Here is a 57,671-nt window from a genome sequence, read left to right on the forward strand (position 1 = left end):
TCTATACGCTTGATGAACTTGTGCCTAAAGACCATTTTCTAAGAAAAGTCGAGGAAACGATTGATTTCTCTTTTATTTATGATCTTGTCGAAGATAGTTATTCCTCGGATAATGGTCGCCCTAGTCTAGACCCCGTTTTATTAGTTAAAATTCCGTTGATTCAATGTTTTTATGGCATTCGTTCTATGCGCCAAACCATTAAAGATATTGAGGTGAATACGGCTTACCGTTGGTTTCTTGGCTTATCTCTGAACGATAAGGTGCCTCATTTTACAACTTACGGTAAGAACTATAGCCGACGCTTTCAAAACAAGGAAGTGTTAGCACACATTTTTAGTCATGTGCTTCATCATGTTTTGGAAGCGGGGCTCATTGATCCCTCAGAAATCTTCATTGATGGGACCCATATCAAGGCAGCTGCTAATAATCATAAGTACAAAACTGTTGTTATTGATCAAAAAGCTAAATTCATGAGTGAACAACTGGAGATTGAGATTAATTTAGATAGGAGAAAACACGCAAAAAAGCTCTTAAAGCCCGCCAAAAAAAGCGAGGCTAAACCTAAGAAACAATCAACGACAGACCCAGACAGTGGTTGGTTTCATAAGGGGGAACATAAGGAAGTCTTCGCTTACAATGCTCAAGTAGCTTGTGATAAACACGGTTGGGCCTTAGCTTATACGGTTGAAGCAGGAAACATCCATGATAGTCAGGCTTTCTCTGCTCTTTTTGTCAAACTAGAACCATTCTCTCCTGAATTCATTATTGCGGATTCAGGCTATAAAACACCTAGTATTGCCAAGTTTCTTCTAGAAAAAGGGATTACACCAGTTTTCCCTTACACTAGACCAAGAGGTAAGAAAGATTTTTTACGTCCAAAAGACTTTGTCTATGACGAGCATTTTGATTGTTATCTTTGTCCAGAGAACAAGGTGTTAACTTATCGTACAACCACACGTGAAGGTTATCGAGAGTATAAAAGTAATCCTAAAATTTGTAAGACCTGTCCCTTGTTAGCTATTTGTACAGAAAGTCGCCAGAACCAAAAAGTTGTTGTGCGTCATATTTGGAAAGATGCCCTAGAAGTCTGTGAAGATATTCGCCATCAAAGTGGTATGAAAGAACGGTATCAACACCGTAAAGAAACGATAGAACGGTTATTCGGAACAGCTAAAGAATATCATAACTTACGTTATACCAGAGAAAAAGGAAAGTCCAAAATGGAAGATAAGGTTGGGCTTACTTTAGCGTGTCTAAATATCAAAAAATTGGTAAAAATGATGACAGGAAAGACCTATAATTTTACCCCAATATCTCAATATTATTGGATTATAGGAGAATTAGGTAAGAATATAAAAAAGACAAACATCAAAAACGATGTTTGTCTTCATTCTGATCCGAGAAGCTGATTCTCGGATTTCTTTTTTATTTAACAGCGGTGAGGAGATAATCACCAGTGTTAACACGAGCTTCTTTAGTTGTTAAGACATCATCAAAGTCAGCTGTATTGGTTACAATGACTGGTGTGATAACTGGTAATTTAGCGTCTCGGATAGTTGCTAGGTCAAATTCTATAAGTTTTTGACCCGCTTCTACGACATCCCCTGCTTCTACATAGGTCTTGAACCCTTTTCCAGCAAGAGAAACAGTATCCATACCAATATGGATGAGAAGTTCTGCACCATTTTCAGTTGTCAAACCAATCGCATGACCAGTAGGAAAGACTAAATTCACCGTTGCCTTAGTTGGTGCGACCACTACCCCATCAGTAGGATCAATAGCGATACCTTTACCCATAGCTCCTGAAGCAAAGACTTGGTCAGGCACTTGGTCAAGTGGTACGACATTCCCGATGAGTGGGCTTGCAATAATTTTTTGTTGCATTTCTTTAGGAGCAGGTGCAGCTTCCTCAGCTTTTTCTTCAACCTTAGCTGCTCCACCACCGTATAGATTTGGTACTCGTACAAAGAGTTGGATAAGAAAGGCAAGAACACCACCCACAATGGCAATGATAATGGCAATGATAACTTTAGAAAGATTACCGTCAGGTCCAATAAGGCTTGGGAAGACAAAGACACCCAGACCACCTATTGAATACGTCTTAATATCTAGGGCCATCATGGCAGCCCCCATAAGTCCTGAAACACCACATGAAATGTAGAATGGCGTTTTCATTGGAAGGGTTACCCCATAGATAGCAGGTTCTGTAACCCCAAAAATAGATGAAATGAAGGCTGGCATAGAGATGGTACGGACTTTTTCTTCTCTCGTTTTAAGCATGATAGCTCCCAACACACCTGTTTGCGTGAAACATGGAAGGATAGCCGCTGAAAGAATAGTAGAACTTCCGTTTGTTGCCACATCTAAGATAGCAAGAGGAACAAGCGCCCAGTGCATTCCGAACATAACCAAGACTTGCCACAAAATACCAAGTATAAGACCAAAGACAATCGGACTAAAATTCATGATTGCTTGGAAAAGGCTTGTCAATCCATCAGAGAAAGTATTGGCAACTGGTCCTACCACCAAGAATGTTAATGGGACAGTAATGAGTAATGTAAAGAAAGGCACTACGAAGACTTTAATGACATCTGGAGTAATCTTGGTAAAGAATTTTTGAATGTATGAAGCCACCCAAACGGCCAAGATAGAAGGCATTACAGTTGAGAGATAGCCACCTGCAGGAAGCGCAAATGGAATAACTCCTAGAACATGACCTTGACCAGCTTTCTGAAGAGCAGTCACCAGCGTAGCAATATCAGGATAAACAAGTGCCGCTGCAATCGCAATAGCTGTAAACTCATTAACCTTGAAACGACGAGCAGATGTCAAAGCAATTAAGATTGGCAAGAACTGGAAGAAACCATCTCCTGCTGCATTAAAGATGACATACATAGGACTCGTTGCAGCTGACAAGCCACAAGCTGCCATGATAGCAACTATCCCTTTGATAATCCCCGCTGCAGCTAAAGGTCCAAGGAAAGGTTGGAAAATACTTGAAACCAAAGATACAAAGCGGTCAAAGAGATTCCCTTTAGGCGCATCACCTTCATCAATATCAAGACTACCACCTGCTGGAAGACCGCCAACTTGGAGAACCTCCGCATAAACATCAGGGACATGGTTACCGATAACCACCTGATATTGACCACCTGCCTTAACAACAGTAACAACACCGTCACGGTTCTTAAGGTAGTCATCATCTGCTTTAGACTCATCTTTCAAATCAAAGCGCAAACGTGTCACACAATGTTTTAAGCTATTGACATTTTGCTTACCACCAACGTGTTTGAGAATGTCTTCAGCTAATTCAGTATATTTAGCCATAAGGGCTCCTTTCTTTTCTAGGATTTTAGTTCTTTCGAGGCTTTTTCAACGAAAAAAACCTAAATAAATACCAAGAACCAATTAGGGTGAGTATACACTACTCCCATTAGTTTTTCGTATTTATCTAGGTTTTGCCTGCTGACCAGTAACAATCCTTTTGCTATGGTTATATAATATCAGAGTTCAAATATTTTTGCAAGCCCTTACAAAAATATTTTTTGTTTTTTGAGGTAAAATCTTGACCAAGATAATAAGTCATGATAAACTATTGTTAGTTTATAAACTAACAGAAAGAGAGTTACACGATGAAAACAAGTGCAATTATTGAATTTAAAGATACATACGCTAGCATGGAATGCCACGAGCTTGGTTACCAAACCAAGGAAACTGCCTTAGCTATTATTTCTCCTACTGGACATATTCTATCAAGTACACCTCTTTTCAGAAAGGTATATGGTTCAAATACTGCTCACATCGACCAACTTCCTTTCAATATAGATAACCTCAGTATCACAGCAAGAGGTCTTAGTAAAAAGGCTAAAGCCAACTTGGAAGATTGGATTACCCATACTATAATTCTTCCAATGGACTATGATAAGTCCTTTACTAAGCATCAAGAACTTTTGCATCTCTTAGCAGAGTCACCTATCGTTGAGTCTGTCCAAGCTTTAACTTATAAGACAGTTAAGATTCATTTTTCCGAAACACTCAATGATGAACATATTCGCCAACTGCAAGGTTTTATTCTCGCTCAAGCAGGCATCTATAGCTATATTGGGACATCTACAGTCTCAGACCGAAATGCCCACCAGGCTCTTGAATGGGCTAAACTTGATGTTAATGGTCGTTCGCACAACGATCACAAGCCTGCTATTTTCCATCGTAGTAAGGGCCTCTTAAGTGGTTTCTTTCACCATGGAAGCCAAGAAAGTATTGCATAGATAATAATTGGGACACCTTGTATCCTTTTTTTGACAACAAAAAACTCACCATAAAGGTGAGCTAAATTGATTTATTTACTGTGTTTCCAGTTACTATAGATACTAAATACGACAATCCAGATGGCTGCCCCAATAGCTCCGACAACTGTTGACTTTTGCAAGAAGAGACAAACAAAGACGAAGATGAAGAAAAGGATAGTCAATGGATTAAGAATCTTATAGGCTGGCATAAGGAAGCCATCTGCCATAAACTCTTGAGACTTACGGTACTTGAGATGAGCAAGCATGGTCAAAATATAGATGGCAATGTAGACACCTGATGAAGATGCGGTAATCAAAGCGAAGGCGTCAGATACACCGGGTAAGACGTTGATGAAGGCTGAAACACATACTACAATGGCTGAAACAATGATAGCACGTGAAGGAATACCATTGCGGGCCAAGGTATCAAGTTTCAAAGCTTTCATAACCTTACTGTTTGGTGTTTCCCTAGCAATTTGGAAAAGGTGACGACCTGTAGAATAAAGCGTTGAGTTCAATGATGAAGCCGCTGCTGTCAAAACAACAAAGTTAATGAAAGCCGCTGCCCACTTGATACCAGCCATTTGGAAGACCGTTACGAAGGGTGATTCATTAACTGGAAGTTTTTGCCATGGGAAGATAGCCATGATGGCAATGAGGGCACCCACATAGAAAATGACAATACGAATCGGAATTTCCTTAATTGCCTTTGGTAAAACCTTACGTGGATTTGCTGTCTCAGATGTTGTAATCCCTACAAATTCGATGGCTTGGTAGGCAAAGAAGACCATTTGGAAGGTCATGACAAAGCTCACCCAACCTTTAGGGAACATCTGGAAACCTTGTGTGATATTGTTAAGACTAGCATGTCCAGCTGGCGTTTCAAAGTTAGTTGCTACCATAAATATCCCTGTAGCTATCAAGGCAAGAATGGTGACAATCTTGATCATCCCAAACCAAAACTCAACTTCCCCGAAGATCTTAACCGCAATCAAGTTAACCGAACTTAGGATAATCAAGAAGACAATCTGAATCTGCCAGGCAGGCCAACTTGGAAACCAAAACTGCACATAGTTCGATACAGCCGTAATTTCTGCCATACCAAGAAATACCAGTGATACCCAGTAAGACCAACCTGAGAAGAATCCCCAGCCTTTACCAAGGTATTTCGTAATAAAATTAATAAAGGTATGTTGGTCCGGGTCCATGTAGAGCATCTCACCGATAGCTCGCATCATGAGGTACATGAAGACACCTGTCAGCATATAAACAAGTATGATTGAAGGTCCTGTTAGGGAAAGGGAACGCCCTGCCCCAAGGAAGAGACCTGTACCGATCGTACCAGCGATGGCAATCAGCTGGACGTGACGGTTTTGAAGACCACGCACCATCCCATTCTCAGTCTGGTTGTCGTCGTCTTTATGATGTTGCTTTTGCGACATTTTTTTCACTCCAATTCTATTAATCAAGACTCATTGAGTCCTGCAATTTTTAACATAACTTATATTGTACCATTTTTGAAACAATTTGTCAATATTATACAGAATATTCAGAATTTTATACTTCAAAACAAGGGCTTGGAAAACTTCCAAACCCTTGTTACTAGTTATTATGATTCAGGATCATCAAGGCTACGACCATGCAAGCCTTTTTCACGTTGTATTTGACGTAGTTTCTCAGGTGTCACATCGTTACCTTCTTCGTCAACCACTTTAATTCCTTCGATGTGGTGACGAACTGAGCGACGATAACCCTCAATGTATTCCTCACGAAGTTTTGCTTGTTCTACCGCTTCTTCTGGCGTCAAACCTTCTGTTTTTTTCTTTTTAGCAAGCTCATTGATACGAGCAATTTTTTTAGGATCCATTCCCTTTTACCTCTATTTTGTATTCAATTGATTAAAGGCTGCAACAGCTTTGGCTTTAGCCACAAGACCCGAAAGAAGGGCCAAACGGTTATTTTTAACAGCCTCATCTTCTGCCATAACCATGGTATTGTCAAAGAAGGCATCGATGACTGGGCTAAGAGCAAAGAGCTGAGCCAATTTGTCACTAGCTGAACCAGTCAATTCAAGCTCTTCAATCGCTTTAGAAAGGGCTTTTTCTTGGTCATTTTCAAAGAGACTGGCATCGACTGCTACTGAAGCATCTGCTTTTTCTGCCAAGTTGAAGGCACGTGAGAGTGATTCAACAGCCGCCTTGTAACCATCAGCCTTAGCAGCTTCTGAGAGGGCGTCAGCTGCTTCAAGCATATCTGCCACGACAAAGTTTGAACCAGCAAGAACGGCTTCCTTGATATCTTTAGATGTGCGTCCCATCATCTTATCCACACGCGCTTTGATGAAGTTGATGACTTCTGCTTGATTGTCATAAGAAAGACTATCAAATGAAAGGGCGTAAAGGCTGTCGATCAACTCATCCATAGGGATGTGCCAACCAAAAGCATCCAAGATACGAACAATCCCTTGCGTTGCACGACGAAGCGCATAAGGGTCATTAGAACCTGATGGAATCAAGCCAACTGAGAAGAAGGAAAGGAGGGTATCCAATTTATCTGCAAGCGCAAGGATGGCACCAACCTTAGTCTCTGGAAGAGCTCCGTCTGCTGAATCAGGAAGGTAGTGCTCACGGATAGCTGTCGCAACCGCAGCATCCTCACCAGCAAGGAGGGCGTATTTTTCACCCATGATTCCTTGCAATTCATCGAACTCTCCGACCATACCAGTCAAGAGGTCAAATTTATAGATTTCAGCTGCACGCGCTACGGCTGCTCTTTCTTCGGCAGTCAAACCAGCTTGCTCAGCTAGTGACGCTGCAATGACACCAGCACGGGCCATGTGTTCTGAGAGAGAACCGATTTTTTCATGGAAAGTCACGTTAGCCAATTTAGCAACGAGGTCTTCAATCTTAAGCTTTTGGTCTTCACGCCAGAAGAATTCACCATCTTCGAGACGGGCCACCAAGACTTTTTCATTTCCTCGAACAACATTTTCCAAGTGCTCGGCGTTACCGTTACGGACTGAGATGAAGTTTGGTTTAAGCTTACCGTCAAGGTCACGTACAACAAAGTAACGTTGGTGGGTTTCCATTGAGGTCACCAAGACTTCTTCTGGAACGTCCAAATACTTAGTATCGAAACTTCCCATAAATGCAGTTGGGTATTCGACCAAGTTCAAGACTTCATTCAAAAGTCCTTCTTCGATTTGGACTTGAACACCTTGTTCTGCTTCGATAGCTTTGATTTGCTCACGAATCATGTTTTCACGTTCTTTGCTATCCGCAATCACGTAAACAGTACGAAGGTCTTCCTCATAAGAATCCGCATTGGTAATTTCCACTTCATGTCCAAGGAAACGATGTCCACGACTCACACGACCTGACTTGATATCCAAGAAGTCAAGGTCAAGCGCTTCGTCGCCCAAAAGAACTGTCAAGGTGTGAACTGGGCGAATGTATTCAAATGTGTTGTTAGCCCAGTGCATGCTGACAGGGAAAGTCAATGAAGCAAGTACTTCTGGAACGCCAGCCAAGACTTCTTTGGCAGGTTTTCCAGCTTCGTGTTTAGTAACATAAACGTACTCTTCACCTTTGACTTCACGGAATTCGATATCGTCAACAGTCAAGCCTTTCCCACGGACAAATCCTTGCGCCGCTTTTGAGAAGTTACCTTCTGCATCCAAAGCGATTTTCTTAGAAGGACCTTTAAAATCTTCGGTCAAATCGGATTGTTGATCAGCCAAACCAATCACACGGACTGCCAAACGGCGTGGTGTTGAGAAGGTTTGAATGCTTTCGTATGAGAGACGGTTATCATCCAAGAAGGCTGCCATTTTTTCACCGAGTTGTTTTTCACTTGGTGTGACAACGTAGGCTGGCAACTCTTCAAGTCCAAGTTCTACTAATAAGTTTTTTGTCATGTTTTTTCCTTTACAAAATTCTTTTTTCGATAGGCGCCTTAGGTACTGGGGACGTTGCTAACTAACTTTGTGAGGCTGTATGGAAATCTGGTGTCTCCTTGACATAGATTTCCAACAGTCTCATCAAAGTGGATTTAGCTAACTGATTTTTGAACCTAACGTTTCAAAAATTCCCATATACCAGTACAGCGGTGCCTATCCCTTTAGCAAGTCTTCGACTTGCCTCTGGGTAGCCATGTGGGCTCACTAGGTTCGCCCATTTTCCATTCTTGTAACTTTGCTTATTCTTCCTCTTCTGCTAGGAGTTTTGCGCGTGTGGCTTCATCAAGAAGTGGGTAACCAAGTTTCTTACGTTCTGCAACGAAGGTTTTGGCTACGACACGGGCCAAGTTACGGATGCGGGCAATGTAACCGGCACGTTCTGTAACGGACACTGCTCCACGAGCATCTAGCAAGTTAAAAGTATGTGAACATTTCAAAACGTAGTCATAGGCAGGGTGAACAAGACCCAATTCCAAAGCACGTCCTGCTTCTTTTTCAAATTTTTCGAAGTTTTCAAGAAGCATGTCTTGGTCAGAAACTTCAAAGCTGTATTTTGAGTGTTCGTATTCTGGTTGAAGGAAGATTTCCCCGTATTTAACGCCTGGAGCCCACTCAATATCGTAAACAGAATCTACTTCTTGGATGTAAGAAGCCAAACGTTCCAAACCGTAAGTGACCTCAGAAGTTACCGGACCAGTTGCCAATCCACCAACTTGTTGGAAGTAGGTGAACTGAGTGATTTCCATACCGTCAAGCCAAACTTCCCAACCAAGACCAGCTGAACCAGTTGATGGGTTTTCCCAGTTATCTTCAACGAAACGAATATCGTGTTCCAAAGGATTGATGCCCAATTTTTCCAATGACTCAAGGTAGAGCTCTTGGATGTTTGATGGAGAAGGTTTCATAACCACTTGGAATTGGTGGTGTTGGTAAAGGCGGTTTGGGTTTTCCCCGTAACGACCATCTGCTGGACGACGAGATGGCTCTACATAAGCCGCATTCCATGGCTCAGGACCAATGGCACGAAGGAAAGTGTAAGGACTCATGGTTCCCGCACCTTTTTCATTATCATAAGCCTGCATGAGCATACAACCCTGGTCATTCCAGTATTGTTGCAAAGTCAAAATAATTTCTTGAAATGTTAATTTCTTAGACATTGAATACTCCTTGATTAAAAATGATTTCTTGCGACACGAGTCTGCCTCGTCGATTATACGAGGCAGGACGAGTTAGTACTGCGTCTAGCTCAGGCACCCTAGTGCTGAGCGTGGGGCAGTCCGACTGTAAGGAGGTCTCTGCCACTGACGCAGTGGAAGGTTAGTTTTTTAGACATGTTTTACTCCTTATTCATAAAGTTTCTTGTGACTCAGGATACAAAAAGAACCGTGTCTCTGCTCCTAAGTCGTTTGACCTAGGGGCGTCAGAAACGCGGTTCCACCCTAATTTATTACTTCATTTTATCTGTTTGTCTTCAGCCATTTGCTGAGAGAAAGCGCCACTTGCCTACTTTGCTCTACTTGGCTTCCACTGTCCCAAGCTCGCTAGAAAAACGCCATAAGCCCTTCTTTCTTGTCAGTATTATAGCAGAAATAGAGAAACTTGTAAAATAAAATTCTAATCCTTCTTACTAATCCCCATTTCCTGACGAACATGCGCATGGGAGTCTTCATGGAGAATATCATTATCAAGAATTGAGGCTTCTCGAAGTTCTTCGGCCTTTTTCTTGTCCCGATGGGTCAAGTCTTGATTGGGATCATAAGCTTTCTCAACGATAGACAAAAGATGATTTCGAATTTCCTTTTCCTTACGAATCTTAGCTTTTTTGCGGTAGCTAGCAACAACTAGCACTACCAACATCAGCATTCCCAGATAACCGATAATAGGATACATAACCGCTACCAGTTGACGGAAGCCCATGAAGGAAATAGCAAAACCAGCAAGGGCAAATGCGGCCACAAAGAACTTGAAGCGTTTCTCACTACCTGCTGAGAAGCGTTTCCCAAGGGCATAGTAGAGACTAAAGACGGTATTAAAAATCAAACCAAAGATCACCAAGGCGTAAAGTGTCGCAAAGATAGGATTCACTTCCTTAGCAATAGCCAACATAGGAACATCCGAGCTAGCAATTTTATCACTGTTAGCAAAGAGGATCAATGTTGTGACAAAGAAAATCACACCAACCATAAATCCTCCCCAGGCTCCACTCTTTTCGGCTTCATTGATTTTGAGAATAGAGCCACCCATGACAAAGGCCATGGCTATGGCTGACATGACACAAACGGCAAAATAATTAACCACAGACAGCCAAACACTTGGAAAGGGAGATTGAATGGTTTGCGACACCTTATCCATCTCGGCAAAATCCCAGTGACGCCCTAAAACATTGGTCACGAATATCATGGCAATCATAACCAAAATCATAGGGGTAAAAATTCCAATAACACCAATGATTTTTTTGAAATCTAGGAAACTCACAAAGATTGTCAGAGCTGTACACAGGAAGGCACCTACCCAAATCGGAAAGCCGAACTGTTGGTTTAGGTTAGCCCCTGCCCCCGCTGTCATAACAAAGCCAAACAGGAAACAAGTGATAATCAAAGCGATATCCAAAATACGGTAGATAACAGGGTGACTGATTTCTGCCAGGACTACTGAGTGATCGTCTGAGCGGTAATAACTTCCCAGAGCAATCATGAGTCGCCCAAAGCCAACATGCAAAACTCCTAGAACTATGACACCTATCAGTCCCCAGGCTCCAAAACTAACAAAATACTGTAAGAGGTCCTGTCCTGAAGATACCCCTGCACCAATCATTACACCGACATAGGCCAGGGCAATGCTCCAAATACGTTTTGACATATTACCTCCTGTAAAATACAAAGTATTTCTATTTTACACTACTCTAACACCTTTGTAAAAATCAATAAAAAACAGCACCTTCATAAGAAAGTGCTACTCATACTCTTATTTTTCCCAACCTTTTCGTCCATCAACAAAGGTTGCTTGTAATTCCAAGGAGTCATCTAATACAATAAAATCAGCTGGTAAACCTGCTTTTAGGCTTCCGCAAGTATTTTCAAGCCCAACCGATTTAGCTGGAACACTAGTGGCCATTTGTAAAGCTTGAGCAACTGTCACAAGTCCCCAATCAACCACATGTTTGACGCCGTCTTTAAGTTGTAAGATAGATCCAGCTAGATTACCACCTTCTTTGAGGCGGGCGGTACCATTTTCAACAATAACAGGAAGCTCGCCTAACATATAGTCGCCGTCCGGACAGCCTCCCGCTGACATACAGTCTGTAATTAGGGCAACTCCTTGAGGTGTCTTTTGCTTGATAAGAACCTTACAAGCTGCAGGGACCACGTGATGACCATCTGCAATCAGTTCACCAATAGTTTCAGGACTATCGAAGGCTGCCCCAACCATACCAGGTTCACGATGGGTAAAGCCACGCATCCCGTTGTAGACATGAACCCAAACAGACGCCCCAGCTTCCACTGCTGCCATGGCTTCTTCATATGTGGCATTGGAATGACCTAGAGCGATTGTCACACCTTGCTTGGTTGCTTCTTGGATAAATTCAGCTACTCCCTCACGTTCAGGGGCAAGAGCCAATTTAATCAGTTTTCCTTGAGCCGCCTCCTGCCATTCCTTCAATTGTTCCACACTTGGATTGCCCATATACTTAGGATTTTGAGCTCCCTTGTAGGTTTCAGTGAAATAAGGGCCTTCAAAGAAGAGCCCTTGAATTTTGGCACCAGTCTCCTTACCAACCGTATTAGCTGTTGTTTGGCAAATAGCCTTCAACTCTTCAAATGGCGCTGTTAAAGCTGTCGGTAAGAAGGAGGTCACACCTGCTGAAAGCAAGGCTTGACTCATGCCTAAAAGACTTTCCTCAGAATTATCCATGACATCATAACCCGCAAATCCATGAATGTGAGTATCTACAAGACCCGGAGAAATCTGATAATCACTGTAATCTAGCACCTCTGCACCTTCTGGTACATTTTCCGTCCAGTCACCAAAACGGCTATCCTCAACCGCTAGGTAGCCACCTTCCTTGATTTTATGTTCAAAATAAAAACGTTTGGCTGAAATATAATAGGTCATAAGACCACCTCTCATCAATTTTCTATGTTTTTAATACGCTTTCATTATAACAAAAAAGCCGAGAAATTTTCTCGACTTTCTCTATTAAATCACACCTTCTGTAACCTTTTCAACAAGGTTAATCGCATGGTCTGCGATACGTGTGTAATGTGAGAGATAATCAACATAGTTGATACCGGCTTGCGCAGTACACTCACCATTGTTAAGACGTTTGGTATGTATTTTACGCAATTGTTTTTCAAGTTTTTCCAACTCTTCATGGCGAAGGATGACTTGACCTGCAAGTACCTTATCGTCATCTACAACAACACGAATACTATCAAGGGCGATACGGTGAGTACGGTTGTAAACATCCGCAAGCTCAGCCTTGGCAGTATCAGAAAATTCAATTCCCTTATTATGAATGTGTTGTGAAAGGTTTGCACTTGCAACTGCAAGGTCACCAATACGCTCCAAGTCACGAACAGAGTCAAGCACACTTGCCAACACTTCATTTTCAGAAACGCTTAGAGATTCGTTAGAGATGTCAATCAAATAAGTTGTTAACTCTTCGTCAATACTATTAACTGCTGTTTCATACTTCTCAACCTTATCGAAGTATTTTTCATCTCCCTTAGCAAAGAAAGCATAGGAAGCTTCCAAAGACTGGATGGCGTACGATGCCAAGTGCACCAATTCTTTCTTAGCATTACCAAGGGCGATAGCTGGTGCTTGTGTGATAAGCAAACGGTCCAAGTAAAGTGCTTCGTACTTGTTAATCTCATCTTCACCAGGAATAATCTTAGTCACAAGGTAAGCCAAGAGTCCGATGAATGGGAATTGAACAATAGTATTTGCGATGTTAAAAGTACCGTGAGCAAAGGCGATAGTCATCTCAGGTGTCAAACCAAGCACAGACTTAAACCATTGAATCAAGGCTGTGAATGGTACCAAGAGAATCAAACACAAGACCGTCCCGATGACGTTGAACAGTACGTGAGCCCCTGCCACACGTTTAGCTGCAATGTTCGAACCAAGAGCAGCTAGAACCGCTGTAATAGTTGTTCCGATATTATCCCCAAAGAGGATTGGAAGGGCACCTTGCAGGTCAAGCAAACCACCTGAATAGAGACTCTGAAGAATACCGATGGTCGCTGCTGACGATTGAATCAACATGGTCAAGCCAGCACCGATGATAACCCCCATGACTGGGCGATCACCCAAGGTTGCCAAGTAGTCCTTAAAGGCTGTAACTGACTTCAAAGGTTCTACCGCATCTCCCATAAGGTTAAGGGCAAAGAAAATTCCCCCTACACCAAACAAGATACGACCTAGGTTATTGAGCTTCTTATTGCTTGTAAAGAAGAGAAGCGCAGCCCCCAGGAAAATCACTGGAAGGGCATAGTCACCAAGCTTGAAACCAATCATGAAGGAAGTTACCGTTGTACCGATATTTGCCCCCATGACAATACCAATAGCCTGACGAAGACTCAAAAGTCCTGCCGAAACCAGACCGACGACAATAACGGTAACCCCTGAACTCGACTGAATCAAGGCCGTCATGACAATACCAATCAAAACCCCTAAAAACGGGTTGCTGGTATACTTATCGATGTAAAAACGCAACTTATCTCCGGCTGCTTGTTGAAGACCATCTCCCATGTACTTGATACTAAAGAGGAAAAGCCCCAAACCACCGAGGAAAGAAAACGCAATATCTTGCCAATTTACTGACACATTTTTGTCCTCATTATTTAAAATTTTTCGGTAAAACCGACCTTTCTATTGTATCTATTTATTAAGGAATTAACAAGACCTTTCCCCAAAATAATAGAAAGATCAGAAGAAAATCTGACCTTTCTAGATATCTCAATTAATCCACTTGAACATAACGGCTAACACCACTATAGCTGATGTAAGAAATCCAACTATGACCATCTTGAATAACCTTCATATCAAAGTTAATCTGATCACCTGCTTCTAAGTAAAATTCAACTGGAGCCTTATCACTAGGAGTATTTTTGACAGCCGTACGTTTGGTAAGCTTGTAGCTGCCAGATTCTGCTATGCCACCATCAATTGGAAGTTGATTGTCAGTAACTGTCACGTCTTTAGGTAGCGTCATATTATCTGATTCTTTTAAGTAGACCTTTGTTCCTCCAGTACTGGTTACTTGAATGGTATCTTGTTCGTAGCTTGGACCAGAAATAGCTGCTTTTTTAGAGACAAAGCTAATATCTCCAACGATACCAGAGGTGTCCCCCCTATCTCTTGAGAGGGTAGCATCATACTTACCTGAGCCCTCTTGATAATCATCTTTCGGGTGTACATAATTATGAACTGTCGCTTGGCCTTGTGCAGTTATATCTCCTACTAGGCTAGTGTTGTCAAAGACCAAACGACTGCCATCACTAGACTTCCAAGTTCCGGCAATACTATCAAACTGACCACGCGCTACCGCACTCACATCCATATCTACAGTGGTCACTTGCATATCCGTTTTAGCTTGAGCTTGGCTGCTAGATTGACTACTTGAAGCTTGACTATCACTTGAGCTCTTTGGCGCTTGGGATTGACTGGCTGAAGACTGACTCTCGTTTGAAGATTTAGGAGCCTGTGACTGACTGCTTGAGGGAACTGATGAACTATTTGAAGATGATGACTGAGTCTGACTACTGCTTGAACTTGGTGCAGAAGACTTTTTACTACTTGGTGCACTTGAAGATTCAGTATTTGAACCAGAAGACTCCTTGACTTTAGCACTAGGCTTGCTGGTCTTACCACTATCTTTATTGGATGATTTAACTCTACTTGATGAGGTCACCTGGCTACTCTTAGGCGTCTTATCTGCTGAACTCGATTCCTTATGGCTGGAACAGGCCGTCAGAAAAGCCATTGAGGAAAGGGTAACCATTGAAAGCACGATTGCTTGGGAAAATTTGTTTTTCATAATCATTTCCTCATTTCTAGTCTTTCATAAAAAGTAAAGATAGGGCCTATATTATAAGGAAACATCAGGTTCTCTCTACTTTTAAGGGAAGAATATCTTCTACACTTTTATTATATCATTTTCTAATGTAAACGCTAACATGTTAGCCTTGTAAATCCTAAAATAGAGATGAAAATATCTTGAATCCTTGTGATATAATAGAGACAAAAAATTGAAAGTTATACCATGACATTCTATCTTCTAGCACAAGTATTCTCAGCCATAGGTGCCCTATGTGTCGCCATATCCTCTTTTGCAAAATCAAAAAATAACATGCTCGTCTGGCAAATTACCGACTATATTTTTACTGCTATTGCCAACCTGCTTCTCGGAGGCTATACCGGTGCTTTAACCATTAGTATTTCCATCATACGTAATAGCCTGATGGTCAAAAAGAAGATGACCAAGACTATCTTGACCATCCTCATCATTATTCAAATCATCGTCGGAACCTATCTCAATCAACTTGGGATTATTGGTTATTTACCTATCATCTCTTCAGTTTCCTATAGCCTAGCTATTGCTGCCACACCAAACCTTCAGTGGCTTCGCTGGGTCATTATTGAAAATATGTTACTTTGGCTAATTTACGATTTGACCATTCAGGCTTACCCAGCTGCCATCACTGATGTCACTATCACACTTACTACTCTCATTGCCATTATCAGAAATCGAAAAACCTTTAGCAAACAATAAAGCTAAAGGTCTTTTTCTTATAGAGCCCAAGTACGAATGGCGTGTGCCACACCTGCCTCGTCATTTGTCAAAGTCACATACTTACACAAAGCCTTAATGTCGTCACTCGCATTACCCATGGCAACGCTTTGACCGACGAATTGAAGCATTTCAAGGTCATTGGCAGCATCGCCCAGAGCCATGATTTGATCTGGGTTAATGTCAAGCTTTTCTGCTAAATGTTTAAGCCCGCTAGCCTTTGTTGCCCCTTGTGGCATGATTTCAAAGATATAGTCTTGACTACGAACTGTGCTATAGCTTTGATCAAGTCTGTCTTGCACAGCGTTTTGGAAGGCGTCCAAAGGTTCAGTATCAGCCATATACATGGCTTGGAAAATCACTTGCCCTTCCGCAAAGATTTCTTCCAAACTTCTAGCCTTCGCTTCTGTGAAAACAGTACCAGCATCATAAGCTACTAGCTCAGGCACTTCATCGCCCACAACATAGTAAGTCTTCTCACCAGTCAAGGTTAGAGCCACCTCTGGAAAGTCTTCGCAAGCCTGCAAGAGTTCTTCCATCTCAGAGCGAGATAAACTTTCATATTGAAGCAACTTCCAATTTTTTGTCTCATAAGTTGAACAGCCATTATTCATGATAATGTACTCTTCTTCACTCAGTCCTAATTTCTCAAAATGCGGAAGAATGCCTGAACGCGGGCGTCCTGTACAAAGGACAATTTTGATACCTGCCGCAGCTGCTTCTTGAATAGCCTTAATATTCTCGACAGGAATCTCTTTTTGGCTATTTAAGAGTGTTCCGTCCATATCTATTGCAATGAGTTTCACTTGGTTCTGATTCATTTTACTCTCCTTCGACCCTAATAAGTGTCATAAATGGTTAACTGGTATTGTTCAATGATGCTGTTTAATTTGTCTCCGTAGGTTGTGTCCGTAGCGTAGACCCCTGTTAGGGCAGCTGTCGCATCCTTATAATTCTTAGTATTGGAACGGTGCACCCCTACATAGTAGCTCCCCTCAAGGAAATCCACATAGTCCTGTAAAGAATTTTCCACAGAACCATAAGAACGAAAAGCCGCATCAATATAGTAAGGATTGCCCTTACCATCATCCTCCCAGGTCGGTAGGGTCACACTTTGACCATTGTAGTCCCCCTTAATCCCAAAGAAGTTATAGGACGGCTTCTGACTCAAAGTAGATTGTCCAGAGTCGGATTCCAAGATGGCCTGAGCAATCATGACAGATGCATAAAGATCGTTTCTAGCTGCCAAATAGCGGGACGTCTCGCCAATCTCGGCAATAAAAGCAACCGTCCTCTCATCTGTAGATGTCATGTTTTTTTCCATAGTCAACTTTGGAAAATTCAAACTAGCTAGGAGTCCCAATAAGGCAAATAGGCCAATAAAAATCAGACTCCACTTTTGGAAAAATTTAGGAAAGAGCAAGAAAGACTTCTGTTTCTTTTTAGTTTTCTTAGGTCTAGCTTTAGACTTACCTTTCTTTTTTCCTTTTGCCAATCGGTCACCCCCTCAATCATACTAACTCCTCTAAGTATATCAAAATTCACTAAAAAAGACCCAAACCAACCGGTTTAAGCCTTCATTATATTAAATGGCGTCTCCATCACGTTCGCCTGTACGAATACGGATAACATCATCAATAGGAACAATAAAAATCTTCCCATCACCAACTTCTCCTGTCGCCACGGCGCTCCGAATGGCATCAACAACTTCGTCAACCGCCATATCCTTAACTACAATTTCAACCTTAACCTTAGCTAATAAGGTAGGAACAATGCGCTGTCCACGAACAAACTCTGCAAAGCCACGTTGATTACCATAACCTAGAACTTGACTTACAGTCATCCCCTTAGCCAAGCCACTACCAGTCAAGGCATTTTTCAAATCTTCCAATTTATCCGAACGAATAATCGCTTCTACTTTTTTCATCTGTATTCTCCTACGAATCTAAGCCCATAAAGGTTGGATAGGCTGTTTCCTTGTGTTTACAGTCATCAAGACCAATAGCTTCATCACGGTCACTAACACGCAAAGGCATATAATGAGCAATTACTTTAATAATACCATAGGTCACAAGAGCAGACCAAATAGCTGTAAAGATAATAGCCAAAATGGTCACAATAAAGAGATGGGCCTTTCCATAAATCAAGCCAATATTGGCCTTATCTAGGGCTAAATCTGGTGTCGTAAAAATCGCAGTAGCCAAACCACCAAAGATACCTCCAACACCGTGGCAACCAAAAGCATCCAAAGCATCATCATAGGCAAAACGTTTCTTCAAGACAGAAATAGCATAGAAACAAATCGGACTAACCATAAGACCAATTAGAATAGCGCTCCAAATTGAAACAAAACCTGCTCCAGGTGTGATTGCAACCAGTCCTGCCACCAAACCGGTTGAACCACCAACCAAGGATGGATGTCCTGTGACATGTTTTTCAATTGCCAACCATGAAAACATGGCTGCAGCAGCTGAAACATGGGTGGTTACTAGCGCGTGCACTGCCAAGCCATTAGCAGCCAAGGCTGATCCTGCATTAAAGCCAAACCAACCAAACCATAAGAGACCCGCTCCCAATAGGACAAAAGGAACATTATGAGGACGGTGTTCTAAAATGCCAAAATCACGACGTTTACCAACAACGATTGCCAGAACCAAGGCCGATACACCAGAGGTAATATGAACCACATCACCACCTGCGAAGTCAATCGTCCCCCATTTAGCAAGGAGCCCTTCGTCCCAAACCATATGTGCAAATGGATAGTAGACAAGAAGTAACCAAAAGACAACAAAGATAGCTAAAGGTGTAAAGCGCATCCTTCCTACCACTGAACCCGTCAAAATTGCCACACAGATAATCGAAAACATCATCTGAAAAGCAGCAAACAGCATATCAGGAATGGTTAGACCACGACTTGAGGCCGTTTCAGACACGCCATTTAAAAAAAGGTGACTGAAATTACCGAAGATATTCCCATGACCGCCAAAAGAAAGCGAGTAGCCAGCAACAATCCACAAGAGGGAAGCTATAGCTAAGGGAAGAACAGACATCATCATGGTATTGATAACATTCTTACGACGTCCAAGCCCACCATAGAAGAAGGCCAAGGCCGGTGTCATCAAACAAACCATGGCTGAACAAATCAATATAAAGGCACTGCTACCTGTATCCATGAAACCACTCCAATTCACAAATTATTCTATGTCAGATAATGTAACACAAAAATATGAGATAAACAAGCGTATTTACGGAATTTTTTGATAATTCTTTCTTTTCTGACATCTTATGTCGCCACAAAAAAAGAGCCTCTTAAACCCCATGGAAAAGGTTATAAAGCTCTTGTCTGTTTATTTTTCGCTCTTTAGCAACGGTTTTTATAGCCTGATTAGGTTTCATGCCAGAAGCAATTAAAGCTTCAACAGCCTCTACTGGCGTAACATCTGATGTTAGATTTTCTTCCCTATCATTTTCAGAAGCTCCAGCCACAATCAGTAAACATTCTCCCTTGAGAGGATTACTAGCAATATAATCTAAAATTTCTGAAATTGACCCTCGCTGGTACTCTTCATAAAGCTTGGTTAATTCTCGAACTAGCGTTACTTGACGATTGCCATAGACCTCATGCATATTTTCAAGGGTATCCGCCACACGGTATGGTGACTCGTAAAAAATCTGTGTCTCAGGATAAGATACTTTTTCCTTGAAGAAATCAATCTGCTGTCCCTTTTTACGAGGCAGGAAGCCATAAAAAATATGAGGTTGGGGTGCTAAACCACTAGCAATCAAGGCTGTAATACCAGCTGATGCTCCCGGTAAGGCCACCACAGGAATATTCTCAGCAATGGCGGCTTTGACCAAATCATGCCCAGGATCCGAAATGGAAGGCATACCAGCATCAGAAACCTGAGCCAAAGAAAGACCTGATTTCAAGCGCTCCAGTAAATCTGGAATTTTCTCATAGGCATTGTGCTCATGGAAAGAATACTGCTTGGTTTCAATCTCAAAATGCTTGAGCAAGAGACCCGTATTGCGCGTGTCCTCCGCACAAATAAGATCCACCTCTTTCAGGATTTGCACACTACGAAAAGTCATATCCTGCAAATTTCCAATAGGAGTAGGAACCAGATAGAGGGTACCGTAACTAGATTGCCCCTTAAAACTCTTTTGAACCTGCATGTTTAGTCTCCGTACAACAATTCTGCACAGAAGCCGCAAGCTTCATTATTGTCACGACGTTGGCCGTAGAAATCTGGACAAATATGGAATCCATCATCGTAAATAGCCTCGAGGTTCACCTTACCATGAGACATTTTAGTTCCTGTCTCCTCTTGAACCACTTGACTCAAGTGCTCACGCAACTTGTCATTTTCCAACTTGAGGGCCGTATTTTCATCAAGAATCCCTGAGAAGTTCGCCTTAATTGCTTCCACTTCTGCCAACATCGACATCAAATTTTGTGATAATTCCTCGAATTTATCATACAATTCACGCTTTTCCATTTAGCTGAACTTCCTCCACTCCATAAGTTAGGGGCGCACGCCCTTTTTCAAATAAAACCTTAATGGTCCCTGCAATCACATCAATGGCAACGACCTGACCCGTGCCATCCTTGGTTTCAATTTCATCACCCAAGTCAGGATAACTCGCCTTGCTATCTCGGTAAAAGTCATCTTCATAACTGAGACAACACATAAGTCGACCACAGACCCCATTCATCTTACCAGAATTCAAAGATAAACTCTGATTTTTAGCCATCTTAATCGATACTGGTGGGAATTCACCCAAAAAACTAGAACAACAAAGTGCTCGGCCACAAGGTCCTAAGCCACCATAGATTTTTGATTCCTCACGACTTGAAATTTGACGCAACTCAATACGTGTCTTAAAGTAAGAAGCCAGATCTTTGAGCAACTGACGAAAATCTACCCGTTTTTCAGCTACAAAACTGATTAACACATAAGAGTTATTTAGTGGAAAGACAATATCAACCACCTTCATATCTAGCTGATTTTGAGCAATTAAATCAGCCACTACTCCCATACTCTTTTCAGCTTTCAAAAGATTTTCATCATATCTAGCAAAATCTTTCTCCCCTGCCAATCCTTCAACCCGATTCAAATCCGCAGGCAAACTAACCTCAGGAAAATCTGTGTTTTCCATGACAACCTGGGCTAGGCGCTTATCTTTTTTCTCCAAAACGACTACAAAGTCATCTTTGGCGTAATTTTTATCAGGAACAACGTATTCTACTGCTCCAGTTTCTTCAAATTTTATTCCAATGACTTCTGTCATGATAATACCATATACTCCATCGCATTTTGAAAGCTGACATTAGCTAGCCACATTTTTCGTGCCTCATAAACTAAGTCTAGCCATCGTCTTGCTTGTGGATTTTGTATATCCTTCCCCAATTGATAAGTTAAAAAAGCCCAGACCATCTCTTGTTCCGACTTTTCACTACACTGGACAGCCAGTTTTGCAACGTCCAAATAAAGCAGGTCCTGATTAGATAGCAGGGACTGTGTGAAACGCTCTACTGTATTAATCAGATCAAGAATCTTATTATCTTTAGCTAAGTCTAAAGCCTGAACATCATCTTTAGCAAAGTCCGCCAACACTTTGGCTTGTGTCAACAACAAGCCTTCCTTCTGCAACAACTCTTCCAGATAAGCCCGATTCTTTGGAAAATAAAAGAGTTGAGCTCGGCTTTTAATCGTCGGTAACATACGACTATCATCAGCTGTCAAAAGAAAAATATAAATCTGACTTTGAGGTTCTTCAATAAACTTTAATAGACTATTAGCGGCATTGACGTGCATCTTATCTGCATCACGAATGATAAAAACCTGAGCCTGCCCCTCAAAACTTGATTGACTAAACTCTCTGGTCAACTGACGAATCGTGTCCGTCTTAATAATCTGTCCTTGTGGCTCTACTAATTTAACATCAGAAAAGTCCCCCTGTGCAATCAAGCGACAGGGACGACAGTGGCCACAAGGTAGACCATCCTCAGGAGTTAGGCAAAACCGACTCTGTGCTAGCCAAATAGCCATGTCGAGACTTCCAAAATCACCCGAAAACAAATAAGCATGACTCAAACGATTTTCCCTGATAATTTGTGAAAACTCTTCAAATAGTTTGCTTTGACTTTCAGCTAACTTCATCTTGCTCCTTATAAATAGCCTTTAATTACTTCCCAAGCTTGCTCTACAACATCCTCAAAAGCCTGTGAGGCATCGATTAACTTGATACGTTCTGGTTCAGCCTGTGCCAAATCTAAATACCCTTGACGTACACGCTGATGTAGGTCAAGTTTCTCTAAATCCAACCGATTAACTTCACGTTCACCGCTAGCTGCAATGCGGGCCAAACCAGTCTCAGAATCCACATCAAACAATAGGGTCACATCAGGTTTATACCCATCAGTCGCATAGGCATTTAACCATGCAATCTCATCCTGATCCAAGCCACGACCAGTCCCTTGATAGGCAACTGATGAATCAATAAAACGATCCATGATGACCATATTGCCCTTTTCAAGCTCTGGCAAAACCTTCTCAATCAGATGTTGACGGCGAGCCGCAATATAGAGCAAGAGCTCTGTCTTAGCATCCATAGACGTATTATCTACATCCAGAATAACCTCACGGATTTGCTCTGCAATAGCTACTCCGCCTGGTTCACGTGTAGTCACGACTTGAGCTGGATAAGCTTCTCTAAGACGAGGTAAAAGTGCCTCCAAAACTGTTGTCTTTCCAGCACCATCTGGCCCTTCGATTGAGATTAATAACCCTTTTGACATGATACTTCCTTTTTGATTTCTTTACTTTCTATTTTATCAAATTTTAGCTCAAATGAACAATCAAGGACAAAAGAAAACAGAGGTTTCTAAAAACCCCTTTTTCTACGGCTCTATAATTTCTGTAGTGGGTAAAACTACTGTAGAGATTATAGAGCTTTTTGAATGCAGACAAAAAGTCCCATAAGAACTATAATGAAAAGCAACCAAACCATCATTAGGAAGAACTTATGAGACTTATTAAGAATACCACAGAATTAATCGGAATTAAAGACCAAAATATCAATATTTCACTTGTTTTTGAAACTGATACTCATATCGAGATTCAAGCAAAACTCGATTATCCTGCACCATCATGTCCTCATTGCCATGGAAAAATGATCAAGTACGACTTTCAAAAGCCTTCTAAAATCCCTCTTCTCGAACAAGCGGGAACTCCAACACTACTACGTCTGAAGAAACGCCGCTTCCAGTGTAAAAATTGTAGGAGAGTCACGGTAGCTGAGACATCAATCGTTGAGAAAAACTGTCAAATCTCCAACCTTGTCCGACAAAAGCTTACACAACTCCTAACTGAGAAGATGTCACTAACTGATATTGCCAGAAAGCTTCGTGTGTCGACGTCCACTGTCTATCGTAAGCTCGACCAGTTTACTTTCAAGGAACATTATGACAAGCTCCCTACTGTTATGTCCTGGGATGAGTTTGGGTTCAAGAAAGGGGAATTCGCTTTTGTAGCCCAGAATTATGAGACAAACGAACTCATAACCATCCTTGATAATCGTCGCCAAACCACTATACGAAACTACTTTTTGAAGTATCCATTGAAAGTCCGACAACAGGTACAGTTTATCACGATGGATATGTCTGGGACCTATATGCCACTAGCCAAAAAACTTTTTCCAAACGCCAAAATCGTTCTTGATCGTTTCCACATTATCCAGCACCTTGGTCGAGCATTTTTAAAGACAAGAATTGCTATTATGAACCAGTTTGATAAGAAGTCACTACCCTATCGAGCCTTGAAAAATCACTGGCGACTCTTTCAAAAGGACAGCCGTAAGCTATCGCTCAACTCTTTTTATTCAAAGACTTTCCGACAAACTTTAGCACCACATGAAGTCGTTGAGAAGACTCTAGACTTTTCAGAAGAGCTCGCTAATGACTACAACCTCTATCAGCTTTTGCTTTTTCACTTTCAGGAGAAGAGGGTAGATGAGTTTTTTGAGTCAATAGAGGAGAACATGAGCAAGGTCAATCACTACTTTCAAACGGTCTTTAGGACTTTTCTTAGACACAAGCAATACATCAAGAATGCGCTAGAAACTGACTATTCAAACGCGAAACTCGAAGCGACTAACAAGTTGATCAAAGACATCAAACGGTTGGGCTTCGGTTTTAGAAACTTCATCAACTTTAAGAAACGTGTCTTCATCACTCTAAACATAAAAAAAGAGAAGACCTATCAGGTCCTCTCTAGATGTTAGCTTTTCGTCACCCACTACAGTTGACAAAGAGCCTTTTCTACCTTAATACTTCTGACCATGCCGATTGCAGGTTTCGAACCTGTGACCTACGCGTTACGAGTGCGTTGCTCTACCAACTGAGCTAAATCGGCTGACACAGTCATTCTAACACTATGCCCTAAAAAGTCAAGTTCTATATAATATTTACAAAAAAGAACTTGGACTAGCCAAGCTCTTTCTCTTCTTACAATGATTTGTAAAGTTGACTTGCATTTTCAACAGTGAAACCATATTCTTTAAAGATACGGTCACCAGGTGCTGAGGCACCCCAAGTATCAATAGTAAGTGTTTTACCTGCAAGACCAACATATTTGCCCCAACCAAAGCTAGTTCCAGCTTCGATAACCAAACGTTTTGTCACAGCTGCTGGAAGAACTTCTTCCTTATATGCAACATCTTGTTCATCAAAGAGATTTTGTGATGGCATTGAAACAACACGGACATGCACGCCTTCAGCTTCGAGAGCCGCTTGAGTATCAAGAGCCAATTTCACTTCAGAACCAGTCGCAATGATGATACCATCAAGATCACCTTTAGCTTCTGAGATGATGTAAGCCCCTTTATTGACACCAGCTTCAGCATTTTCAGCTGTACCGTCAAGGACTGGCAAGTTTTGACGTGTCAAAACTAGCATTGTTGGACGTTCAGTCTCAGCCAAGGCACGTTTCCAAGCAGCATTAGTTTCATTACCATCTGCAGGACGGATAACGTTAAGGTTAGGCATTGAACGCACACTTGCCAATTGTTCGATTGGTTCGTGAGTAGGTCCATCTTCACCAACTGCTACTGAATCGTGTGTCATAACATAAGTCACTGGCAAGTTTTGAAGTGCTGCCATACGTACTGCTGGAAGCAAGTAGTTTGAGAAGACGAAGAAAGTACCACCATAAACACGAGTACCACCATGAAGAGCAATACCATTCATCGCTGCAGCCATAGCAAACTCACGCACACCAAACCAAATATTACGTCCAGCATAGTTGTCTGCTTGGAAATCAGACTCAGCCTTAACCATAGTATTGTTAGAAGCTGAAAGGTCTGCTGAACCTCCCCAGAATGAAGGAACTTGTTCAGAAATCTGTTGGATAGCTTGTTGGCTTGACACACGGCTAGCTACTGCTGAACCCAATTCATGAGCCTTCAAGTCAACGTGTGCAGGTTCATTCGCAAAGGCAGCCTTGTATTCCGCAGCCAATTCTGGGTAAGCAGCTTCATATTCTGCAAATTTAGTTTGCCAAGCATTTTCAGCAGCTTCACCACGGAATTTAATACCAACTTCAAAACGACGAGCTACTTCATCTGGAACTGTAAATGCCGGTGCATCGTAACCGTAAACACCTTTTGCGTGATCAATGCCGTCTTGACCAATTGGAGCACCGTGGACAGCTGATGTTCCTTGGCCTTCAGCTCCGTAACCAATGATTGTCTTAACTTCGATAATAGATGGTTTATCTGTCTCAGCTTTAGCTTCTTCGATAGCTTTAGCAATAGCTTCCAAATCATTACCATCCTTAACAAGAATGTGTTGCCAACCATAAGCTTCAAACTTAGCCTTAACATCTTCTGTGAAAGCCATTGAAGTTGGTCCATCAAGTGAGATATCATTTGAATCGTAAAGAAGTACCAACTTACCAAGTTTAAGGTGACCAGCAAGACTAGCAGCTTCTTGAGAAACACCTTCCATCAAACAACCATCGCCATGGAGGGCATAAGTATAATGGTCAACAATATCAAAACCAGGTTTGTTAAATTTAGCTGCCAAGTGTGCTTCAGCCATTGCCATACCTACAGCATTAGCAATCCCTTGACCAAGAGGACCTGATGTTGCTTCAATACCATCTGTATGGTTAACTTCAGGGTGACCTGGAGTCTTAGATCCCCATTGACGGAAGTTCTTCAAGTCGTCCATTGTCACGTCGTAGCCAGAAAGGTGCAAGAGACTATAAAGCAAGGCAGAACCATGACCTGCAGAAAGAACAAAACGGTCTCGGTTTGTCCAGTTACGGCTTGTCTTTGGATTAACATTCATCACATGGTTCCAAAGCACATAAGCCATTGGCGCTGCACCCATAGGAAGACCTGGGTGCCCAGAATTCGCGGCTTGAATTGCCTCGATCGAAAGCGAACGAATAGTGCTGACCGCCATTTGGTCAATTGCATCAAAAGTCATGATTCTAACTCTCCTTTTTTGGAAAAAATGCGGAGCATACAGACTATTAGCATCTGAGCTCTAGTTATACTACTTTAATTATAGCATATTATCTGTCTCTTTGGGCAATCCAATTCTATTTGTCAAACCCTAAACCTATAAAATATAGGGCCTAAAGCGTTCGTTTATACAAACCCACACTATTTGTCTTATCCCAAGCGATTTATTTGTAAAACTATTCATCAAAAAATAAAAAAGCCGAGAGAAACCTCGACTTTATCTAAAATTATTTAACGAAGTCAAGCAATGCCAAGAAGCTTTCAGCTTCAAGTGATGCACCACCTACAAGAGCTCCGTCAACGTCTGGACAAGCCATGTATTCAGCAACGTTTTCAGGTTTAACTGATCCACCGTATTGAACACGTACTTTATCAGCAACTTCTTGACCAAAGTCAGCAGCTACAACGTCACGAACAACTTTACACATTTTTTGTGCGTCGTCTTGTGAAGCTGATTTACCAGTACCGATAGCCCAGATTGGTTCGTAGGCGATTACTGTTGAAGCGACTTGTTCTGCAGTCAATCCAGCAAGAGCAGCTGAAACTTGAGCACCTACGAATTCTGCTGCTTTACCAGCTTCGTAAGTTTCAAGTGATTCCCCACAACAGATGATTGGAAGCATACCGTTAGCAAAGATTGCTTTTGCTTTTTTGTTGATGTCTTCATCAGTTTCGTGGAAGTAGTCACGACGTTCTGAGTGACCGATAACAACGTAGTCAGTACCGATTTCTTTCAAAACTTGTGGGCTAGTTTCACCAGTGAAGGCACCAGCATTTTCAAAGTAAGTGTTTTGTGCAGCAACTTTAAGGTTTGAACCTTTAGCAGCAGCAAGTACAGCTGTCAAGTCAACTGCAGGAGCTGCGATACCAGCTTCAACAAGATCTGATGAAGGAAGTTTTGATGCTACAGCTTCAACGAATGCTTTTGCTTCTTCTGGACTTTTGTTCATTTTCCAGTTACCAGCGATAAATGGTTTACGTGACATTTCACATACCTCTTCTTTTATTTATTTACTCGTTTATTTTATCACAAATCCCTTACTATTACTAGGATTTTAGGAAAATTCCGAAAACTCAACCTGCTTTATGTCTATTTATCACTGTCAAAACTTAGATTGAACATCTAAAATATCTTAAAAGTATATATTACGAGTATTTTTAAACACCAAAAAGAGCCGAGTAAACTCGACTCTCTCAATTATTGTCTGACGAATAATTGTATTGGGAACTTAATATTAATTAAGCTTCGATTTCAGATACGATACCTGAACCAACAGTACGTCCACCTTCACGGATAGAGAATGTTGTACCTTGTTCAACGGCGATTGGGTGGATCAACTCAACGTCGATAGTCACGTTATCACCAGGCATAACCATTTCAGTACCTGCAGGAAGTTCGATTGAACCTGTTACGTCAGTTGTACGGAAGTAGAACTGTGGACGGTAGTTGTTAAAGAATGGAGTGTGACGTCCACCTTCTTCTTTAGAAAGGATGTAAACTTCACCTTTGAATTTAGTGTGTGGGTTGATTGAACCAGGTGCAGCCAATACTTGACCACGTTCGATTTCATCACGTTGGATACCACGAAGAAGAACACCGACGTTATCTCCGGCAATACCTTCGTCAAGTTGTTTACGGAACATTTCAACACCAGTAACAACTGCTTTTTGGATTTCTTCTTTAAGACCAACGATTTCAACTTCGTCATTAACACGAACAACACCACGGTCGATACGTCCTGAAGCAACAGTACCACGACCAGTGATTGAGAATACGTCTTCGACTGGAAGCAACAATGGTTTGTCTGTGTCACGTTCTGGTTCTGGAATGTATTCGTCAACAGTGTTCATCAAGTCCATGATGATGTCTTCGTATTTAGAATCACCTTCAAGAGCTTTAAGAGCTGAACCTTGGATAACTGGAATGTCATCACCTGGGAAATCGTATTCTGAAAGAAGGTCACGGATTTCCATTTCAACCAATTCAAGCAATTCTTCATCGTCAACCAAGTCAACTTTGTTCATGAAGACGATAAGGTGTTTAACACCAACCTGACGTGAAAGAAGGATGTGCTCACGAGTTTGTGGCATTGGTCCGTCAGTAGATGCTACTACAAGAATCGCACCGTCCATTTGAGCGGCACCAGTGATCATGTTTTTAACGTAGTCCGCGTGTCCTGGCGCATCAATGTGAGCGTAGTGACGTTTTTCAGTTTCGTACTCAACGTGTGCAGTGTTGATTGTGATACCGCGTTCACGTTCTTCTGGAGCAGCGTCGATTGAAGCATAGTCTTTTGGTGTGTTAACTGCGCTAGGAAGACGACGAGCCAATACAGTTGTGATAGCAGCTGTCAAAGTAGTTTTACCGTGGTCAACGTGTCCGATTGTACCAATGTTAACGTGTGGTTTACTACGATCGTATTTTTCTTTTGCCATTTAGGAAAAGCCTCCAATAAAATATATTTTATAGATAGACAGTAGGCAATACAGTCTAACTTTACTCTACTATTCTATCAAAATGTCATAGAATTGCAAGTATTTTATATAGTTTTCAATTTTTCTTTAGGGTAATCACAATATTTCTTTCGGTATTTCTATTTCAACTACTTCTACAAGCTTTTAGTATTACCTTTACTAATGCAAAACGCTATCAAGTAAAAAAAGAAGCCGAATTAACGACTTCTTCTTAAAGGTACAATTTTTTCATCTTGATTTTGCATTTCTTGAGTCTGAGATAACTCGTCCTCAATAGCTTGAACAATATTATCACGCTTTTCGTTGGCAGCAATATTTAAAACAAAAGCAATCCCAACAGAAGTTACCAAAAGCGAGTTCCCACCTTGTGAAAGGAAGGGGAAGGTAACCCCTGTTGATGGGATTAGCCCTGAGATTCCTCCGATGTTAACGAAGACCTGCATTAGCATGAGAGCTCCCACACCAAGCGCCATCATAGAGTTAAATGGATTTCTGGCCTTAACTCCCACAATCATAATACGAAGAATGAGGAAAAAGAGGAGGGCCAGAATCAAGCCGGCTCCGATAAGACCTAATTCTTCAATAACAATCGAAAACACAAAGTCTGTTGTAGCTTCTGGTAAATAACCAGTTTTCTCAATTGAATTTCCAAGCCCGAGACCAAACCATCCTCCATTACTCATAGCATAGTATGAATGAGATAGCTGAAGACCAGATCCTGTCAAATCCTTGAACGGATTAAAATATGCTGCGAAACGCTTGGCAACATATCCAAAGATAGGTACCTTAGCCATGGTTTGAACCCCAACCAAGGCAATTAAGCCTAGGAAGGCCGACGAAATCCCTACAATACTGGCAAATAAGGCCGTAAACCAACGGTAGCCAACACCAGAAATTGAAAACATCACTACTGTAGTCAATACAATGATAGCCGCATTCCCCAAGTCAGGTTGGATAGCAACCAAACCGATCATACCAAGCAAATAGACACGCCAGTCATTAAGTTCCTTACCATTCCTAGGAATCCATCTATTCTTCGTCAGGGCTTGGTAGTCATAACGTTCTATGGCAGACTGTTTTTTTGAAAAGGTGTGTGCCAAAAACCAAACAACAATGATCTTAAGGTACTCCGCCGGTTGGAAAGACAAGGGACCTAGCACAATCCAACCATTGGCACCATTGATTTCCCTGGTGAAAAATTTGGCAATGACCAAAAGTAAAATCTCAGAGGCAATAACAACACCCAAAAGCTTATCTTTCCTGAGAAAGTTCAATTTCAGTCGGTAGATGAAAAAAATAGAGAACAAGGATAGCAACCAGAAGCCTCCTTGGTTTATAACAGATGCAAAGGGATTAGCTCCCAAGGCTACTAAACGAGCACTTGTTGTTGAATACACTACTATTAAACCAACCACGGATAAGATTAAATAAGGTATCAAGATGGTGTAATCTAAAAGATGCTTCTTTTCAATTTTCATATCTTTAAAAAACTCATACTTTCTATTACGTTACTCTACATTTTCTCTTAAAATATAAAGCTAACAGCTTATATTATAACACTTTGATACCTTAAACTAAAGCAAAAGCTAAATTAACCGTTTTCAGGACTGAAAATCTGATTATTTTATCTTACCTTCAGATAGGTTTTACAATGAGCTTTCTTTGATAACCTTGCTACTTCTTATGTTTTCTTTTTATGTTTTCTTTTTATGTTTTCTTTTAAGACAAACAAAAAACAAGACCTAAGTCTCGCTTTTTGTTTATCTTATTTTGTACCGACACTGATACGATTAAGTGCTCGACGGAGAGCAACCTGAGCACGTTGAACTTCATCAATACGGTCAGATTTAGTTGCTTCTTCCAAGTCACGTTCGGCACGTTGCTTGGCACGTTCGGCACGAGAAACGTCAATGTCGCGTTCACGTTCTGCTGAATCGGCAACGATAGTAATAAAATCATCTTTAACTTCGATGATACCACCATTTACGGCAATCCAATCGACGTGACTCTCGTCATCCACACGACGAACCTTGAGTTCATCCACTTCAAGTGGCGCAATCAAGTTAATATGGCCTGGCAAGATACCAATTTGACCATCTTTAGTAACCGCGTGGATAAAGCTGGCATGGTGGTCATATTTAAGACCATCCGGAGTTACCACTTGTACGGTCATTTGTGCCATATATTCACCTCATTAGTAGCCCATAGCTTTAGCTTTAGCTACTACATCCTCAATCGGACCTACGCTACGGAAGGCATCTTCTGGAAGATTGTCATATTTACCTTCAAGGATTTCCTTAAAGCTACGAACGGTTTCAGCAACTGGAACATAAGAACCTGGTTGACCTGTAAACTGTTCAGCAACGTTGAAGTTTTGTGACAAGAAGAATTGGATACGACGAGCACGTCCAACCAATGTTTTTTCTTCGTCTGACAATTCATCCATACCAAGGATAGCGATAATATCTTGCAATTCACGGTAACGTTGAAGCACACGTTGAACTTCAGTCGCAACAGCATAGTGTTCTTCACCAACAATTTCAGGTGAAAGGGCACGTGAGCTTGATGCCAATGGGTCAACGGCTGGGTAAATACCCATTTGTGTCAACTTACGTTCAAGGTTGGTTGTTGAATCCAAGTGAGCAAATGCTGTAGCTGGCGCTGGGTCAGTATAGTCATCAGCTGGAACGTAGATGGCTTGGATAGATGTAACAGAACCTTTTTTAGTTGATGTGATACGTTCTTGCAATTGACCCATTTCAGTAGCAAGTGTAGGTTGGTAACCAACGGCTGATGGCATACGACCTAGAAGGGCAGAAACCTCAGAACCTGCTTGAGTGAAACGGAAGATGTTATCGATGAAGAGAAGCACGTCTTGACCTTCAACATCACGGAAGTATTCCGCAATTGTCAAACCAGTAAGCGCAACACGCATACGTGCTCCAGGTGGTTCATTCATTTGACCGAAGACCATGGCTGTTTTCTCAATAACGCCAGATTCTTTCATTTCCCAGTAAAGGTCATTACCTTCACGTGTACGTTCACCAACACCTGTAAACACGGAAATACCACCGTGCTCTTGGGCAATGTTGTGAATCAACTCTTGAATAAGAACGGTTTTACCAACACCGGCACCACCAAAGAGTCCGACTTTACCACCTTTAAGGTAAGGGGCAAGCAAGTCGATAACTTTAATCCCTGTTTCAAGGATTTCAGTAGATGTTGACAATTCATCGAAAGTTGGTGCTTTTTTGTGAATTGGTTCACGCTCTGCATCGTCTGCAAAAGGTGCTTCCAAGTCAATGGTATCACCAAGAACGTTAAAGACACGTCCAAGGGTATCTTTACCAACAGGAACGCTGATTGGACGTCCAGTGTCCAGAACTTCTAGTCCACGAGTCAATCCATCAGTAGATTCCATGGCAATGGTACGAACCACACCTTCTCCAAGTTCAAGAGCTACTTCGAGCACGATACGTTTAGACTTTTGTTCATCAGTATAAACGACCAATGCATTGTTAATCTCAGGAAGTTTATCACCAGCTGCAAACGCTACGTCTACAACAGGACCAACAACCTGAGCAATTTTGCCTGAGCTCATTGTTTTCTCCTTATGATAGTTTTCTGGATGACAATCATCCTTTTTTCATGTGTGTCTAATTAAGACAAATCTCTAGCTATTCAAGTGCACTTGCACCGCCAACGATTTCAGTAATTTCCTGAGTGATGGCAGCTTGACGCGCACGGTTATATTGGATTGTCAAATCGTTAATCACATTCTTCGCATTATCAGTGGCTGTCTGCATTGCAGTCATACCAGCTGCGTGCTCAGCTGTTTTGGCATCTACGATAGCACCGTAGATAAGACTCTCAGCATATTGCGGTAAGAGTTGATCCAAAATAGTGTCACGATCTGGTTCCAATTCAAACTTGGTCAACACATGACCTTCTGATTCATTGGGATCCAAATCAGCGATAGGAAGCATTTGTTCCACACGAACCTCACTAGACAAACTGTTGACATGGTGGTTGTAGCACACATAGAGTTCATCAAAAAGTTCATTTTGATACATTCCTACTGCTTTAGAAATGATTTTTCCGACTTGTTCAAAACTAGGTTGATCTTCAAGGCCACGAAGTTCAAAAGCAACATTCATGTTACGAGCCTTGAAGAAATCTGAACCTGTTCCACCAATAGAAATGATAGCATATTCATCTTCAGAATCATGGTCACGTTTAATCATGTCCAACACAGCTTTAAGAATTGTTGAGTTATAACCCCCAACTAGTCCCTTATCTGAAGTAATGACAATGTAACCTGTCTTACGGACTGGACGTGCGTCCAACATTGGATTTGACGAACCATTAATCAATTCTGAATGTAGAAGATCTGTTGTGATCTGTCTAATTTTTGAGGCATAGATTTGGAAATCTTTAGCAGCTTGCTCAGAACGTGTCAATTTTGATGCAGAAACCATTTGCATGGCTCCTGTAATTTGACTCGTTTTCTTTGTTGAAGCAATTTTTGCTTGGATTTCTCTTAGAGAGCCTGCCATATGCTGTCCTCCCTATTTCTATTTATATTCTGACTGATCTTTGAAAGCTTGGATAGCTTCATTAAGTACAGATTCCTCAGGAAGATCCTTAGTTGTACGAATAGTTTCAAAGATATCCTCATGGTGACCATCAAAGTAGTCATAGAGTGCTTCTTCAAAATCCAAGATTTGATCAACCGGAACACTATCCAAGAAACCGTGTGTCAAAGCGTAAAGGATAACAACTTGTTTCTCAACTGGAAGTGGTTTATGAAGCGGTTGTTTCAAAACTTCGATTGTACGACGACCACGGTTCAATTTCGCTTGAGTCGCAGCATCCAAATCTGAACCAAATTGCGTAAAGGCTTCAAGTTCACGATATGAAGCCAAGTCAAGACGAAGTGTACCAGCAACCTTCTTCATCGCTTTAATTTGCGCTGATCCACCTACACGTGATACGGAAGAACCCGCATCAATGGCTGGACGAATACCTGAGTTAAACAAGTTTTCTTGCAAGAAGATTTGTCCATCTGTGATTGAGATAACGTTTGTTGCGATATATGCTGAGATATCTCCGGCTTGCGTTTGGATGATTGGCAAGGCAGTAATTGAACCACCACCAAGATCATCCGAAACTTTAGCTGAACGTTCCAAAAGACGTGAGTGGAGATAGAAGACATCCCCTGGGTAAGCTTCACGACCTGGTGGACGACGGAGAAGCAATGAAAGTTCACGGTAGGCCACGGCTTGTTTAGACAAATCATCATAAACAATCAGTACGTGTTTTCCGTTATACATGAACTCTTCAGCCATTGCAACACCAGCATAAGGCGCAATGTAAAGCAATGGTGATGGTTGTGATGCAGAGGCAGTCACAACGATTGTGTAATCAAGAGCACCGTGTTTACGGAGAGTTTCTACTTGTGTACGAACTGTTGATTCTTTTTGACCAATAGCCACATAGATACAGATCATATCTTGACCCTTTTGGTTCAAGATCGCATCAATGGCTACTGAAGTTTTACCAGTTTGGCGGTCTCCGATAACCAATTCACGTTGACCACGTCCAATTGGAACCAAGGCATCAATGGCCTTAAGACCAGTTTGCAATGGCTCAGAAACTGATTTACGTTGCATAACACCTGGAGCAGGTGTTTCAACTGGACGGAAACCTGTTGTTTCGATGTCACCAAGACCATCAACTGGTTGCCCAAGTGGGTTTACTACACGACCAATAAGGGCTTCACCAACTGGAACTTCCATGATTTTTCCAGTACGTTTAACAATATCGCCTTCACGAATTGCTACAAAATCCCCCAAGATAATGATACCGACATCATTAGTTTCAAGGTTTTGGGCCATACCATAGGCACCATTTTCAAATTCGAGCAACTCACCACTCATAGCATTATCAAGTCCACGAGCACGTGCGATACCGTCACCGATATAGGTAACGACACCAGTTTCAGTGACGTCAAAGTTTGGCTGGAAGTTTTCAATTTGCTTTTTAATTAAAGCGCTAATTTCTTGTGCGTTAATTGCCAAAAGTCACACCACTTTCTATTTCAAATTCGTTTTAAAGGTTTGCAATTGACTGCGAATTGACGTGTCAACAACCTTATTTTTTGCTTTGATGACGAATCCTCCGATGAGGTCCTCATCAATTTTTTCTACTAAACGACGTGTCTTAATCTCAAATTTTTGTGAAACAATCGCCAAAAGTCGAGCTTTTTGGTCTTCAGACAAGGGACTTGCTGATGTCACTGTAACATCGTAAGTATTGTCTTCTTGATCAAAGAGCTCAAGGACCAATTTCAACACATCATAGAGAATGTTGGCACGGTCATTGAGTAAGATTACCTCAAGAAAATTGTTCATATACACTGAACAAGACTCTTGAAACAAGCTCAAACTTTCTTTTTTAGCTTCACTTGTCACATTTTCCTGCGACAAGAAGGTTTTTAGATTTGTTTCAGCAAAAACTGTTAGGATTTGCCTTACTTCTTCTTGGATTGTTGACACGGCGTCTTGTTCAAAAGCGACTTCTACCAGGCTTCTGGCATACTGCTCAACAAGAGCTTGTGTTTTCTTATCCATTAAGCATCTCCTAATTGATCAAGATAGCTATCAATCAAGTCAGATTGCGCTTTAGCATCAAGGTTTTGTTTCATAACTTTTTCCGCCAAGAGGACAGTCAAGTCTGCAACTTCACCTTTAACTCCAGCAAGTGCTTCCACACGGCTTTGGGCGATGTCTTGATTTGCTTTTTCTTTCAAGCGTTTAGCTTCATCATGTGCTTCTGCAATGATTTTTGATTCTTGAGTTTTACCAGTTTCCTTGGCCCCATCAATAATTTGAGCCGCTTCAGTGCGAGCACCTGCTAACTCATCTTGACGTTTTTGTGCCAAGCTTTCTGCTTCTTGACGAGCATTTTCAGCACTATCAATATCTGTGGCAATTTTCTTTTCACGAGCAGCAAAGATTCCTGTAATTTGATCCCATGCGAATTTACGGATGAGGTAATACAAGAGAAAAACTGAGCCGAGTGTGATAATGATATTACCAAGTGTCGTACTATTAATCAGTAATGACATTTCATTTCTCCCTTTCTTAATTATTCTTCGTTGACTTTATCACCAATATAGTTTGAACTTAGGATAATAAAGACATAGGCTTGGATGAAGCCGATAAAGGCTGAAAAGGCAACCCAGACAAGGTTCAAAGCAAAGGATACAGGTGCTGCAAAGACAGACCATGTCACCAATTTAAGAATCAAGCCAGTAAGTACCTCACCAGAATAAATGTTACCAAACAAACGCAAGGCCAATGAAGCAAGGTTGGTTAATTGTTCCAAAATGTTCATTGGGAGCATAGCTGGGTATGGTGAAAGGTAGCCTTTTAGATAGCCTTTAAACCCTTTTTTACGGATCCCCTCAATATGACTAATGAGGGTAATAATCAAAGAAAGAGTGATAGTAACACCGAAGTTCGATGTTGGAGAAGTCCAAAAATTGTAATGCTCACTTTTTACAGATACAAGCAAACCTAAGTTGTTCGCTGTAAAAACAAAGGTGAAAATTACAAACAAGAGCAAACTATAATTCTTCGTGAATTTCCCAAGATTTTGAGAAATGGTACTGTTCACAAACTCATAGATGAACTCAAGCACATTTTGTTTTCCCTTTGGTTTAATGGTCATCTTACGACTTGACCAGAAAACCACTCCAAAAACGATAATTACTGTCAAGAGAGACATGGCAAGGACAGTCAAGTCAAAATCAATCCCAAATAATGAGACGGTTGGATTACTTGTAGTTTCCACTGCTCATCCCTCCTTCATCTTTTTATTTGTCTATTAGACAATGTAGCTAAGGGCAAACAATACGAAGAAGGTACCTTCGATAAAGGCAACACCAGTAAACATCAATGTTTGAAGTTTGCTAAACATCTCAGGTTGGCGAGCTGCAGCTTTAGCGACATTGGCAACGAGGATACCCTCACCAATAGATACACCCATAACGGCCAAACCGAGGCCTAAGATAGTTAAATTCATAGTAGAATTCTCCTTTTAATTTTTTTTACCCTGTTATTTTAGTCCTATTTTCCACGAAAGTCAACGAATTAACGGTTTTTTAGACGTTTTCACTGACTTTGCCTAACGTTTTCACTAAATTTGCGTAAGCGTTTACTTTTGATGAAAAGGCTGATTTGCTTATTCCAAAAAACAAGCCTAACTATGGTAGGTTAGACTTGTTTGGGAAATTTATGAAAAAAAGAAAGTTTCACTGTCTGACTCAGCGTCAGAGGTGTGAGTTCTACCGAACCATGTTCAGCAATACTTATTAGGATGATTATAGTGTAGCTTGGGTTGCTTAAAGAAAGCTGAAGGAAAGCTGATTATTTTTTTCAAATTGCTCCATTATTTCTTTTAAAAGTCCTGCTAACTCCAAACGTAGGAGACACTACTCCGACACTTTTTAATATTGGTATCGATCTATATCAAATGATTAACTTATCAATAATCACCATTGATGTTGCTTCTTTCCTTGAATAAAATAAACACTAATATTATCAGATGTTAGACGACTTACCCAGCCTTGATTTTTTATAGCCTAGGAACAACAATACCAACCCTTGGAGACTTTGTATTTTTCATAAAATGACGTGTATAAAACGGTAACTCGTCAGATTTAACAACTTCTGTTGTTCAAAAAGCTTCTGCTATCTTCCTTTCGTTGTCAACGATAGAATCTGGAAGCTCACTGTACCTAGATTTATATAATGTAAAATTACTAGACTTTATCATTCTGTGATTATAGTCAATTTGAAATACAGATAGTTTGAAGCATCTGAACTTATTTTTGTTATAATATTTTATATAACTATTTACTTGTAATCGAAAGGAAATAAAATGAGTTTTACAATTTTGAAAGAGGAAGAGTTTACATCTTTCATAGAAAAATGTAAAGAACATTCGTTCATGCAAACAGTATCAATGTCTAATCTCCTAAGAAAAAGAGGATTCGAGACTAAGTTTTTAGGTTGGAAAAGTAATAATGAAATTACTGTTGCTGCTATTGCTTTCATGAAGCATTTGACTGGAGGAGTCAGAATAGAAATTAATAGTGGTCCATCGTATACAAATGAATCCGATTTAAAGAGTTTTTATCATGAATTACAACTTTTTGCTAAGAAACAGGGAGCTCTAGAATTGGTTGTGAAGCCAGACGACACTTATCAGACATTTGAAATTGATGGAAAGCCTACTGAACCTGAGAAAACAGAATTAATTTCTACACTAACAGATCTTGGCTACAAATTTGATGGTTTACAGGTAGGCTATCCTGAAGGGGAACCAACTTGGCATTATTTGAAAAATCTTGAGGGCTTTGATGAAACATCTTTATTAAAATCATTTAACAAAAATAGCGTCAGAAACATCAAAACTGCTCTCGACTATAATGTTATTGTTCGCAAAATAAATAAAGGTGAAATCCCAGAATTCAAAAAGATTATAGAAGAAACCGGAAAAAGGCAAGGGTTTGAAGATAAAAGTTTAGATTATTATACAGATCTATATGATGCATTTGGTGATAACGCTGATTTCTTGGTAGCAGAGTTAGATTTTGAAAAAAGCTTAGATCACATAAATAGTAAACTTACCTCACTGAACCCTAAGAGCAAACAGTATGAGCAACAAGCTCAAAAATTGAATAAACAAAAACAGATCATTTCAGAGCTCAAACAAAAAATTAATACAGAGAAGATACTTCTTGCTTGTGCTTTAATACTATATACACAAGATCAGGCCACCTATCTATTTGGAGGTTCCTATACAGAATTTCAAAAATTCTCTGCTGCTTTCTTAATTCAGTATCATGCCATGAAATGCACTTTGAAGAGAAATATTATGAGTTATAATTTCCTTGGAATTACAGGCGTGTTTGACGGCTCTGATGGAGTTCTACGATTTAAACAAAACTTTAACGGTTATATTGTTCGTAAGATGGGAACCTTCCGTTATTACCCACAACCTTTAAAATACAAACTTATCCAAGGACTTAAAAAGCTTCTTAAACGTTCTTAGTTTAAAGAATACTGTTTGCTATTCTCTCCTTGAAAATAAACACAAAATTCTAATACAACAAAAAGTCATCATATGATGACTTTTTGTTGTATTAGAATCGACGTGAGACTATTCTCAATAGTCATAATCACCCGTCTAACAGTTAATTTGCTTAAACGCTAAAAAACCAAATACCGGCCAGTGCCCAAGCATTTTCTTCAAATCTTAGTGCACTTGACTCGTCACAAACTCTCAAAGAAGAATTCGCAGTACTTAGTATTATCAGTAAAGCTTTCAATACACTCTCGCATAATAGGTGATTTATTTGTCTCATACCTTCGAAGCGAGACAAGCTTAAACTCACATAAAAAAAATCCAACCCTAAGGCTGGACGCTATCACAGATGCCACCACCGAGAATTGAACTCGGAACGGAGCATTACCATTGCTCTATTATACCATTTAACTATAGCGGCAACTGTTTTAATCTTACCATACTTCTATTTACTGTGGCAAGATTTTTTGCTTATTTTTTATAAATTTAAGTCTTGGTAAGGCGTACGGTAACCAACCTGTAAAACCTTACCATCTTTAATCAAGATAGGACGTTTAATCAACATACCATCTGAAGCCAAAAGTTCAACAGCTTCATCAAGGGATAGGGTTGGCAACTTATCCTTTAGACCTAGAGAGCGGTAGGATTGACCACTCGTATTAAAGAATTTCTTAAGTTCTAAATCTGACCCTTCCAAAAGCTCTTTTAAAAATTGAGCCGAAGGTGGATTTTCCTTAATATTAATAGATTCAACATCTAAACCTAATTGATCGAGTTCTGCCTTTGCCTTACGACAAGTGCTACATTTGGGATATTCATAAAAAATGTACATAATTTTCTCCTTTTTTCTAGCATAAGATATCTATCTAAGGATTGTCAAACCTAATGCCTTCTAAATGAAGTAAGAAACGCTTGGCGTCTTCTCCTGCAGCATATTTTCCTATATGACCACTACTAGGAAGAACCCGATGGCAAGGGACCAGAATCAACCAAGGATTCTTACCAACAGCAGTTCCTACGGCCTGCGCCGATTGACATAAAATCACTTTACCAATCTGACTATAAGTTCTGCTCTTCCCCACAGGAATGTCCCGTAAAGCTGACCAAACCTTTAGCTGAAAGGTTGTCCCTCTATCAGCTAGAGGGAGGGTATCTGGACTTGGATGATCACCTTTAAAATAAGCCTCTAACCAATTCTTGGTCATTTTCAAGATAGGATTTGAGGTGTCTACTAGCTCCTCTTCCCTGATTCCTGACTGAAAATGTTTTTGCCCCTCCAACCAAACACCATAAAGCGCTTGGTCACTTGCCACCAAGCACAAGCGTCCAATAGGAGATAAATAATACTGACGATAAAGCATGTCTTTATTATAACAAAAAAGACAGGAATCTCTTGTTCCTGTCAATTAACTCTTATTATTTACCTTTAATCAAACGCACACGAACGATATTGTCACTAGCTTCAAACTTGGCAACCAATTCATCAATCTTAGATTTGTCTGTTTCATCAAGGTCAAGAAGTGTATAGGCATAGTCGCCCTTAGAACGGTTGATGATATTATCGATATTGATATTAAAATCAGAAACCGCAGTAGAGATACGAGCCACAATATTAGGCACGTTTTTATTAATCAAGGTGATGCGGTATGGGGCACTCAAGGCCTGTTGCACACGTGGGAAGTTAACAGAGTTAACAATTTCACCTGTTTCCATGAAACGACGGATGGTTTGACCTGCCATAATCGCACAGTTAAGTTCTGCTTCACCTGTTGATCCACCAACGTGTGGGAAGACAGTCACATTAGGTTTGTTAAGGAGATCTTCTGTACCAAAGTCGGTGATATAGCGTTTAACCACACCTGTTTCCAAAGCATCAAAGAGGGCATCATTATCTACCAACTCTGCACGGGCAAAGTTAATGATAGTTGTCCCTTTTTGCATAAGGTTAAAGGCATCCGCATTGAAAGTTCCCTGTGTATCTGGTGTCAATGGAACGTGAACAGTGATATAATCACAGTTTTCAAAAATCTCTTTAAGATCAGAAACACGTCTTACATGGTGAGAAATATTCCAGGCAGCTTCAATAGAAACATATGGGTCGTAACCATAGACCTTCATTCCCAAACGGTAAGCATCATTGGCAATACGTGCACCAATGGCACCGAGCCCGATAACACCCAATGTCTTACCAGTAATCTCGCTACCTGCAAACTGTTTCTTACCTGCTTCAATTTGTTTAGGAACATCATCACCACTAAGTGTGTTAACCCAAGCATTGGCCGCAATATAGTCACGTGCTGAGAGTAAGATAGAGGCCAAAACAGCTTCCTTAACAGCGTTAGCATTGGCACCTGGAGTATTGAAGACAACAATCCCTTTTTCAGTTGCTTCGTCAACTGGGATATTGTTAGTACCTGCACCAGCACGCGCAATAGCTTTCAAGTTGTCAGGAAAAACAGTGTCATGGAGATTTTGACTACGAATGATATAGGCATCCGGATTTTCCGCTAAATCACCATCAATTTGGAAATGATTTCCAAGTTCCTTCAAACCAATCTGGTTAATATTGTTATACGTTTTTACACTAAATACCATAATTTTATTCCTCTTAAATCAATGTATCCCGTGGTGAGCTGCTTCATCAAGTTCTTGATAAAAGGCTTTCTCTCGCTTAGTTTTGATTTTCTGATAAGCAAGACGTTCACCATCAATAGGAACCTTGCCACAATAGACATAGCCAAGTTTCTCCAAAATATGCTGCATGACAGTATTCTTTTCATGCGTATCGCAACGAAAATCATGAGCATCAGTCCCCTCAATAAGACCTTGAATGAAGGTTTGAGCAATGCCCTGACCCGTAAATTCACTTAAAACGGCGATTCTATGAAAAGTAATGTAGCGCTTATTGTGATGTTTCCAGTCCCCGTCATAGATTTTGTCGTAAGCAGGGTCTCCATCAACAATCACCGCAGCATAAGAAACGATTTGACCATCAACAATTCCTACATAGGCCTGCCCATTAAGGACATCGTCAAAGATAGTTTCTTCAGTAGGGTAACCATCAGCTCCTTGCCATTGGGTACTCCCCGCTTCTGCTAAAGCAGTTCTAGCACTCTCAATCACAGTCATGATAGCCCCAATTTCATTTGGGAAGGCTTGTCTAATTTCCATCTCTTTACCTAATTATTTATTTTCGGCTTCAAATTTCTTCATAAAGTCAATCAAGTCAAGTACACCCTGACGTGGGAATGCATTATAAACACTAGCACGCATACCACCTACTGAACGGTGTCCTTTGATATTCTTGAAACCAAGAGCATCTGCTTCTGCTACAAATTTAGCATCCAACTCTTTACTTGGTGTTACAAATGGGATATTGCAGACAGAACGATCCTTGGCATCTTTGACAGGATTTGTGTAGAAATCAGATGACTCAATGTAATCGTAGAGAAGTCCTGATTTCTCACGTTGAATTTCAGCCATCTTGTCCACGCCACCAATTTCATTTTTAATCCAGTCAAAGACGAGTTTTGAAATATAGATGTTGAAACATGGTGGTGTATTGTAAAGTGATCCTGCTTCAGCTTGAATACGGTAATCCAACATGGCAGACAATTGTGGTTGGTCGTTAAGGAAGTCTTCACGAACGATAACCACTGTCACCCCAGCAGGTCCAATATTTTTCTGAGCACCAGCATAGATAAGGGCAAAGTCCTCAACATTGTAACGAGCAGCCAAAATATTTGAAGACATATCAGCTACAATTGGCACACCATTAGTATCAGGCAAATCGTAGATAGATGTTCCTTCAATGGTATTGTTCGTTGTCAAGTGAACATAAGCAGCTTCTGGATCAATTGTTGCTGGGTCAAAACTTGGGATATGATCGTAAACAGTTTCTTCTGAAGAGGCCAAAAGAATTGGTTCAAACGGAATAGTTTTTGAAAGTTTAACAGCTTCTGTGTAAGCTTTTTTACCCCATGAACCACCTACAAGGTAGTAAGCTTTCTTACCTTGAGCGAGGTTAAGTGGGACCATTGTAAATTGTGTTGAAGCGCCACCTTGCAAGAAAATAACCTTATAGTTATCAGGAATGGCCATAAGCTCACGAAGTGTCGCTTCCGCATCTTTAACGATTTTGTCAAATTCTGGAGAACGGTGGGACATTTCTAGCACGGACATACCGGAATCTTGATAGTTAAGCAATTCAGCTTGGGCTTTTTCAAGCACTGGTTTTGGTAATGTAGCAGGTCCTGCTGAGAAATTATAAATTGTCATAAAGACACCTCCAAAATTTTAATAGTCCTATTATAGCGAATTTTCTGAATATTGTAAAGTGTTAACAGTAAAAAACGAACGGGATTAACCGCTCGCCTCGAAAAAGTTAGGTATTTTATGTATATTCTTATCAGTAATTGATTTTAGTATCCGTTTATTTTTGCTTAAGAAAATAGGCTGCCCCAATTAGATTAGCTCCATTATGATGATGACAAGCAACAATCTCGGGACGTTTAATAATTTTACCGATAAAGTCAATCTCATGGTGAACCTTATCAAACTGGCGGTTGACCTCCTTGATAAGAATCGGCTGGGCTGAAATGCCACCTCCAATAACAAAGGTTTCCATATCAAAGATGGTTTGAAGATTCAAAATGGTAATGGCTAGGTTACGGCAATAGCTTTCAAAAAGCGAATAGACTGTCTCATCTCCTGCATTTATGTCCTTAAATGCGGCTAAACCATCCTTTAAATCTGAGTTACCTAGCACTTCATTTACCTTGGTAATTAAACCGACAGCCGACAAAGTCATGCCTCGCATCAATGAAGGATCAACTTTTTCCATTTGAACTGGTAACAGAAAGGTCAACTCACCCGCTTGAAAGTGGCTTCCTTGAAAAAGTTTACCATTAATAATGAATCCACCACCTAGACCTGAACCCAAAACAAGGGCTACACCATTGGTCACTCCTTGCAAATGACCTGTGGCTAGCTCTGCCAAGGCTGCTGCTTTACCATCATTAAGGGCCATTACAGGTAGATGGTACTTGGCTTCGAGGACCTCTTTAATACGAAAGCCGTGAAAGAACCTCAATAAGCCACCATGATAAATGACACCTTCCTCAGTATCAACTGTCCCTGGAACACTAATTGCTAAACCTGATAAGTCTACTTCAACTGAAGTAACTATCTGATCAATCACGTCAATAGCTTGTTCCAAGGTTTGTGGGGATGACTGCGTCGGCAGACTCTTTTCAATGGCAAACTGCTCTGAAACAAGTGCTGACTTCACCTGTGTTCCCCCAAAATCAATCGCTAAAATCGTCATAAGCATCCTCCACAAATTGTTTTTCGTCATTATAACACAAAAGAGCTAAAACTAGAAAAAACGGTTCCAAAATGCTATCATAAACTTACAGAATTAGATAAAAGGAGTATCTCACATGACTAAATTTCTACACACTTGTGTCCGTGTCAAGGACCTAGAAGCCTCACTTAAATTTTATAAAGAAGCTCTTGGTTTCAAAGAAGCTCGTCGCAATGATTTTCCAGAATATAAATTCACCCTTGTCTACTTGCAACTCGAAGATGATCCTGATTACGAGTTGGAATTAACCTACAACTACGACCATGAAGCTTATGATCTCGGGGATGGATATGGTCATATCGCCATTGGTGTTGATGACCTAGAAGCTACACACCAAGCTCACAAAGAGGCTGGCTATACTGTCACAGACCTCTCAGGTCTTCCTGGTAAACCAAAAATGTACTACTTTATCACTGATCCAGATGGCTATAAGATTGAAGTTATTCGTTTGACGCAATTCCTAGAAAAATAAATCAAAAAAAGTCAGATCGTATAGATCTGGCTTCCTTTTGTGCTTAATTTTTATTATCTGTCTTTAAGGCTGACAAAATTTGGGTACGAATATCATCCACACCGTTTGGATTATTTGGTAGGAATAAGGTTTGATTGCCTTTAGCCGCAAAAGTATTAAGCGTATCTAAGTATTGGTTAGTCAAGAGAATAGACATAATCTGCTCTTCAGACATACCCACATTGGCCTCTTTAAGTTCTGCGATTGATTCAGCCAATCCATCAACGATAGCCTTACGTTGTTGGGCAATACCAACCCCGTGAAGGCGATCTTTTTCAGCTTCGGCTTCAGCTGCTGTGACAATCTTAATCTTATCAGCTTCTGCCAATTCTTGAGCTGCTACACGCTTACGTTGGGCAGCATTGATTTCATTCATAGACTGTTTAACTTCAGCATCTGGTTCAACTTTGGTAATCAAAGTCTTAACAATGATATAACCATAAGTTGTCATTTCTTCAGCCACTTGGTGTTGAACCTCAAGGGCAATTTCATCTTTCTTCTCAAAGAGCTCATCAAGTGTCAATTTAGGAACTGATGAACGGAGAGCATCCTCAATGTATGATTTAATTTGAGCCTCTGGACGCATGAGTTTATAGTATGCATCTGTAACATTTTGCTCATTAACACGATATTGAGTGGCCACATTCATCATGACAAAAACATTGTCCTTTGTCTTAGTCTCAACCACAATCTCACTTTGAAGCAAACGTAGTTGAATACGAGCGGCAATTTTATCGATACCAAATGGTAAACGCATATGAATCCCACTCGTTGCAATTTTTTGATAACGTCCAAAACGTTCAACGATAGCCACTGACTGTTGACGTACAACGTAAAGCATACTGATGAGAATTCCCAAAATAATCAGGAAGGAAAACAGTAAAAAGAGAAGTGCTGCTTGCATGTTAAGTCCTCCAAAATAAACATTAAAAATTTCTTTGTTTTATTATAGCACAGTAATACAATTTTTCAAGAAAAATAGCATGGCTCGTTCGAAATAGTGTAAAAGAGACACTTTCTTTATCACTGATGTGTCAGCACTCCTGAAAACTTGAAAATTCCTGCTAATCGAGAGAGTTGTACGCAACAGGCGAGACTTTTCGAAATAAGAAAAAGGCTGAAACGATTGCGTTTCAGCCTCTTAGTATTTTCGAAAATAAAATCGTTTGAAGAATCATTCTAGATGGCATCTAAAACTCAAATCTCAAATGACTTATTTACGATACATCTTAACTTGAAGGTAAATATCGTTATAGATTCCGAGCCATTTTTGTCCTAAGTTGTTATAAACTTCAAGGTTTTTAATGGTTGATTCTGAGGGATAAAAGGCTTTATCATCGGTGATACTCTTTGGAAGCAAGGCTTTAGCTGCTTGGTTAGGTGTGGCATAACCGATATATTCAGCATTTTGCGCTGCATTTTCCGGTTTAAGCATGAAGTTGATAAAGGCATAAGCCTCTTTTTCATGCTTTACAGTCTTAGGAATCACCAGATTATCAAACCAAAGGTTTGAGCCTTCAGATGGGACAACATAACGTAGGTCCTCATTTTTATCAAGCATCTCACTAGCTTCCCCTGAGAAAGTCACTCCGATAGCTGCGTCACCTTGAACCATGTAGCCCTTCATCTCATCACCAACAATAGCCTTGATATTTGGTGTTAGACTATTAAGTTTAGTTTCAGCCAAACGTAATTCAGTCATGTTCTTCGTATTCAAGCTATATCCCAGGCTATTGAGTGAGAAACCAAGGACTTCACGCGCACCATCAACTAGCATAATCTGGTTTTTGTAATCTGGTGACCAAAGATCATCCCAGTGCTGTGGTGCTTTTTTCACCAATTTTGTATTATAAACAATACCGACAGTTCCCCAGAAATAAGGGATGGAATAGTCATTGTGAGGGTCAAAACTAAGCCCTTTAAAGCTTGAACCAATCTGGTCAAAACCTTTGATTTTAGATTTATCCAACTTCACCAAAAGGTCTTCCTTAACCATTTTATCAATGGTATAGTCTGACGGCACAGCGATATCGTAGGTTGTTCCGCCCTGCTTAATCTTGGTATACATGGCTTCATTGGAATCAAAGGTTTCGTACTGGACCTTGATGCCCGTTTCTTTTGTAAACTTGGTCAGAAGGTCTGGGTCAATATAATCACCCCAGTTATAGATAACTAATTTGTCTGACACATTTCCAGTACGACTCTGCATGTAGGCAGAGATGCCCCAAAGGAAGAAGATAATGGCTAAGATACCTGCCAGAAATTGATAGAGTCTACGCATCCTGCTCCTCCTTCTCCTTGGTAATCGCATAATAACCTATCACTAAAAGAATAGAGAATAGGAAAACAACGGTTGACAAGGCATTGATTTCCAGAGAAATCCCCTTACGTGCACGTGAGTAAATTTCCACAGCAAGTGTTGAAAAACCATTCCCCGTTACAAAGAAGGTTACTGCAAAGTCATCCAACGAATAGGTAAAGGCCATGAAATAACCAGCAATAATACCAGGTGTCAAGTATGGCAACATAACCTCACGTAACATCTGCCATTGAGTTGCACCTAGGTCATAAGCGGCATTCACCATATCTCGATTCATTTCCTTGAGACGTGGCAACACCATGAGAACCACGATTGGGATTGAAAAGGCAATGTGACTCAATAAGACAGAAACAAAGCCTAGTTGGAAACCAATCAAGGTGAAGAGAATCAAGAAACTAGCACCAATCATGACGTCCGGTGCAACCATGAGCACGTTATTTAGGGATAAAATCCCAGTCTGTTGCTTCTGTTTACTCTCATAGATAAAGATAGACCCAAAGGTACCAATAATCGTTGCCAGAAGAGCGCTAAGGAAAGCTAAAAAGAAGGTTTGAGCCAGAATTAACATAAGACGGCTATCTGAAAACATGCTCTGGTAGTTATCCAGAGTAAAACCTGTGAAACTATTCATATCGCCACCACTATTGAAAGAATAGGCGATTAAATAAAAGATTGGCAGGTAAAGGATAACAAAGACAAGAGCTAAATAGAGATTTGCAAATTTTTTCATTGACGTCTCTCCTTTGTTAACCACATTGTCGCAATCATAGCAACAATAAGAACAACACCAATGGTTGCCCCCATTCCCCAGTTTTGTGTCGTGAGGAAGTGCTGTTCGATAGCTGTCCCTAGGGTGATAACTCGGTTACCACCAATCAAGCGTGTCAGCATAAAGAGGCTGAGACTAGGAATGAAGACCGACTGGACACCAGAGCGTACCCCATTAAGCGATAAGGGAAAAATAACCTTGGTAAAGGTCTGCCAATCATTGGCTCCCAAATCTTTACTTGCATTCACAATATTTTCATCCAAATCATCCAGTGCATTGAAAATCGGTAAAATCATGAAGGGAATTTCAATGTAGCTAGCCACGAAAATAAAGGAGAAGTCCGTAAAGAGTATTTGCATGGGTGCAATCCCAAAGAAACCAAGAAAGGCATTGATACCACCTTGTTGGCCAAAAATCCCCATAAAAGCATAGGCTTTCAGAAGGAGATTGACCCAGGTTGGCAAAATGACCAACATCAACCAAAGTTGTTTATGCTTCAATCTGGTTAAGAGATATGCCGTCGGATAAGAAATGAGGAGGGTTACTAGAGTAATGATGGCTGCATAAAGAACCGAGTTAAAACTCATCCTTAAGTAAGTCCAACTGGAAAAGAAGGTGCCATAATTATCCAATGTAAAGTTGCCACTGATATCAAAGAAAGACTGATAGAGTAGCATGAGCACTGGAGCAACCACGAAGAGTAGGAGCCAAAGCAGGTAAGGTACCGAGAAGAGGCTAGCTGTTTTCTTCATAGCGCTCCTCCTCAATGGCATTAATCAAGCCATCTTCATGCTCTTCCACTTCCACATATTCTTCAATACGTGCATCAAATTCTTCTTCTGTCTCATTAAGACGCATGATATGAATATCCTCAGGCGTAAAATCAAGACCGATAATCTCACCCTCAATTGCCTTACGGGTTGAGTGAATCATCCATTCATTGCCAAGATTGTCATAGGCAATGATTTCATAGTGGACCCCACGGAAGAGCTGAGTTTCCACACGAACTTGCAGTTTACCTTCCTCAGGAAGTGTAATCTGTAAATCTTCAGGACGAATAACCACTTCGACAGGTTCGTTAGGACGCATTCCTCCATCAACAGATTCAAAACGTTTCCCATTGAACTCAACCAAATAGTCCTCAATCATAACGCCTGGCAGGATGTTAGATTCTCCAATAAAGGTTGCAACGAAGTGATTGATAGGTTCGTCATAGATATCAACCGGAGTTCCTGATTGAACAATTTCACCATCGTTCATAACAAAAATCCAATCCGACATGGCCAAGGCTTCTTCTTGGTCGTGGGTAACAAAGACAAAGGTAATCCCTAGACGTTGCTGTAATTCGCGCAACTCGTATTGCATTTCAGTACGTAGTTTCAAATCCAGTGCTGACAAGGGCTCATCCAAAAGGACCACACGTGGTTGGTTAATAATCGCACGGGCAATGGCCACACGTTGACGTTGACCACCTGATAATTTTTGAATTGAGCGCTTTTGATAACCATTTAGTTGAACCATCTTTAAGGCTTCTTCTACACGCTCTTCGATTTCCTTTTTTGGCACCTTTTTCAATTTAAGGGCAAAAGCCACATTGTCAAAGACATTCATATGTGGAAAGAGGGCGTAAGATTGAAAAACGGTGTGGACATCCCTTTTATTAATAGGAATATCATTGATACGCTTTCCATCCAAAAGGACGTCACCACTGGTCGCATCTAAGAGACCTGCAATGATGTTCAAAATCGTTGATTTACCAGAACCAGAAGCCCCGAGTAGGGTATAGAACTTACCTTCTTCTAGTTCAAAGTTGATGTCTTTTAAAACTTGTGTGCCACTATCTTCAAACACTTTTGAGACGTTTCGAAAGGCAATAATCGGATTAGTCAATTGTCATAAATCCTCCATGGATAGCAAATATAGGGATAGGGTTTTATTAGTTTAATTTGTCGCCAATGATACGTACTTCAGGCTCAAGTGTTACACCTGAATTTTCCTTAACCTTAGCGATGACATCTGCAATAAGGTCTTCATAGTCTTTAGCTGTTCCGTGATCAACATTGACCATGAATCCAGCATGCTTAGTTGACACCTCAACACCACCGATACGATGTCCCTTGAGATTAGCTTCCACAATAAGCTGACCTGCAAAATGACCTGGTGGGCGTTTAAAGACCGAACCACATGAAGGGTATTCAAGAGGTTGTTTAAGCTCTCGCAAATGATTAAGACGATTCATCTCATTCTTGATTTGCTCGTAATCTCCTGGTTTGAGGTTAAATTTAGCTGAGATAACCACTTCACCTGTTTCTTGGAGCACTGAACGACGATAACCAAAACGCATATCTCTTGCGTCAATCGTACGAATATCACCGTCTTTTGTAAGAACCTGAGCAGAAACCAAGATATGGGCAATCTCGCCACCATAGGCACCAGCATTCATAAAGACAGCACCACCAATACTACCTGGAATCCCCGCAGCAAATTCAAAACCGGTCAAACTTTGGAAACGAGCCACCTTGGTTGTCGCAATCAAGTTAGCTCCCGCTTCAGCTTCAATTTGATAACCATTAACTGCGATACCATTGAGCCTGTCAAACATAATCACAAAACCTCTGATACCACCGTCACGGACAATCAAATTACTGGCATTACCAAGCACCATCCAAGGAATGTCATGCTTATTAGCAAATTTGACAATACGAGAGAGTTCATAGCGGTTACGTGGAAAGGCCAAATAATCTGCTGGACCACCAACCTTGGTATATGTATAACGTTTTAAGGGTTCGTCGAAACGAATATCAATCCCCACTAAATCTTCTTTAAGTTCATCTAACATGTTATTTTCCATACTTTTTCTATACATTAATTTCTTTGTAGGTATCGTGATAGACTTCCCCATATTACTATCACTACCTAAAAATGAGTTAGTATTTTTCCCAAAAAATTAGAAGAAAAATACAGCAAAAAGCCAAGTTTAATTATAGCAAAAATTCCCCATCCTGACGACAAGGAATTTCACGCAAAGCTAGTCCATAAGCTCCAATTTACGGACATCACTAGTGTTTAAGTGACTCAAATAATTTTTGTAGGCTTGCCCAGTTTTAGGGTCAACCAAATCATCTGCTATTTCTACTAAGGGCACCAAAACAAAAGCTCTCTGGCTCATATAAGGGTGGGGCACTTTAAGGTGCTCAATCTCCCATATTTCCTGCCCATATAGAAGAATATCTATATCTACCGTCCGAGGCCCCCAATGCTCATGACGAACGCGATCAAGATCTTTTTCAATTTGCTGACATGACCTTAGTAAGGTCTCTGCTGGCAACTTCGTCTCTAAAGCCAAGGCAAGATTCAAAAAATCAGCCTGATTTGTCAGTCCCCAAGCAGCCGTTTCATAATAAGAGGATACCGCTTTAACCTCCGTCTCAGGTAGGTCATTCAAGGCCTTCACAGCTTTTTGAAGATAGCCCTGACGGTCTCCCATATTAGATCCCAAACTCAAATAAACTCTTGTCATCGGCTACGCTCCAATTCGATACCAACACTCTTATAATGCCCATTAATTGGGGGATTTTCCTTGGTAATTCGAACTTTAATAGATTGAATTGGTGGAAACTGTGCAAATAGATCCTCGCAAATTGCACCAGCTAAACGCTCAATCAAAATGTACTTTTTATCTTCCACTTGTTTTTGCACAGCTTCAAAAACCAATCCATAGTGAACCGTATCATCTAGATTGTCACTCTGTGAGGCCTTGGTTAGATCAACAGCCAATTCCAAATCTACCACAAAAATTTGTCCCAGGGTCTGTTCCTCAGCAAAAGCCCCGTGATAGCCATAAAAACGGCAACCATTTAAAATAATTTTATCCATAGTTTCTCCTTCACACGACTAGACTCCTCTTTATTCTAGCACAAAACAGTTGAAAAGTTGGTCTCTAATTAGTATGATATTTTAGACAGATCTGAAGTTATTGTGTTTACGCGTATGCAATCGGTTGCATAATTCTTCTGATTTGGTAAAATATAGGCACAGGAGTTAAAAAGACTCCTGAATTACAAGCAAGACTATCTCAACTAATAAGGAAAAAAACTATGACAAATCAAACCGCAATGCAATACTTTGAGTGGTATCTCCCAAGTGACGGACAACACTGGAACAATTTGGCTGAAGATGCCCAACATTTAGCAGACCTGGGCATCAGCCACGTTTGGATGCCACCTGCTTTTAAGGCCACCAACAAAGATGATGTTGGTTACGGAGTCTATGACCTCTTTGACCTTGGAGAATTCGACCAAAAAGGAACAGTCCGCACAAAATACGGCCTCAAAGAAGAGTATCTCAATGCTATCAACCAACTCAAAGAAGTTGGTATTGTACCTATGGCCGACGTTGTGCTTAACCACAAGGCAGCAGCCGATAAACTCGAGACCTTCGAAGTGGTCGAAGTTGACCCAGAGGACCGCACCCAAGAAATCAGCGAACCATTTGAAATCGAAGGCTGGACACATTTCACCTTTAACGGACGCAATAAAGCCTACAACGATTTTGAATGGCACTGGTACCACTTTAACGGAACTGACTTCGATGCCAAACGTAATAAAAGTGGCATCTATCTTATCCAAGGTGACAACAAAGGTTGGGCAGACAACGACTTAGTTGATAACGAAAATGGGAACTTTGACTACCTCATGTATGCTAACCTAGACTATAAACACCCTGAAGTTATTGAAAACATTTACGAATGGGCAGATTGGTTCGTTGAAACAACAGGTGTTCAAGGATTCCGAATGGATGCAATCAAGCACATCGATTCATTCTTCATGCGTAACTTTATCCGTGATGTCAAAGAAAAACAAGGGCAGGATTTCTATGTCTTTGGTGAATTTTGGAATGGTAATGAAGAAGATAATAATACCTATCTTGAAAAGATTGAAAAACGTTTTGACCTCGTCGATGTTCCGCTTCACAACAATCTACACAACGCTAGCACAGCCGGATCTGATTATGATTTGACGACAATTTTCGATCATTCCTTGGTCAAGAATCATCCTGAACATGCTGTAACCTTCGTAGACAACCACGACACTCAACGCGGACAAGCTCTAGAATCTACTGTTGAAGAATGGTTTAAACCAGCTGCTTATGCTCTCATCCTTCTCCGTGAAGACGGTCTTCCTTGCCTATTTTATGGTGACTACTATGGCATCGAAGGTGAATTTGCCCAAGAAAATTTCCAAGAAATCCTAGATACCTTGCTCTACGCTCGTAAAGACCTAGCTTACGGAGAGCAAACAGACTACTTTGATGATCCAAACTGTATTGGATGGACACGCTCTGGCAACGAAGATGGCTCTCCATTAGCTGTAACAATCTCTAATGATGCTGCTAACAGCAAGTCTATGGAAATTGGTAGTGATTGGGCCGGCCAAACCTTCTACGACATTCTTGGAAACTGCTCTGATACTGTAACCATCGACGAAGACGGATGGGGAGACTTCCCAGTTTCTGAAAAATCTGTCAGCGTTTGGACAATTCAAGACTAAGAAAAAAAGCTCAATTGAGCTTTTTTTAGTATCATAGAATTCCTGAAATGGTCTTAACAATATCACGATTGGCGTCAACATTATGCACACGGACAATCTGACAGCCCTTGCTAACAGCATATCCAGATAAAGCTGCTGTCCCCTGGTCACGATCCTTAGCCTGAGTATTTCCACCTAGTAGGTAGTTTACAACTCGCTTACGAGAAATCCCAAAAAGAACAGGATAGCCCAAGGCAACGACCTTGTCCAAACCTTTTAGCAGGTCAATATTGTGTTGGACATTTTTCGCAAAGCCAAAGCCTGGATCAATCCAGATATTGTCCTTGGCCACACCTGCTTCCAAGGCAGCTTGGGCACGTTGACTGAGAAAGGTACAGACATCTTCTGTGACATCATTGTATACTTCTTCTTTTTGATTATGCATGAGAATAATCGGCACATTCTTTTCAGCTGCTAAAGCTAGCATCTGACCATCATAGAGTCCAGCCCAGACGTCATTTAGAATATCTGCCCCTGCTTCAAGAGCAGCTCTGGCAGTAGCTGTCTTATAGGTATCAATACTGATGAGCACATCATATTTTGCCTTGATAGCCTGAATAACTGGCACGATACGAGCAATCTCTTCTTCCTCGGTCACAAATTCTGCTCCTGGTCCTGTAGATTCGCCACCGACATCGATAATGGCAGCTCCCTGGGCAATCATACGCTCAACCTGAGCCAACGCATCCTCTACAGTGTCAAAATCGCCACCATCTGAGAAAGAATCAGGGGTGACATTCAAGATTCCCATAATACAGGCCTTACCTGCAATCTCATGTTTACCGATAAACATCTTAACTCCTAAAAATCACGCATCAATGAAAGAATTTCCTTGCGTTCTTCACGGTCTTCTTTATAAAGGCCCTTAGCGACAGTTGTGATTGTCTTACTTCCTGGTTTCTTAATGCCTCGCATGGTCATGCACATGTGCTCTGCTTCAACCATGACAAAAACTCCTCGAGGATTCAGAGCTTCTTCAAGTGCTGTAGCAACTTGATCTGTAAGACGTTCTTGCAACTGTGGACGACGAGCAGCTACTTCAACCGCACGCGCTAATTTGGAAAGTCCTGTCACCTTGTCTCCACTTGGCAAATAAGCCACGTGGGCCTTACCATAAAATGGAACCAAATGGTGCTCACACATAGAGTAAAAAGGAATATCCTTGACAAGGACAACTTCGTCATGGACTTCTGAAAAGACAGCTGTAAATTGATCCTTAGGGTCTTCATTTAGACCTGAAAACATTTCAGCATACATCTTAGCCACACGTTTTGGTGTGTCCAAAAGTCCCTCACGCTCAGGATTTTCACCTAGAGCTTCCAATAGTTGATAGACTGCTTGTTCTACTTTTTCTTGATTTGCCATAATTTCCTCTTGCAACGTTATAATACTATCTATTATACCTTATTTCGCTGGATTTTTCTAGCAAAAAATGAGATTTCCTAGCTACCTAAACCTCAAAAAAAGCGAAGACTACCTTTCATATAGAGGTTATCTTCGCTTATATTTTTTAGTCTTTCAAGTGGTAAGAATAAGATGAAACCACAATATTCTCACGCCATTTGAGATAATATTTCAATCGTAAACTCATTTGGTTGTGAAGCATGGTTTGCCATGATTTTTTAGGTACAAACTGAGGAATCATGACTGTCAAAGTCGCATTATCCTTCTCAGCTTGAGTGGCGACCTCGTCCACATACTGAATGGTTGACTGAGTGATTGAGCTGTACGGTGATTGGATATGAACCATCTCAATTTCAGGGAAATATTTTTTAAACTCTTGTTCAGTTTCCTTGTCCTTGTTCTCAGTATCCTTAGTAGATACATGCATGGCGATAACCTTGTCACCAATAGAACGTGCATAGGAAATAGCTCCGATATTAGCCTTGGTAACATTCCCAACAAGGATAAGAACAATATTTCCTTGATAATGGTGTTCTTCTACCGCTCCATCAATACGCAACTGTTGAGCAACACCATTATAGTGTTTTTTAATCTTAAGGAACATCCACATCAAGATTGCAATAATCGGGAAGAATGGCCAGATATCTCCTAAACGGAAAAGGAAGAGAATGAGAACGATAGCATAACAAATGAGGGCACCTAAGATATTTGCTAAAGAGTGTTTCCAGAATCCCTTACCATATTCACGAATCCAATGGATGACCATCCCCGTTTGAGAAAGAGCAAATGGAATAAATACACCGATGGTGTAAAGCGGAATCAACCGTTCCGTATTTCCTCGGAAAATAAACAAAAGGGTAATGGCACCAATTGCAAGTGTCAAGATCCCATTAGAGTATCCCATACGTGCACCTTTTTCAAGATACATGTGAGGCATGTATTTATTTTTCGCCATATTAAAGGACAACATCGGAAAGGCTGAAAAACCTGTGTTAGCTGCTACTGCAAGAATCATAGCAGTAGAGAATTGGAAAATGTAAAATAGAATACTACCAATCCATGATTGACCAAGAATTTCTCTAGCCATTTGTGACAAGATAGTTACTCCTGCATGAGGTGTAATACCTGTCCACCAGTTGAGAAAGGTAATTCCCGCAAACATAGCCCCCAAAATGCTAGACATGATAAAGAGGGTTGAAGCTGCATTTTTGGCCTTAGGTTTTTGAAAGAAAGGCACCGCATTAGAAATGGCTTCTACCCCTGTCAATGAGGCAGAACCTGAGGTAAAGGCCCTTAAAATAAGAATCAATGACACCCCTGTAATGGGTTGTCCTAAATGAGCTGTGGCTGCATAAGGCATATGACCAGTTAAAATTTGAAAGAAACCAAATCCCAACAAGAACAGCGTCGAAACAATGAAGAGATAAACCGGTATCATCAAAGATTTTGCCGATTCACGCATTCCCCTAAGGTTCATAACCATCAAAACAAGCACCAAAATCATTGATATCTCAAGATTGAAAGGATGAAGGAAGGGAAGGGCTGAAGTAATGGCATCTGCACCTGAGGCCACTGAAACAGCAACTGTCAACATGTAATCGACCAAAAGACTGCCACCAGCTATCAAGCCAAACTTAGGAGACAGATTTTCCGTCGTTACCATATAGGCACCACCACCTTGAGGATAGGCCTTGATAACCTGTCTATAAGAGATGGTAAGGCTGGCCAAAAGGACGAGAACCAAAAGCCCAATAGGGATTGACCACCAAATAGCCGCACTAGATACAGCTGTCAGAACCAAGACGACTTGCTCTGGACCATAGGCGATAGATGAGAGTGCATCACTCGACAACATGGCCAAGGCCTGAATCTTGGACAATAAGTGTTCATCACCACTATCATCATGAGTTAAAGGTTCACCGATTAAAATGTTTTTCAGACGTTGAAACATTGCGATCTCCTTGCTTTTAAAACATACGATGGTTATTATACGCCCCTAAATGTCATCTTTCAAGTCTTAAACATCACTTGCCTGCTCTAAAACCCATTTTCTGACCTGAGAAATAAAGTATAGAGATCCCGTAATCACATAAAGTTTCTTATTGTCAGTCGTTACATGTTCTTTAATCCATGTTTTGAAATCTGGTACCTGCTTATAAACCTCTGGGTATTTATCTAATTTAACACTGTTTGGATAGTCAAAACTCGTTACAGTCAAGTCACCAACCGATTTTAGTTGAGCCAGCATACCATCAATAGGCTTGGTGTCAATAGCCGCAAAGAGAAGTTCAATCTCCTTATCTGCATGTTCTGATTGCAGCAAGTCAATCAAAACTTTAACACTCTCATTATTATGAGCACCATCAATCATGAGATTAGGTCTTAAAAATTCTGTTCGACCTCGCCAATTGGCATGAGCTAGTGCGTCCTTTATGAGTTTAGGAGTTACTTTAGGATAATCTTTTTGAAGCAATAAAGAAGCCATAATAGCTAAACTAGCATTTGCTAC

The 57,671-nt window shown here is 40.8% G+C and carries 54 protein-coding genes, 2 tRNA genes and 1 pseudogene (2 of these 57 only partly in view); 7 read left to right on the forward strand and 50 right to left on the reverse strand.

The features are described from left to right. Positions 1–1,409 carry the 3' portion of an IS1182-like element ISSth2 family transposase gene (locus tag NST80_RS07785; protein WP_149561212.1) on the forward strand. It extends 46 nt beyond the left edge of the window, so the window shows 1,409 of its 1,455 coding nt (coding positions 47–1,455); its start codon lies beyond the left edge, outside the window; the stop codon is at positions 1,407–1,409. Positions 1,410–1,425: 16 nt separating this feature from the next. Here the strand turns inward: NST80_RS07785 and NST80_RS07790 are convergent, their stop codons facing one another. Next, the gene (locus tag NST80_RS07790; RefSeq protein WP_175061670.1) at positions 1,426–3,327 is read right to left on the reverse strand and encodes a beta-glucoside-specific PTS transporter subunit IIABC; all 1,902 of its coding nucleotides are present in this window, start codon (positions 3,325–3,327) and stop codon (positions 1,426–1,428) included. A gap of 305 nt (positions 3,328–3,632) precedes the next feature. On the opposite strand from NST80_RS07790, the gene NST80_RS07795 reads away from it, so the two are divergent. Then, positions 3,633–4,268 carry a nucleotidyltransferase gene (locus tag NST80_RS07795; RefSeq protein WP_342504589.1) on the forward strand — a complete coding sequence of 212 codons (636 nt, stop codon included), beginning with the start codon at positions 3,633–3,635 and terminating at the stop codon, positions 4,266–4,268. Positions 4,269–4,339: 71 nt separating this feature from the next. On the opposite strand, the gene NST80_RS07800 is transcribed toward NST80_RS07795, so the two are convergent. The 8 genes from NST80_RS07800 to NST80_RS07835 form a co-directional block, all read right to left on the reverse strand. After that, positions 4,340–5,731, reverse strand: coding sequence for an amino acid permease (locus tag NST80_RS07800; protein ID WP_342504590.1), 1,392 nt, complete (start codon positions 5,729–5,731; stop codon positions 4,340–4,342). Positions 5,732–5,898: 167 nt separating this feature from the next. Beyond that, the gene (locus NST80_RS07805; RefSeq protein ID WP_045769030.1) at positions 5,899–6,156 is read right to left on the reverse strand and encodes a DUF896 family protein; all 258 of its coding nucleotides are present in this window, start codon (positions 6,154–6,156) and stop codon (positions 5,899–5,901) included. A gap of 12 nt (positions 6,157–6,168) precedes the next feature. Next, complete coding sequence (gene glyS / locus NST80_RS07810; protein WP_342504591.1) at positions 6,169–8,205, reverse strand: glycine--tRNA ligase subunit beta; 2,037 nt, start codon at positions 8,203–8,205, stop codon at positions 6,169–6,171. A 281-nt stretch (positions 8,206–8,486) separates the two neighbouring features. After that, on the reverse strand, positions 8,487–9,404 hold the full coding sequence (glyQ, locus tag NST80_RS07815) for a glycine--tRNA ligase subunit alpha (protein WP_002886077.1): 918 nt from the start codon (positions 9,402–9,404) through the stop codon (positions 8,487–8,489). A 457-nt stretch (positions 9,405–9,861) separates the two neighbouring features. Continuing rightward, a complete protein-coding gene (locus NST80_RS07820; protein ID WP_037601981.1) occupies positions 9,862–11,106 on the reverse strand; it encodes a membrane protein in 1,245 nt (414 codons plus the stop codon). A 105-nt stretch (positions 11,107–11,211) separates the two neighbouring features. After that, complete coding sequence (nagA, locus tag NST80_RS07825) at positions 11,212–12,360, reverse strand: N-acetylglucosamine-6-phosphate deacetylase (RefSeq protein ID WP_048790603.1); 1,149 nt, start codon at positions 12,358–12,360, stop codon at positions 11,212–11,214. A gap of 84 nt (positions 12,361–12,444) precedes the next feature. Further along, on the reverse strand, positions 12,445–14,076 hold the full coding sequence (locus NST80_RS07830; RefSeq protein ID WP_002890237.1) for a Na/Pi cotransporter family protein: 1,632 nt from the start codon (positions 14,074–14,076) through the stop codon (positions 12,445–12,447). 136 nt (positions 14,077–14,212) lie between these two features. Continuing rightward, entirely contained in the window at positions 14,213–15,289 is a 1,077-nt protein-coding gene (locus NST80_RS07835; RefSeq protein ID WP_342504592.1) for an SH3 domain-containing protein, read from the reverse strand. Positions 15,290–15,514: 225 nt separating this feature from the next. Between NST80_RS07835 and NST80_RS07840 the strand changes: the two genes are divergently transcribed. Continuing rightward, complete coding sequence (locus NST80_RS07840) at positions 15,515–16,024, forward strand: YgjV family protein (RefSeq protein WP_060971870.1); 510 nt, start codon at positions 15,515–15,517, stop codon at positions 16,022–16,024. A 17-nt stretch (positions 16,025–16,041) separates the two neighbouring features. Here NST80_RS07840 and NST80_RS07845 read toward each other — a convergent pair whose 3' ends face one another. The 9 genes from NST80_RS07845 to tmk form a co-directional block, all read right to left on the reverse strand. Further along, the gene (locus NST80_RS07845) at positions 16,042–16,863 is read right to left on the reverse strand and encodes a Cof-type HAD-IIB family hydrolase (RefSeq protein WP_342504593.1); all 822 of its coding nucleotides are present in this window, start codon (positions 16,861–16,863) and stop codon (positions 16,042–16,044) included. Between the two features lie 17 nt (positions 16,864–16,880). Then, entirely contained in the window at positions 16,881–17,537 is a 657-nt protein-coding gene (locus NST80_RS07850) for a glucosaminidase domain-containing protein (protein WP_004183048.1), read from the reverse strand. Between the two features lie 90 nt (positions 17,538–17,627). Further along, positions 17,628–17,969, reverse strand: a complete 342-nt coding sequence (locus tag NST80_RS07855) for a P-II family nitrogen regulator (protein ID WP_183138260.1) — start codon at positions 17,967–17,969, stop codon at positions 17,628–17,630. Between the two features lie 10 nt (positions 17,970–17,979). Next, positions 17,980–19,215 (reverse strand): ammonium transporter, encoded by a 1,236-nt coding sequence (locus tag NST80_RS07860; RefSeq protein WP_193757582.1) that lies wholly within the window; start codon positions 19,213–19,215, stop codon positions 17,980–17,982. Positions 19,216–19,351: 136 nt separating this feature from the next. Continuing rightward, complete coding sequence (gene rsmI, locus NST80_RS07865) at positions 19,352–20,218, reverse strand: 16S rRNA (cytidine(1402)-2'-O)-methyltransferase (RefSeq protein ID WP_183138261.1); 867 nt, start codon at positions 20,216–20,218, stop codon at positions 19,352–19,354. A 2-nt stretch (positions 20,219–20,220) separates the two neighbouring features. Next, entirely contained in the window at positions 20,221–20,541 is a 321-nt protein-coding gene (yabA, locus tag NST80_RS07870; RefSeq protein ID WP_002887582.1) for a DNA replication initiation control protein YabA, read from the reverse strand. Continuing rightward, positions 20,528–21,334, reverse strand: a complete 807-nt coding sequence (gene ricT / locus NST80_RS07875; RefSeq protein ID WP_049529414.1) for a regulatory iron-sulfur-containing complex subunit RicT — start codon at positions 21,332–21,334, stop codon at positions 20,528–20,530. The genes yabA and ricT overlap by 14 nt, the downstream gene beginning before the upstream one ends. Next, positions 21,331–22,206, reverse strand: a complete 876-nt coding sequence (locus NST80_RS07880) for a DNA polymerase III subunit delta' (RefSeq protein ID WP_014634014.1) — start codon at positions 22,204–22,206, stop codon at positions 21,331–21,333. Before NST80_RS07880 ends, ricT begins: the two co-directional genes overlap by 4 nt. A gap of 8 nt (positions 22,207–22,214) precedes the next feature. Further along, positions 22,215–22,844, reverse strand: coding sequence for a dTMP kinase (tmk, locus tag NST80_RS07885; protein WP_045769039.1), 630 nt, complete (start codon positions 22,842–22,844; stop codon positions 22,215–22,217). A 227-nt stretch (positions 22,845–23,071) separates the two neighbouring features. On the opposite strand from tmk, the pseudogene NST80_RS07890 reads away from it, so the two are divergent. Further along, positions 23,072–24,321, forward strand: a pseudogene (locus tag NST80_RS07890) (ISL3 family transposase). A gap of 65 nt (positions 24,322–24,386) precedes the next feature. On the opposite strand, the gene NST80_RS07895 reads toward NST80_RS07890, so the two are convergent. The 13 genes from NST80_RS07895 to NST80_RS07955 all read right to left on the reverse strand — a co-directional run bounded on the left by NST80_RS07895 (position 24,387) and on the right by NST80_RS07955 (position 37,138). Then, positions 24,387–24,459 (reverse strand) — tRNA-Thr (locus NST80_RS07895). A 92-nt stretch (positions 24,460–24,551) separates the two neighbouring features. Further along, a complete protein-coding gene (tkt, locus tag NST80_RS07900; protein WP_045768749.1) occupies positions 24,552–26,537 on the reverse strand; it encodes a transketolase in 1,986 nt (661 codons plus the stop codon). A gap of 265 nt (positions 26,538–26,802) precedes the next feature. Beyond that, positions 26,803–27,561, reverse strand: coding sequence for a triose-phosphate isomerase (tpiA, locus tag NST80_RS07905; protein ID WP_070850006.1), 759 nt, complete (start codon positions 27,559–27,561; stop codon positions 26,803–26,805). Between the two features lie 253 nt (positions 27,562–27,814). Then, on the reverse strand, positions 27,815–29,011 hold the full coding sequence (gene tuf, locus NST80_RS07910; RefSeq protein ID WP_002890213.1) for an elongation factor Tu: 1,197 nt from the start codon (positions 29,009–29,011) through the stop codon (positions 27,815–27,817). Between the two features lie 236 nt (positions 29,012–29,247). Continuing rightward, positions 29,248–30,528, reverse strand: coding sequence for an FtsW/RodA/SpoVE family cell cycle protein (locus NST80_RS07915; RefSeq protein ID WP_070850008.1), 1,281 nt, complete (start codon positions 30,526–30,528; stop codon positions 29,248–29,250). A gap of 287 nt (positions 30,529–30,815) precedes the next feature. After that, on the reverse strand, positions 30,816–31,232 hold the full coding sequence (locus tag NST80_RS07920) for a F0F1 ATP synthase subunit epsilon (RefSeq protein ID WP_002890211.1): 417 nt from the start codon (positions 31,230–31,232) through the stop codon (positions 30,816–30,818). 12 nt (positions 31,233–31,244) lie between these two features. After that, positions 31,245–32,651, reverse strand: a complete 1,407-nt coding sequence (gene atpD, locus NST80_RS07925; protein WP_002885994.1) for a F0F1 ATP synthase subunit beta — start codon at positions 32,649–32,651, stop codon at positions 31,245–31,247. A gap of 76 nt (positions 32,652–32,727) precedes the next feature. Continuing rightward, a complete protein-coding gene (locus NST80_RS07930) occupies positions 32,728–33,606 on the reverse strand; it encodes a F0F1 ATP synthase subunit gamma (protein WP_002886026.1) in 879 nt (292 codons plus the stop codon). Positions 33,607–33,624: 18 nt separating this feature from the next. Then, the gene (gene atpA / locus NST80_RS07935; RefSeq protein ID WP_014633492.1) at positions 33,625–35,130 is read right to left on the reverse strand and encodes a F0F1 ATP synthase subunit alpha; all 1,506 of its coding nucleotides are present in this window, start codon (positions 35,128–35,130) and stop codon (positions 33,625–33,627) included. A gap of 15 nt (positions 35,131–35,145) precedes the next feature. After that, entirely contained in the window at positions 35,146–35,682 is a 537-nt protein-coding gene (locus NST80_RS07940; RefSeq protein ID WP_118172325.1) for a F0F1 ATP synthase subunit delta, read from the reverse strand. Next, on the reverse strand, positions 35,682–36,179 hold the full coding sequence (atpF, locus tag NST80_RS07945) for a F0F1 ATP synthase subunit B (protein ID WP_002886161.1): 498 nt from the start codon (positions 36,177–36,179) through the stop codon (positions 35,682–35,684). Before atpF ends, NST80_RS07940 begins: the two co-directional genes overlap by 1 nt. Before the next feature lie 20 nt (positions 36,180–36,199). Next, positions 36,200–36,907 carry a F0F1 ATP synthase subunit A gene (gene atpB / locus NST80_RS07950; protein WP_004183075.1) on the reverse strand — a complete coding sequence of 236 codons (708 nt, stop codon included), beginning with the start codon at positions 36,905–36,907 and terminating at the stop codon, positions 36,200–36,202. Between the two features lie 33 nt (positions 36,908–36,940). After that, a complete protein-coding gene (locus tag NST80_RS07955; protein ID WP_004183077.1) occupies positions 36,941–37,138 on the reverse strand; it encodes a F0F1 ATP synthase subunit C in 198 nt (65 codons plus the stop codon). 858 nt (positions 37,139–37,996) lie between these two features. Here NST80_RS07955 and NST80_RS07960 point away from each other — a divergent pair. Continuing rightward, the gene (locus NST80_RS07960; protein WP_004183079.1) at positions 37,997–39,172 is read left to right on the forward strand and encodes a peptidoglycan bridge formation glycyltransferase FemA/FemB family protein; all 1,176 of its coding nucleotides are present in this window, start codon (positions 37,997–37,999) and stop codon (positions 39,170–39,172) included. A gap of 383 nt (positions 39,173–39,555) precedes the next feature. Here NST80_RS07960 and NST80_RS07965 read toward each other — a convergent pair. The 7 genes from NST80_RS07965 to NST80_RS07995 form a co-directional block, all read right to left on the reverse strand. Beyond that, positions 39,556–39,626, reverse strand: a tRNA-Thr gene (locus NST80_RS07965). A 57-nt stretch (positions 39,627–39,683) separates the two neighbouring features. Continuing rightward, positions 39,684–40,037 (reverse strand): arsenate reductase family protein, encoded by a 354-nt coding sequence (locus NST80_RS07970; protein ID WP_004183081.1) that lies wholly within the window; start codon positions 40,035–40,037, stop codon positions 39,684–39,686. 34 nt (positions 40,038–40,071) lie between these two features. Beyond that, the gene (locus NST80_RS07975) at positions 40,072–40,566 is read right to left on the reverse strand and encodes a methylated-DNA--[protein]-cysteine S-methyltransferase (RefSeq protein WP_037605644.1); all 495 of its coding nucleotides are present in this window, start codon (positions 40,564–40,566) and stop codon (positions 40,072–40,074) included. A 55-nt stretch (positions 40,567–40,621) separates the two neighbouring features. After that, entirely contained in the window at positions 40,622–41,800 is a 1,179-nt protein-coding gene (locus tag NST80_RS07980; protein WP_004183085.1) for a 3-phosphoglycerate dehydrogenase family protein, read from the reverse strand. 18 nt (positions 41,801–41,818) lie between these two features. Then, positions 41,819–42,376, reverse strand: coding sequence for a GNAT family N-acetyltransferase (locus tag NST80_RS07985; RefSeq protein ID WP_002884484.1), 558 nt, complete (start codon positions 42,374–42,376; stop codon positions 41,819–41,821). A gap of 12 nt (positions 42,377–42,388) precedes the next feature. Continuing rightward, positions 42,389–43,483: a 3-phosphoserine/phosphohydroxythreonine transaminase gene (gene serC, locus NST80_RS07990; protein ID WP_070850013.1), complete on the reverse strand. Its 1,095-nt coding sequence runs from the start codon at positions 43,481–43,483 to the stop codon at positions 42,389–42,391. 154 nt (positions 43,484–43,637) lie between these two features. Beyond that, entirely contained in the window at positions 43,638–44,531 is an 894-nt protein-coding gene (locus NST80_RS07995) for an ROK family protein (protein ID WP_183138263.1), read from the reverse strand. Between the two features lie 115 nt (positions 44,532–44,646). Between NST80_RS07995 and NST80_RS08000 the strand changes: the two genes are divergently transcribed. Continuing rightward, a complete protein-coding gene (locus NST80_RS08000) occupies positions 44,647–45,042 on the forward strand; it encodes a VOC family protein (RefSeq protein ID WP_004183092.1) in 396 nt (131 codons plus the stop codon). Positions 45,043–45,085: 43 nt separating this feature from the next. Here NST80_RS08000 and NST80_RS08005 read toward each other — a convergent pair whose 3' ends face one another. The 8 genes from NST80_RS08005 to folB all read right to left on the reverse strand — a co-directional run bounded on the left by NST80_RS08005 (position 45,086) and on the right by folB (position 52,046). Next, complete coding sequence (locus NST80_RS08005; RefSeq protein WP_004183097.1) at positions 45,086–45,985, reverse strand: SPFH domain-containing protein; 900 nt, start codon at positions 45,983–45,985, stop codon at positions 45,086–45,088. Positions 45,986–46,294: 309 nt separating this feature from the next. Continuing rightward, complete coding sequence (locus NST80_RS08010; protein ID WP_002884479.1) at positions 46,295–47,362, reverse strand: ABC transporter substrate-binding protein; 1,068 nt, start codon at positions 47,360–47,362, stop codon at positions 46,295–46,297. Continuing rightward, a complete protein-coding gene (locus NST80_RS08015; protein ID WP_002884421.1) occupies positions 47,355–48,131 on the reverse strand; it encodes an ABC transporter permease in 777 nt (258 codons plus the stop codon). The genes NST80_RS08010 and NST80_RS08015 overlap by 8 nt, the downstream gene beginning before the upstream one ends. Further along, positions 48,128–48,922, reverse strand: coding sequence for an ABC transporter permease (locus NST80_RS08020; protein WP_002884253.1), 795 nt, complete (start codon positions 48,920–48,922; stop codon positions 48,128–48,130). Before NST80_RS08020 ends, NST80_RS08015 begins: the two co-directional genes overlap by 4 nt. Next, positions 48,906–50,060 carry an ABC transporter ATP-binding protein gene (locus NST80_RS08025; protein WP_002884517.1) on the reverse strand — a complete coding sequence of 385 codons (1,155 nt, stop codon included), beginning with the start codon at positions 50,058–50,060 and terminating at the stop codon, positions 48,906–48,908. The genes NST80_RS08020 and NST80_RS08025 overlap by 17 nt, the downstream gene beginning before the upstream one ends. A gap of 46 nt (positions 50,061–50,106) precedes the next feature. After that, entirely contained in the window at positions 50,107–51,009 is a 903-nt protein-coding gene (murB, locus tag NST80_RS08030; protein ID WP_096832657.1) for a UDP-N-acetylmuramate dehydrogenase, read from the reverse strand. 189 nt (positions 51,010–51,198) lie between these two features. After that, positions 51,199–51,690 (reverse strand): 2-amino-4-hydroxy-6-hydroxymethyldihydropteridine diphosphokinase, encoded by a 492-nt coding sequence (folK, locus tag NST80_RS08035; protein WP_096832656.1) that lies wholly within the window; start codon positions 51,688–51,690, stop codon positions 51,199–51,201. Continuing rightward, a complete protein-coding gene (gene folB / locus NST80_RS08040) occupies positions 51,687–52,046 on the reverse strand; it encodes a dihydroneopterin aldolase (protein WP_004183107.1) in 360 nt (119 codons plus the stop codon). Before folB ends, folK begins: the two co-directional genes overlap by 4 nt. A 221-nt stretch (positions 52,047–52,267) precedes the next feature. On the opposite strand from folB, the gene NST80_RS08045 reads away from it, so the two are divergent. Further along, complete coding sequence (locus NST80_RS08045) at positions 52,268–53,719, forward strand: alpha-amylase (RefSeq protein ID WP_118058259.1); 1,452 nt, start codon at positions 52,268–52,270, stop codon at positions 53,717–53,719. Between the two features lie 31 nt (positions 53,720–53,750). Here NST80_RS08045 and folP read toward each other — a convergent pair whose 3' ends face one another. The 4 genes from folP to NST80_RS08065 all read right to left on the reverse strand — a co-directional run. Beyond that, a complete protein-coding gene (gene folP / locus NST80_RS08050) occupies positions 53,751–54,551 on the reverse strand; it encodes a dihydropteroate synthase (RefSeq protein WP_070437742.1) in 801 nt (266 codons plus the stop codon). A gap of 8 nt (positions 54,552–54,559) precedes the next feature. Beyond that, positions 54,560–55,123 carry a GTP cyclohydrolase I FolE gene (folE, locus tag NST80_RS08055; RefSeq protein ID WP_002884345.1) on the reverse strand — a complete coding sequence of 188 codons (564 nt, stop codon included), beginning with the start codon at positions 55,121–55,123 and terminating at the stop codon, positions 54,560–54,562. 145 nt (positions 55,124–55,268) lie between these two features. Beyond that, positions 55,269–57,113: an APC family permease gene (locus tag NST80_RS08060; protein WP_073688807.1), complete on the reverse strand. Its 1,845-nt coding sequence runs from the start codon at positions 57,111–57,113 to the stop codon at positions 55,269–55,271. Positions 57,114–57,179: 66 nt separating this feature from the next. Next, positions 57,180–57,671, reverse strand: partial view of a folylpolyglutamate synthase/dihydrofolate synthase family protein gene (locus NST80_RS08065; RefSeq protein WP_342504594.1) — the end only. It continues 771 nt past the right edge of the window; the window shows 492 of its 1,263 coding nt (coding positions 772–1,263); the start codon falls outside the window, past its right edge — the gene reads right to left on this strand; its stop codon occupies positions 57,180–57,182.

The sequence above is a fragment of the Streptococcus sp. FSL K6-1323 genome, from assembly GCF_038630745.1.
In the GTDB taxonomy this organism is placed as follows: Bacteria; Bacillota; Bacilli; order Lactobacillales; family Streptococcaceae; genus Streptococcus; species Streptococcus salivarius_D.

Bases quoted from the DNA above. Each gene is read 5' to 3' on its own strand.
- NST80_RS07790 (WP_175061670.1), bottom strand. From the start codon at position 3,327: ATGGCTAAATATACTGAATTAGCTGAAGACATTCTCAAACACGTTGGT.
- NST80_RS07795 (WP_342504589.1), top strand. From the start codon at position 3,633: ATGAAAACAAGTGCAATTATTGAATTTAAAGATACATACGCTAGCATG.
- NST80_RS07800 (WP_342504590.1), bottom strand. From the start codon at position 5,731: ATGTCGCAAAAGCAACATCATAAAGACGACGACAACCAGACTGAGAAT.
- NST80_RS07805 (WP_045769030.1), bottom strand. From the start codon at position 6,156: ATGGATCCTAAAAAAATTGCTCGTATCAATGAGCTTGCTAAAAAGAAA.
- glyS (WP_342504591.1), bottom strand. From the start codon at position 8,205: ATGACAAAAAACTTATTAGTAGAACTTGGACTTGAAGAGTTGCCAGCC.
- glyQ (WP_002886077.1), bottom strand. From the start codon at position 9,404: ATGTCTAAGAAATTAACATTTCAAGAAATTATTTTGACTTTGCAACAA.
- NST80_RS07820 (WP_037601981.1), bottom strand. From the start codon at position 11,106: ATGTCAAAACGTATTTGGAGCATTGCCCTGGCCTATGTCGGTGTAATG.
- nagA (WP_048790603.1), bottom strand. From the start codon at position 12,360: ATGACCTATTATATTTCAGCCAAACGTTTTTATTTTGAACATAAAATC.
- NST80_RS07835 (WP_342504592.1), bottom strand. From the start codon at position 15,289: ATGAAAAACAAATTTTCCCAAGCAATCGTGCTTTCAATGGTTACCCTT.
- NST80_RS07840 (WP_060971870.1), top strand. From the start codon at position 15,515: ATGACATTCTATCTTCTAGCACAAGTATTCTCAGCCATAGGTGCCCTA.
- NST80_RS07845 (WP_342504593.1), bottom strand. From the start codon at position 16,863: ATGAATCAGAACCAAGTGAAACTCATTGCAATAGATATGGACGGAACA.
- NST80_RS07855 (WP_183138260.1), bottom strand. From the start codon at position 17,969: ATGAAAAAAGTAGAAGCGATTATTCGTTCGGATAAATTGGAAGATTTG.
- NST80_RS07860 (WP_193757582.1), bottom strand. From the start codon at position 19,215: ATGGATACAGGTAGCAGTGCCTTTATATTGATTTGTTCAGCCATGGTT.
- rsmI (WP_183138261.1), bottom strand. From the start codon at position 20,218: ATGCAGGTTCAAAAGAGTTTTAAGGGGCAATCTAGTTACGGTACCCTC.
- yabA (WP_002887582.1), bottom strand. From the start codon at position 20,541: ATGGAAAAGCGTGAATTGTATGATAAATTCGAGGAATTATCACAAAAT.
- ricT (WP_049529414.1), bottom strand. From the start codon at position 21,334: ATGACAGAAGTCATTGGAATAAAATTTGAAGAAACTGGAGCAGTAGAA.
- NST80_RS07880 (WP_014634014.1), bottom strand. From the start codon at position 22,206: ATGAAGTTAGCTGAAAGTCAAAGCAAACTATTTGAAGAGTTTTCACAA.
- tmk (WP_045769039.1), bottom strand. From the start codon at position 22,844: ATGTCAAAAGGGTTATTAATCTCAATCGAAGGGCCAGATGGTGCTGGA.
- tkt (WP_045768749.1), bottom strand. From the start codon at position 26,537: ATGACTTTTGATGCAATTGACCAAATGGCGGTCAGCACTATTCGTTCG.
- tpiA (WP_070850006.1), bottom strand. From the start codon at position 27,561: ATGTCACGTAAACCATTTATCGCTGGTAACTGGAAAATGAACAAAAGT.
- tuf (WP_002890213.1), bottom strand. From the start codon at position 29,011: ATGGCAAAAGAAAAATACGATCGTAGTAAACCACACGTTAACATTGGT.
- NST80_RS07915 (WP_070850008.1), bottom strand. From the start codon at position 30,528: ATGAAAATTGAAAAGAAGCATCTTTTAGATTACACCATCTTGATACCT.
- NST80_RS07920 (WP_002890211.1), bottom strand. From the start codon at position 31,232: ATGGCACAAATGACCGTACAAGTGGTAACTCCGGATGGTCTTAAATAT.
- atpD (WP_002885994.1), bottom strand. From the start codon at position 32,651: ATGAGCTCAGGCAAAATTGCTCAGGTTGTTGGTCCTGTTGTAGACGTA.
- NST80_RS07930 (WP_002886026.1), bottom strand. From the start codon at position 33,606: ATGGCAGGCTCTCTAAGAGAAATCCAAGCAAAAATTGCTTCAACAAAG.
- NST80_RS07940 (WP_118172325.1), bottom strand. From the start codon at position 35,682: ATGGATAAGAAAACACAAGCTCTTGTTGAGCAGTATGCCAGAAGCCTG.
- atpF (WP_002886161.1), bottom strand. From the start codon at position 36,179: ATGTCATTACTGATTAATAGTACGACACTTGGTAATATCATTATCACA.
- NST80_RS07955 (WP_004183077.1), bottom strand. From the start codon at position 37,138: ATGAATTTAACTATCTTAGGCCTCGGTTTGGCCGTTATGGGTGTATCT.
- NST80_RS07960 (WP_004183079.1), top strand. From the start codon at position 37,997: ATGAGTTTTACAATTTTGAAAGAGGAAGAGTTTACATCTTTCATAGAA.
- NST80_RS07970 (WP_004183081.1), bottom strand. From the start codon at position 40,037: ATGTACATTTTTTATGAATATCCCAAATGTAGCACTTGTCGTAAGGCA.
- NST80_RS07975 (WP_037605644.1), bottom strand. From the start codon at position 40,566: ATGCTTTATCGTCAGTATTATTTATCTCCTATTGGACGCTTGTGCTTG.
- NST80_RS07980 (WP_004183085.1), bottom strand. From the start codon at position 41,800: ATGGTATTTAGTGTAAAAACGTATAACAATATTAACCAGATTGGTTTG.
- NST80_RS07985 (WP_002884484.1), bottom strand. From the start codon at position 42,376: ATGGAAATTAGACAAGCCTTCCCAAATGAAATTGGGGCTATCATGACT.
- serC (WP_070850013.1), bottom strand. From the start codon at position 43,483: ATGACAATTTATAATTTCTCAGCAGGACCTGCTACATTACCAAAACCA.
- NST80_RS07995 (WP_183138263.1), bottom strand. From the start codon at position 44,531: ATGACGATTTTAGCGATTGATTTTGGGGGAACACAGGTGAAGTCAGCA.
- NST80_RS08000 (WP_004183092.1), top strand. From the start codon at position 44,647: ATGACTAAATTTCTACACACTTGTGTCCGTGTCAAGGACCTAGAAGCC.
- NST80_RS08005 (WP_004183097.1), bottom strand. From the start codon at position 45,985: ATGCAAGCAGCACTTCTCTTTTTACTGTTTTCCTTCCTGATTATTTTG.
- NST80_RS08010 (WP_002884479.1), bottom strand. From the start codon at position 47,362: ATGCGTAGACTCTATCAATTTCTGGCAGGTATCTTAGCCATTATCTTC.
- NST80_RS08015 (WP_002884421.1), bottom strand. From the start codon at position 48,131: ATGAAAAAATTTGCAAATCTCTATTTAGCTCTTGTCTTTGTTATCCTT.
- NST80_RS08020 (WP_002884253.1), bottom strand. From the start codon at position 48,922: ATGAAGAAAACAGCTAGCCTCTTCTCGGTACCTTACCTGCTTTGGCTC.
- murB (WP_096832657.1), bottom strand. From the start codon at position 51,009: ATGTTAGATGAACTTAAAGAAGATTTAGTGGGGATTGATATTCGTTTC.
- folK (WP_096832656.1), bottom strand. From the start codon at position 51,690: ATGACAAGAGTTTATTTGAGTTTGGGATCTAATATGGGAGACCGTCAG.
- folB (WP_004183107.1), bottom strand. From the start codon at position 52,046: ATGGATAAAATTATTTTAAATGGTTGCCGTTTTTATGGCTATCACGGG.
- NST80_RS08045 (WP_118058259.1), top strand. From the start codon at position 52,268: ATGACAAATCAAACCGCAATGCAATACTTTGAGTGGTATCTCCCAAGT.
- folP (WP_070437742.1), bottom strand. From the start codon at position 54,551: ATGTTTATCGGTAAACATGAGATTGCAGGTAAGGCCTGTATTATGGGA.
- folE (WP_002884345.1), bottom strand. From the start codon at position 55,123: ATGGCAAATCAAGAAAAAGTAGAACAAGCAGTCTATCAACTATTGGAA.
- NST80_RS08060 (WP_073688807.1), bottom strand. From the start codon at position 57,113: ATGTTTCAACGTCTGAAAAACATTTTAATCGGTGAACCTTTAACTCAT.